Genomic DNA, 56,787 nt, shown 5'->3' with positions numbered 1-56,787 from the left:
AGTGAAATTTGAAGTGAAAGGCCCGAAAAACCGTAAATTCATCAGCATCGTTGCTGAATAAGTTTTTCGCGTCCCGGTAACGGATAAAAGCCCCGCAACACGTTGCGGGGCTTTTTACATTCGACGGCCGGTAAATACGCTCGTCACGCCGTGACAACCCGGAAACGAGCCCTTGCAGGGAATACGGCATGAAGCAACAGGCAGGCATTGGTATTCTGTTAGCACTCACAACGGCAGTATGTTGGGGGGCTTTGCCAATAGCAATGAAGCAAGTGCTGGAGGTGATGGAGCCTCCTACCGTGGTGTTCTACCGTTTTTTAATGGCAAGCGTTGGCCTTGGCGCTATTCTTGCGGTTAAAAAAAAGCTCCCTCCATTGCGTATTTTTCGCAAAGCGCGTTGGCTGGTGTTGCTGGCTATCGCAACCGGTGGGCTGTTCGGTAACTTCATTCTGTTTAGTTCATCCTTGCAGTATTTGAGCCCAACGGCTTCGCAGGTTATCGGTCAGCTGTCACCGGTTGGTATGATGATCGCTAGCGTCTTTATCCTGAAAGAAAAGATGCGCGGCACGCAGGTGATTGGCGCCATTATGCTTCTGAGCGGCCTGGTCCTGTTTTTTAATACCAGTCTGATCGAAATTTTTACCCGACTCACCGATTACACCTGGGGCGTTATCTTTGGTGTCGGTGCGGCGATGGTCTGGGTGAGCTATGGGGTCGCACAAAAGGTGTTATTGCGCCGCCTGGCATCACCGCAGATCCTGTTTTTACTGTACACTTTATGTACGATTGCGTTGTTGCCGCTGGCTAAACCCGGTGTCATCACGCAGCTCAGCGACTGGCAGCTGGCATGCCTGGTATTCTGCGGCCTGAATACGCTGGTAGGATACGGCGCTCTTGCGGAAGCGATGGCGCGTTGGCAGGCGGCGCAGGTGAGCGCTATTATCACGCTCACACCGCTGTTTACGTTGTTATTTTCAGATTTATTATCACTGGCCTGGCCCGATTTCTTCGCCAGACCGATGCTAAACCTATTAGGTTATCTCGGTGCGTTTATCGTGGTTGCGGGCGCGATGTATTCCGCCATTGGTCATCGAATTTGGGGCGGTTTACGTAAGCATGAAACGGTGGTTTCGCAACCCCGCTCAGGCGAATGATTTACGGAGAGTAAAATGAAGTTTGTTGATGAAGCATCGATTCTGGTCGTTGCAGGTGATGGCGGTAATGGTTGCGTCAGCTTCCGCCGCGAAAAGTACATCCCAAAAGGCGGTCCGGACGGTGGTGATGGTGGTGACGGTGGTGACGTTTGGCTGGAAGCCGACGAAAACCTGAACACGCTGATCGATTACCGTTTTGAAAAATCATTCCGTGCGGAACGTGGTCAGAATGGCGCGAGCCGTGATTGCACCGGTAAGCGTGGCAAAGACGTCACGATTAAAGTGCCTGTTGGTACGCGTGTTATCGATCAGGGCACGGGCGAAACCATGGGCGACATGACCAAACACGGTCAGCGTCTGATGGTCGCTAAAGGCGGCTGGCATGGTCTGGGCAACACCCGTTTCAAATCATCGGTTAACCGTACTCCGCGTCAGAAAACAATGGGTACGCCGGGTGATAAGCGCGATCTGATGCTGGAGCTGATGCTGCTGGCAGACGTGGGTATGCTGGGTATGCCAAATGCTGGGAAATCGACGTTTATCCGTGCAGTATCTGCGGCGAAGCCGAAAGTCGCTGATTATCCGTTCACCACCCTGGTGCCGAGCCTGGGCGTGGTGCGTATGGACAACGAAAAGAGCTTCGTGGTTGCCGACATTCCGGGGCTGATTGAAGGTGCGGCTGAAGGCGCAGGCCTGGGTATCCGCTTCCTGAAACATCTGGAACGTTGCCGCGTGTTGCTGCACCTCATCGATATCGATCCGATTGACGGTTCCGATCCGGTAGAAAACGCCCGTATCATTATTGGCGAACTGGAAAAATACAGTCAGGATCTGGCATCTAAACCGCGCTGGTTAGTGTTCAACAAAATTGATTTGATGGACAAGGCTGAAGCGGAAGAGAAAGCGAAAGCGATCGCCGAAGCGCTGGGCTGGGAAGGTAAATATTACCTGATCTCTGCCGCCAGCCAGCTGGGCGTGAAGGATCTTTGCTGGGATGTGATGACCTTTATCATCGAGAACCCGATTGTTCAGGCTGAAGAAGCGAAACAGCCAGAGAAAGTTGAGTTCATGTGGGATGATTATCACCGCCAGCAGCTTGCTGAAGTCGAAGACGAAGCGGAAGATGACTGGGATGACGATTGGGACGAAGAAGACGACGAAGGCGTCGAGTTCATCTACAAGCGTTAATCGCATGAAAAACCCCGGACAAGTTGCCGGGGTTTTTGTTTCCAGTTTGCGTAGGCCGGATAAGCGTAAGCGCCATCCGGCATCTTCAAAATCTAATTGTTCTGATAAATATCCTTGTACAACCGGCTCTCGAAGCGCACCAACGGAATACGGCGATTACGCTGATCAGCTGGCTCTACCGCATAACCAGACAAATACTGCACGAATGCCATGCGTTGGCCGCTTGCCGTGGTAATGAAGCCAGCAAGGTTATAGACTCCTTGCAGCGAGCCTGTCTTCGCCGATACTTTGCCATCCACACCAGCCTGATGCAGACCCGCACGGTATTGCAGGGAGCCGTCGTGCCCCGCCAGCGGCAGCATAGTGATAAAGTTCAGCTCGTTATCGTGTTGAGCGATATATTGCAGCACCTGCATCATGGTCGCCGGGGCAATCAGGTTATGCCGGGAGAGGCCTGAACCGTCGGCAATAATGGTGTTGCCGATATCAACGCCCGCCTGCTGACGCAAAATCTGGCGTACGGCATCAGAACCCGCCCGCCAGGTGCCTGGCACGTTAAATCGGACATGACCAATCATACGGAAAACGGTATCGGCAATCATGTTGTCCGATTTTTTCAGCATAATCTTAAGCAGGTCATGCAGTGGCGCTGACTGCTTACTGGCGACCACCGTTCCCGGCTCGTTGACCAGCGTCTGGCGCAGCAGCGTACCGCTGTAGGTGATACCTGCTTGTTTTAGCTCATCTTTGATAATCGCCCCGGCATAGCTGGCTCCGTCTTGAATGGCGAACGCCAGCGGCAGCGGATCGGCTCGTTGGGGCAGGCATCCGGTCAGCGTATAGCGGTTGAGATCGCCGGGAACCACATCCAGTTCACAATATTGCGCTTCCGCAGAACCTCGGGCGAGAGTACGCACCTGACTGAACATGGTGACCGGGTAATAAGATGCCACGCGAATAAAGGCGAGATCGTTGGGTTTTTGCGCGCTGTAGAGTGAAACCGAGAAACAGTTTCTATCGACAATAGCCGCTGCGGGCGGTGCGCTAAAACACTGCGTCATGTCGTTCCAGGGCCAACCGGGCGCTTTATCATGACTGGCGAAAATAGAGGTATCGATCAGGACATTTCCGGCAATTTGCGTCACGCCTGATTTTTTCAGGGTTGCCACCATATTGCGAATATCCTGGCGTTTTAGCGTCGGATCAGCACCAAATCGTGCCACTAAGTCACCTTTCAATACGCCGCCTTCCACGTTGCCTTTAGTCTCAAGCGTAGTGGTAAAACGAAAGTCAGGCCCGAGCTGAATCAATGCCGCCAGCGCGGTGATCACTTTCTGGGTACTGGCCGGCAGCGCCATCTGCTGGCTATGAAAATCAATAGCGGGTGCAGGTGCGCCAACCTTCTGTACCATAAGGGCGAGGTTGGCCCCCGCAGGGAGCTGATTGATATACTCGTCGACGTTCGCAGCCTGAACACTGAACGCTATACTGGCAGTCAATCCGATGGTAAATCTGGAAAATCGCATAATCTCGCGCTAACAACCTGGAAACAGGCCGTCATACTACGGCGCAACGCCCCAAAAAGTAAACGATGACCCATAAGGAACTCCAGGGTAAAATGATCATCAAATAGAGAATTGTAGCTGACCTGGGACCTTGAGCCCCGGGTCGGTATTTTTTTGCTTCTGACTCTGGCATGACATTCGCCAGAGTGGGCTTAGCAGCCGGGGTGAGAGCAACTGCCCCCTACAGGAATGTTCAAGAGGTATAACAAATGCAAGCTATCCCGATGACCTTACGTGGTGCTGAAAAACTGCGCGAAGAGCTGGATTTTCTGAAATCTGTGCGCCGTCCTGAAATTATTGCCGCTATCGCTGAAGCGCGTGAGCACGGTGACCTGAAAGAGAACGCGGAGTATCACGCGGCGCGCGAACAGCAGGGTTTCTGCGAAGGACGCATTAAAGATATCGAGGCTAAACTGTCCAACGCGCAGGTAATCGACGTTACTAAAATGCCGAACAATGGCCGCGTTGTTTTCGGCGCGACGGTTACCGTGTTGAATCTCGATAACGATGAAGAGCAGACCTGGCGTATTGTCGGCGATGATGAAGCCGATTTTAAACAGAACCTGATTTCAGTGAACTCGCCTATCGCTCGTGGCCTTATCGGTAAAGAGCAGGATGACGTCGTGGTTATCAAAACGCCGGGCGGCGAAGTGGAATATGAAGTGACGAAGGTAGAATACCTGTAATTCGCATCTTGGTTAAGATGTTGATACATTGTAAAGAAAGGAAAAAGGCCGCATAGCGGCCTTTTATCAACGAAGAGAGCGTGGCATTTTGCTCTCCTGCTAGCGGAAAACCCCGCGTTTTACACAAACTTCGTGTTCAACTTTGGGATATTCTTAGCGTGGCAGCGAGATTTTACGTTCTTTAGTCGGGCGATACAGTACCAGCGTTTTGCCGATGACCTGCACATTACAGGCGCCGGTTTCGCGTACGATAGCTTCCACGATCAAGGTTTTAGTATCGCGATCTTCCGAGGCGATTTTCACCTTGATAAGTTCATGGTGCTCTAACGCTTGTTCAATCTCGGCCAGTACCCCTTCGGTCAAACCATTGTTGCCAAGCATAACTACAGGCTTGAGCGGATGTGCCAGACCTTTCAGGTGCTGTTTTTGTTTAGTACTCAGATTCATCGTATATTTTTGCTTACGTTGGGATTGAAAACGGGTCATTCTACCGCCATCTCCCATATATCACCAAATAGCTGTGTAGAAATTTACACCATTGGTTACGATGAACTGCCCTTTGGGAATGTGAAATGACAGGTAAAAAGCGTTCTGCCAGCTCGAGTCGCTGGCTTCAGGAACACTTTAGCGATAAATATGTTCAACAGGCGCAGAAAAAGGGGTTACGTTCCCGTGCCTGGTTTAAACTTGATGAAATACAGCAAAGTGACAAAATTTTTAAACCGGGGATGACGATAGTTGATCTCGGTGCTGCACCCGGTGGCTGGTCGCAATATGCAGTTACGCAGATCGGCAACACCGGCCGCATTATCGCTTGCGATCTTTTACCTATGGATCCAATCGTTGGTGTGGACTTCCTTCAGGGCGACTTTCGTGATGAATTAGTCCTGAAAGCGTTACTTGAACGCGTAGGTGACAGTAAAGTACAAGTTGTCATGTCTGATATGGCGCCAAATATGTGTGGAACACCGGCGGTGGATATTCCCCGGGCCATGTATCTGGTAGAGCTGGCGCTTGGAATGGCTCGTGATGTATTAGCGCCAGGTGGTAGTTTTGTAGTGAAGGTGTTCCAGGGCGAAGGCTTCGATGAGTATCTAAGAGAGATTCGCTCCCTGTTTACGAAGGTCAAAGTTCGTAAGCCGGACTCTTCTCGCGCCCGTTCGCGTGAAGTGTATATTGTAGCGACCGGGCGTAAACCATAACCGGCAGATTTCAAACGAAAGTTTGAAAGAAACTGGATATAGAGTATCCTGACGCTGTTTTTAACACAGTTGTAATATGAGGTTAATCCCTTGAGTGACATGGCGAAAAACCTAATTCTCTGGCTGGTCATTGCCGTTGTGCTGATGTCAGTATTCCAGAGCTTTGGGCCCAGCGAGTCTAATGGCCGTAAGGTTGATTACTCTACCTTCCTGCAAGAGGTCAATCAGGACCAGGTTCGTGAAGCGAAGATCAACGGACGTGAGATTAACGTTACCAAGAAAGATAGTAACCGTTACACGACCTACATCCCGGTTAACGATCCGAAGCTGCTTGATAACCTGCTGACCAAAAACGTCAAGGTTGTTGGCGAACCACCTGAAGAGCCGAGCCTGCTGGCTTCTATCTTCATTTCCTGGTTCCCAATGCTGCTGCTGATTGGTGTCTGGATCTTCTTCATGCGTCAGATGCAGGGCGGTGGTGGCAAAGGTGCCATGTCGTTCGGCAAGAGCAAAGCGCGCATGCTGACGGAAGATCAGATCAAAACGACTTTTGCTGACGTTGCGGGTTGTGACGAAGCAAAAGAAGAAGTCGCTGAGCTGGTTGAGTATCTGCGCGAACCGAGCCGTTTCCAGAAACTGGGCGGTAAAATCCCGAAAGGCGTCCTGATGGTCGGTCCTCCGGGTACGGGTAAAACCCTGCTGGCGAAAGCTATCGCAGGTGAAGCGAAGGTTCCATTCTTCACAATTTCCGGTTCTGATTTCGTGGAAATGTTCGTGGGTGTCGGTGCATCTCGTGTGCGTGACATGTTCGAACAAGCCAAAAAAGCGGCACCGTGCATCATCTTCATCGATGAAATCGACGCCGTAGGCCGCCAGCGTGGCGCAGGTCTGGGCGGTGGTCACGATGAACGTGAACAGACGCTGAACCAGATGCTGGTTGAGATGGACGGCTTCGAAGGTAACGAAGGTATTATCGTTATCGCAGCGACTAACCGTCCGGACGTTCTTGACCCTGCGCTGCTTCGTCCAGGCCGTTTCGACCGTCAGGTTGTGGTTGGTCTGCCGGACGTTCGCGGTCGTGAACAGATCCTGAAAGTGCATATGCGTCGCGTGCCGCTGTCTCCGGATATCGATGCGGCAATCATTGCACGTGGTACGCCTGGCTTCTCCGGTGCGGATCTCGCGAACCTGGTCAACGAAGCGGCACTGTTTGCTGCTCGTGGCAACAAGCGCGTAGTGTCGATGGTTGAGTTCGAAAAAGCGAAAGACAAAATCATGATGGGTGCGGAACGTCGCTCCATGGTGATGACGGAAGCGCAGAAAGAATCTACCGCGTATCACGAAGCAGGCCACGCGATTATCGGTCGCCTGGTGCCGGAACACGATCCGGTGCACAAAGTGACGATTATCCCGCGCGGTCGTGCGCTGGGTGTGACCTTCTTCCTGCCTGAAGGCGATGCAATCAGCGCCAGCCGTCAGAAACTGGAAAGTCAGATCTCCACATTGTACGGTGGCCGTCTCGCGGAAGAGATCATCTACGGTGCTGAACATGTTTCTACCGGTGCGTCGAACGACATTAAAGTCGCGACTAACCTGGCGCGTAACATGGTTACTCAGTGGGGCTTCTCCGATAAACTCGGTCCGTTGCTGTACGCTGAAGAAGAAGGCGAAGTGTTCCTGGGACGTTCTGTGGCGAAAGCGAAACACATGTCCGATGAAACCGCTCGCATTATCGATCAGGAAGTTAAACTGCTGATTGAGCGTAACTATGACCGTGCACGTCGTTTGCTGAACGAAAACATGGACATTCTGCACTCGATGAAAGATGCGCTCATGAAATATGAGACTATCGATGCGCCGCAGATTGACGATCTGATGGCTCGCCGCGATGTGCGTCCGCCTGCGGGTTGGGAAGAACCGGGTTCTTCTAACAACAACTCTGGCAGCACCGGCAAGCCGAATGCACCGCGTCCGGTTGATGAACCGCGTGCGCCGGACTCTGGCACTATGTCAGAGCAGCTGGGCGACAAATAAGTTATCGTTGATGATGACCGTGTTTTAATTGAAAACCCTGGGGCTTGCTCCGGGGTTTTTCTTATCTGCATATTCAAGATTTTACCAGGGATAAAACTATGAAACTCTTTGCTCAGGGTTCTTCACTGGATCTCAGCCATCCGCACGTCATGGGGATTTTGAACGTCACGCCAGACTCATTTTCCGATGGTGGAGCGCACAACTCTTTGGTTGAGGCGGTAAAACACGCAAACCTGATGATTAACGCCGGGGCGACTATCATTGATGTGGGTGGTGAGTCCACGCGTCCGGGCGCGGCTGATGTGAGTGTGGAAGAAGAGTTGCAGCGAGTGATCCCTGTGGTGGAGGCGATTGCTCAGCGTTTTGAAGTGTGGATTTCGGTTGATACCTCAAAGCCCGAAGTGATCCGCGAATGCGCCAGGGTTGGCGCGCATATCATCAATGACATTCGCTCACTCTCGGAGCCTGGAGCGTTGGAAGCCGCAGCGGAGACCGGATTGCCGGTTTGCCTGATGCATATGCAGGGGCAGCCGAAAACCATGCAGGAAGCGCCAAAGTATGAGGATGTTTTTGCTGAGGTAGATCGTTACTTTGTTGAGCAAATAGCACGTTGCGAGCGGGCTGGAATCACAAAAGATAAATTGTTGCTCGACCCCGGGTTCGGATTCGGTAAAAATCTCACTCACAACTACACATTACTGGCACGTCTGGCGGAGTTTCATCATTTTAATCTGCCGCTGCTGGTTGGGATGTCACGAAAATCAATGGTCGGTCAGTTACTGAATGTGGGGCCATCTGAACGCCTGAGCGGTAGTCTTGCGTGCGCGGTGATTGCCGCAATGCAGGGGGCGCAGATCGTTCGTGTCCATGACGTCAAAGAAACCGTAGAAGCGATGCGTGTGGTGGAAGTCACATTGTCTGCAAAGGAAAAAAAACGCTATGAGTAATCGTAAATATTTTGGCACTGATGGGATCCGCGGTCGCGTAGGTGATGCCCCAATTACTCCTGACTTTGTGCTCAAGCTGGGCTGGGCTGCAGGGAAAGTGCTGGCTCGTCATGGTTCACGTAAAATTATTATCGGTAAAGATACGCGTATTTCCGGCTATATGCTGGAGTCCGCGCTGGAAGCGGGCCTGGCAGCCGCCGGACTCTCAGCCTCATTCACAGGGCCAATGCCAACACCTGCCGTTGCTTATTTGACGCGTGCTTTCCGTGCTGAGGCCGGGATTGTTATCTCCGCTTCGCACAACCCATTCTATGACAATGGGATTAAATTCTTCTCCATCGATGGGACCAAACTGCCGGATGCGGTTGAAGAAGCTATCGAAGCCGAAATGGAAAAAGCGATCACCTGCGTGGACTCGGCTGAACTGGGTAAAGCTACCCGTATCGTTGATGCTGCCGGTCGCTATATCGAGTTTTGCAAAGGCACCTTCCCGAACGAACTGAGTCTGAGTGAGCTTAAAATTGTGGTGGATTGCGCTAACGGTGCAACGTACCACATTGCACCAAATGTACTGCGTGAGCTGGGTGCAAACGTGATTGCCATTGGCTGTGAGCCAAACGGTGTGAACATCAATGAAGAAGTCGGCGCCACTGACGTCCGTGCCCTGCAGGCGCGCGTGATTGCGGAAAAAGCCGATCTGGGTATTGCGCTGGACGGCGATGGCGACCGCGTCATTATGGTTGACCACGAAGGCAATAAGGTCGATGGCGATCAGATCATGTACATCATCGCCCGTGAAGCCCTGCGTCAGGGACAGCTGCGTGGTGGTGCGGTAGGTACGTTGATGAGCAACATGGGCCTCGAGCTGGCGCTGAAACAGCTGGGTATTCCTTTTGCTCGGGCGAAAGTTGGCGACCGCTATGTGCTGGAAAAAATGCAGGAAAAAGGCTGGCGTATCGGTGCCGAAAACTCTGGTCATGTGATCCTGCTGGACAAAACCACCACTGGTGACGGCATCGTGGCGGGGCTGCAGGTGCTGGCGGCGATGGTGCGCAACCATATGAGTTTGCACGACCTGTGCAGCGGCATGAAAATGTTCCCACAGCTGCTGGTTAACGTACGTTACACCGCAGGTAGCGGCGATCCGCTGGAACATGAAAATGTGAAAGCGGTGATGGCGGAAGTGGAAGCGGCGCTGGGTAACCGTGGACGCGTCCTGCTGCGTAAGTCTGGTACCGAACCGTTAATTCGTGTGATGGTTGAAGGTGAAGACGAAGCGCAGGTGACTGAATTCGCCCACCGTATTGCCGATGCTGTGAAAGCGGCGTAATCCCGAAGAAAGTGAGAGCCGGAGTCTGAGACTCCGGCTTTTTTTTACTATACGGCAAGCGGCTGTTTACGTCGGCGCTGCCAGAAATAACCACCGACCATCAGTAGTACAAGGACTGCCAGCCACGGCAGAACCGCCAGCAAATGCCCAGACCGGGCAAAGGTTAGCGCAATCATCAGTAGCCAACCGCCCAGCATCGGAATCGCGGTGCGCTTAACAATATCCACAGGCGAGACGCCTGCAATCCCTGCGATAGCAATGATGACGCCGGCAATCGGCGATAACGTACGACCAATACCCGCCGATATCTGGATAGGCAACATCATGACTGCGATATCGCTACCGATATGACGGCTGATGTCCGGCACCATGGGGGCGAAGGAGAAAAATGCCGCATTCCCGGAGCCCATCAGCGCTGAAATTGCGAAGGTGATTAGGGTCATCAGCAGGATAATAGAGGCTGCGCTGAGGCCAAATTCGCCAGAAAGCGACAGCAGCGCGTCGACGGCGCCAATGGATTTCAGCCCGGCGGAAAAAACTTCACCGGCGATAATCAGCGTCACGACGGTGGCAAAAACGCTGCCCATGCTGTCGAAAACCTTTTGTACGCCAGCCATCACCTCGCGCGCTTTGCGATGACGGCAGTACTCACAAACCAGCGTAATAGCGAGGCTTATCAGTACGGCGGTATCCAGCGTAATCTTAAGCGAGCTAAATACTAAATCGCTACACACCAACATCAATACCAGCGGCAGCATAGGCAGAAACAGCCAGGCGATAGGTGCGTCGGCTTCATCAGTTGCCGTTAATGTCTGCATCTGCTGAGCTGCATTGTCGCCACTTTCCCGACGGTCAAAAAAGCGTTGCACAACAATATGCAACAGGGCGATGAAAAGAATGACGGGCACAACGATCGGCAACTGATCCTGCACAAAATAGTTCACCACCTCAATACCTGCGGTTTTGGCGGCGAGAACCGAGTTGCCGGATCCTGGGCCAAACTCAACCGCACAGGTACTGGCGATAACTGCGGCAACTGCGGCGCGGCTACAGCCAAGACGGGTAAGCAATGGGTAAAGCGTCGCCATCAACAGCAGACCCAATCCGGTGGCGCTGCTGATAAACAGCGACAGGAATTGGCCTAATAGCAGTGCCAGTCCCAGCAGCAGATAAGGCGAGTTCAGCCGTTGTAAAGGACGAGATGTTACCCGAACCAGTACCTGGCTTGCGCCAATGGCTGACATGTACGTGGCGAAACCACCAATCAGCATAATTTGCAGCCCGAGACCGCCGAGACGCACGCTCAGGGTATCGCGAATAAACTCAAAGGCGTCAAAGGGGCCGAATCCGGTGCTCTTTTTCACCAGACCACTGAGTGAGGTCATTCCGCTAAAATGCGCGATAAGCAACAGCACAATCCCGGTCAATAACAGTACCGACTGGGGGTGATATTTTTTGAGGATCAGACGTCCGGCAAAAATGATGGCGATTAGCGCCAGTAGTAATGACATTCTTGCCCCCTTACTCGAAGTTGCCGGTAACCAGGCACTCTCCATCCCGCAGCAACGGTTTACCCGCGGCAAACAGATGGGCCAGCGAGAGGTCATCATTGAGTACACAGATATCGGCACGTTCTCCGGCGCAGAGCATGCCCCCGGAAATACCCAGCGAGCGTGCAACGTTTGCCGTCAACATTGCGATGGCCTGCGGCACCGGAATACCGACATCAATCAGGCGAGGAAGTAGGTTAAGATTGCCTGCGACCGGTGCCGCGCTTAAACCTTCAACGATACCCTGAGCGTTAAAGCGCGGAACGCTGCCATTGCCGTCAGAACTGATCGTGATGCGCTCCGCCGGAACCTGTGCTTCGAGTGCGTGGAGAATCGCTTGCTCCTGAGGCATAAAACGACTGCCACCGGACGTAACATCGATATGGCCGCCGCGATGGGCGAAATCAATAGCCTGTTCGAACAAGGGCTCTGTTCTTGCAACATGGGTCGGTGAAATATGGTGAATCGGAATACCCGCATCACACAACTCAATAAGTTGCGACATCCCTTCCGGCAGATTCCCCAGGTGCACATGCAGCAAGCCTTTTTTCCCTGCCAGCAGGGAAGCGACGCGAATATCGCTCACTATCCTCAGCAACTCCTGGAAAGAGGGGTAAGAACCGCGGTGATCGGCGAGGGCGATTTTTACACCAAGAATTGCCGGAATAAAGGCCATATCATCGCGGATGGATCGCGTAATGGTTGGGCTGGGAACGGCGTAGGCTCCCGTATGCATAAACGCGCGTAATCCCTCAAGGTTGAGAGACTGCATTTTAGCGTAGAGATCTTTGGGCGAACGAGAAATGGCATCGGTGCCTAACACGCCAACCACCGTGGTAATACCCGCCTGAATCAGATCGCGCAGCTTGACGGCGGGTGTCCGACTGGCAAATCCGGCTTCGCCACCGCCACCGGTAAGATGAACATGCTGATCGATGATGCCAGGGATAACCCATTTACCCCGACAATCGATGACCTCGTTGACGCCATCAAACAATGAAATATCTTTTTCTACCGCCACAATTCGGTCGGCATGAATGAGCAGGGAGCAGAGGCCTAAATCCTCAGGAGAAAAAACACGGGCATTGGTCAATAAAGTAAACATAGCGGTCCTGTCAAACGTCGAAGGTGAGAGTCGGCAGGTGAAACGGAATATTGTTGTTATGATGCCCACCATAAAGCCATTACTATAACTATGACTATTACCGATTTGTTATTGGAGGATGCGGTTATGGCATGGCGGAGAGCACAACGTGGATTGTAAGTGGCTGGAAGATTTTCTGGCCTTGAGCCAGCATGGAAACTACTCTCAGGCCGCGGCGCAGCGGCATATTACTCAACCTGCGCTGAGTCGGCGTATAAAGTCGCTGGAAGAGGTGCTGGGCGTGCCTTTGTTTGATCGGACAACGACCCCCGTCACGCTGACGCGCTATGGTGAACGCTTTGAACCTTATGCCCGGCACGTCCTCAGTACGTTAACAGAGGCACGCCATGAGCTGTCGGCGATGACGCCAGCAACGGATAACACGCTGGTGATGGTCAGCCTGCATACGCTGTCGGTGAATATCCTGCCGGATATGATCAACTACCTGCGACAGAGTGAGCCGCAGTTAAACTTTACGGTAAACGCCAGTATCCAGGGGATAGACAACCACTTCAATGCCCTGATAAACCGGCAAATTGATATGCTGGTGACTTACGATTTACCCTCTTCACAACCAGGGCTGGAGATTGCCGGAGGGTTAAAACGTTCACTATGGCGGTATGAGCGATTTATTCCTGTGATTTCTGCACAGTTGGTGGATACGCTGGATGATCCGCATACCCCGATCCCCTGGCTATGTTACAGCGACTATACCTTTGTCAGACGTATTATTGAGCTGGCAGAACAACGAGTGCGACCACGGTTGAAAAAAGTGTTTGAGAGTGGTTTAAGCGAAACGATACGAGAAATGGTGTTGCGCCATATGGGAATGGCCTGGTTACCTGAATCGATGGTGGCGGAAGAGTTGGTGAATCAGCAAATTATTCACTGCTGGCCAGAAAATGCAGATCTGATTTGTGAAATCCCTGTTGTGGTATGGGCGAATCTTGACGATCAACGCGCCGTCATGCAGAGATGCTGGGAGAAATTGCTGCGTTTTTGATTGATGTGGCGATTTTTTCCGCAGTTGATACAATGCTAACAAATTGCCCTTGCGAAGGTTATTCGCTTTGGTTAGTATTCACACCCGCTTCAGTGGGAAACAGTAAATATTCCCGCTTTAATGGTCGAAGCATTGTACGCGGCAACTCCGCAAGGAACAGGTTGATTATGCACGAAGCTCTTTTAGTAGTTTTCCTTATTGTGGCAATTGGCCTGGTAGGCTTGATCATGCTGCAGCAAGGCAAAGGCGCTGATATGGGAGCCTCTTTTGGCGCAGGCGCTTCTGGTACTCTGTTTGGTTCAAGTGGTTCTGGTAACTTCATGACCCGTATGACAGCTGTATTGGGAACCTTGTTCTTCATCATCAGTCTGGTGCTGGGTAACATGAACAGCAACAAGACCAATAAAGGAAGTGAGTGGGAAAATCTGAGCGCACCGGCGAAAACCGAGCAAACTCAGCCAGCTGCTCCGGCTCAGCCGACCAGCGATATCCCACGCTAAGTATTCTGTACCGAGGTGGTGGAATTGGTAGACACGCTACCTTGAGGTGGTAGTGCCCTAACGGGCTTGTGGGTTCGAGTCCCATCCTCGGTACCAAATTCCAAAAAAAAGACGCTGCAAAGCGTCTTTTTTTTCGTCTGTTATTTGTGGCTGTCCTGTAGGTCGGATAAGGCGTTTACGCCGTCATCCGACATTATTACAACGCCTGATGGCGCTACGCTTATCAGGCCTACATTCCGCACATAAAAAAGGCCGCTTTCGCGGCCTTAAGATGGTGTATCTTTACTTCGCCTTATTTTCCAGATTCTCAACCTGCGGCAGGCCGGTTGTGGAAGAAGCGGTCAGCAGACCAGACTGCGCATAGCCGAACAGCTTCTCGCGGGTATCGGTGATATCCAGATTACGCATGGTCAACTGACCGATACGGTCGTCCGGAGAGAATACGGAATCGCCTTTTTCCATCGTCAGACGTTCTGGTTTATAAGTCAGATTGTCAGATACGGTGTTGAGGATCGAGTAGTCATTACCACGGCGCAGTTCCAGCGTCACTTCACCGGTAATCTGGCTGGCAACCCAACGCTGCAGACCGTCACGCAGCATCAGCGCCTGAGAGTCGAACCAGCGACCCTGATACAGCAGACGACCCAACTGGCGACCGTGCGCGTGATACTGCTCGATGGTGTCTTCGTTGTGAATGCCGGTCAGCAGACGCTCGTAGGCGATATGCAGCAACGCCATCCCCGGGGCTTCATAAATGCCACGGCTCTTCGCTTCAATAATACGGTTTTCAATCTGATCGCTCATACCCAGACCGTGACGGCCGCCGATACGGTTGGCTTCCAGCATCATCTCAACGTCGTCGCTGAAGGTTTTACCGTTCAGTGCAACCGGATGACCCTGTTCAAAACGCACGGTCACTTCTTCTGCCGGGATCTTCACGCTCTCATCCCAGAACTTCACGCCCATAATTGGGTTGACGATTTTGACGCTTGAGTTCAGGAATTCCAGATCTTTTGCTTCGTGGGTCGCCCCGAGCATATTGGAGTCTGTTGAGTACGCTTTCTCAACGGACATCTTGTAGTCGAAACCACAGGCAATCATAAATTCGGACATCTCATGGCGACCGCCGAGTTCATCGATAAAATCGGTATCCAGCCATGGTTTATAAATCTGCAGTTCGGCGTTGGTCAGCAGACCGTAACGATAGAAACGTTCAATATCGTTACCTTTATAGGTGCTACCGTCACCCCAGATATTTACGCCATCTTCTTTCATGGCGGCAACCAGCATGGTGCCGGTCACGGCACGGCCCAGCGGGGTGGTATTGAAGTAGGTCAGTCCGCCAGTGGTGTTGTGGAATGCACCGCACTGAATGGCAGCGATCCCTTCGGCAACGAGCTGCTTACGGCAATCTACCAGGCGAGCATTCTCAGCACCATATTCCATTGCACGGCGAGGAATGGCGTCATAGTCATCCTCATCCGGCTGGCCCAAATTCGCAGTATATGCATATGGGACAGCCCCTTTTTGTCGCATCCACAGCAGTGCTGCACTGGTGTCCAGGCCGCCGGAAAAAGCGATACCAATACGTTGACCTACCGGGAGATGCTTGAGAATCGTCGTCATAAAATAAAACCCTGCTTGATAGACTGGTGAAGAGGTCGCTTATTATGCTAATTGCATTTTTATGCAAAATAAATGAGTTTTCATTTAATCATCTTTTCTGGATGACAGGAAGAGTTTAGTGATAATTTCGTTAAATAACGGCGTGGGTGGCATATTTATCTTGCTGGGCTAGCGCTGGGCAGCATTCATTGATTTGCATAGTCGTAACAAGGTTGACATAACGCATAGTGAATCAATATACTGTGCGCAGATTTTACGTCCCGTCCTCGGTACCAAATCCCAGCAGTATTTGCATTTTTTACCCAAAACGAGTAAAATTTGCCACGTTTCAGGCGCGGGGTGGAGCAGCCTGGTAGCTCGTCGGGCTCATAACCCGAAGGTCGTCGGTTCAAATCCGGCCCCCGCAACCACTTTCCCTTAGAGTTCTTTTTCAAATATACTGTGAAGACTTAGGCCTTCGTAGCTGGATTTGAAAAAAATTCTTTCGGAAGGTTCTCCGAACCGCAGGTGCGGTTATAGGGTTCAGTTATCTAAAGCCCCGATTTATCGGGGTTTTTTGTTATCTGACTACAGAATAACTGGGCTTTAGGCCCTTTTTTTATGTCTTGGGGGTGGGCTTGTCCACATTAGAGCAAAAATTAACAGAGATGATTACAGCGCCAGTTGAAGCCCTGGGCTACGAACTGGTCGGCATCGAATTTATTCGTGGTCGCACATCCACACTGCGCATCTATATTGATAGTGAAGATGGCATCAATGTTGATGATTGTGCTGATGTGAGCCATCAGGTAAGCGCCGTGATGGATGTCGAAGACCCAATCACCGTTGCCTATAACCTGGAAGTCTCCTCTCCGGGTCTCGACCGTCCTCTGTTCACAGCTGAACACTACGTGCGTTTCCTGGGTGAAGAAGTCACGCTGGTTCTTCGTATGGCGGTACAAAACCGTCGTAAATGGCAGGGCGTTATCAAAGCGGTGGACGGTGAGATGATCACGGTCACAGTCGAAGGCAAAGATGAAGTGTTCGCGCTGAGTAATATCCAGAAGGCGAACCTGGTTCCCCACTTTTAACAGTCTGGATTGAGGTGAAAAGCCCGCGATGAACAAAGAAATTTTGGCTGTTGTTGAAGCCGTATCCAACGAAAAAGCGCTGCCACGCGAGAAAATTTTTGAAGCACTGGAAAGTGCGCTGGCTACAGCAACAAAGAAAAAATATGAGCAAGAGATCGACGTTCGCGTAGAAATCGATCGTAAAAGCGGTGATTTCGATACCTTCCGTCGTTGGGTAATCGTAGAAGAAGTTACTCAGCCGACCAAAGAAATTACGCTGGAAGCGGCACGCTTCGAAGACGAAAGTCTGAACGTGGGTGAATATGTTGAAGATCAGATTGAATCTGTCACCTTTGACCGTATCACCACCCAGACCGCGAAACAGGTTATCGTACAGAAAGTACGTGAAGCTGAACGCGCAATGGTTGTCGATCAGTTCCGCGAACACGAAGGCGAAATCGTCACCGGTGTGGTAAAGAAAGTAAACCGCGACAACATTTCTCTGGATCTGGGCAGCAATGCTGAAGCTGTTATCCTGCGTGAAGACATGCTCCCGCGTGAAAACTTCCGCCCAGGTGACCGTATTCGTGGTGTTCTGTACTCTGTACGCCCGGAAGCGCGCGGTGCGCAGCTGTTTGTAACCCGTTCCAAACCGGAAATGCTGATTGAGCTGTTCCGCATTGAAGTACCGGAAATTGGCGAAGAAGTTATCGAAATTAAAGCGGCTGCCCGTGATCCGGGATCGCGTGCGAAAATCGCCGTTAAGACCAACGACAAGCGTATTGATCCGGTCGGCGCCTGTGTTGGTATGCGCGGTGCGCGCGTTCAGGCGGTTTCTACCGAACTGGGCGGCGAGCGTATCGATATCGTCCTATGGGATGATAACCCGGCGCAGTTCGTGATTAACGCAATGGCGCCAGCAGACGTTGCTTCTATCGTGGTGGATGAAGACAAGCACACCATGGATATCGCGGTTGAAGCCGGTAACCTGGCTCAGGCGATTGGACGTAATGGTCAGAACGTCCGCCTGGCTTCACAACTGAGCGGTTGGGAACTCAACGTGATGACCGTTGATGACCTGCAGGCGAAGCATCAGGCTGAAGCACATGCAGCCATCGATACCTTCACCAAATATCTCGATATCGATGAAGATTTCGCGACCGTTCTGGTGGAAGAAGGTTTTGCGACGCTGGAAGAACTGGCCTACGTGCCAATGAAAGAGCTGCTGGAAATTGACGGCCTGGATGAACAGACCGTTGAAGCGCTGCGCGAGCGTGCTAAAAACGCACTGACCACTCTGGCACTGGCCCAGGAAGAAAGCCTCGGTGATAACAAACCGGCTGACGATCTGCTGAATCTGGAAGGATTGGATCGTGAGATGGCCTTCAAACTGGCGGCCCGTGGTGTTTGTACGCTGGAAGATCTCGCTGAACAGGGCATTGATGATCTGGCTGATATCGAAGGGTTGACCGACGAAAAAGCCGGTGAGCTGATTATGGCTGCCCGTAATATTTGCTGGTTCGGCGACGAAGCGTAATAAACTGTAGCAGGAAGGAACAGTATGACAGATGTAACCGTAAAAACGCTGGCTGCAGAGATACAGACTTCCGTGGATCGCCTGGTACAGCAATTTGCTGATGCCGGTATCCCGAAGTCTGCTGACGACTCTGTGTCCGCACAAGAGAAACAAACCTTACTGGCGCATTTGAACCGTGAAAACGGCTCAGCGCCGGATAAGTTGACATTGCAGCGTAAAACGCGCAGTACTCTCAATATTCCAGGTACCGGTGGAAAAAGCAAATCGGTACAAATCGAAGTCCGCAAGACACGCACCTTTGTGAAACGCGATCCGCAAGAGGCTGAACGCCTTGCCGCGGAAGAGCAGGCGCAGCGTGAAGCGGAAGAGCAAGCCCGTCGTGAGGCAGAAGAAGCTGCCAAACGCGAGGCGCAACAAAAAGCCGAACGTGAGGCCGCAGAACAAGCTAAGCGTGAAGCCGCTGATAAAGCGAAACGTGAAGCTGCGGAAAAAGACAAAGTGAGCAATCAACAGACCGACGATATGACTAAAACCGCCCAGGCCGAAAAAGCCCGCCGTGAAAATGAAGCCGCAGAACTGAAGCGTAAAGCGGAAGAAGAAGCACGTCGCAAGCTTGAAGAAGAAGCGCGCCGCGTAGCGGAAGAAGCTCGCCGTATGGCGGAAGAAAACGAGAAAAATGGTGTGAATAACGCTGAACCTGTCGAAGACACCAGCGATTATCACGTCACCACTTCTCAGCATGCTCGCCAGGCTGAAGACGAGAACGATCGTGAAGTCGAAGGCGGTCGTGGTCGTACTCGCAGCACTAAAGCAGCGCGTCCGGCGAAGAAAGGCAACAAACACGCTGAATCTAAAGCTGACCGTGAGGAAGCACGTGCAGCGGTTCGCGGCGGTAAAGGCGGTAAGCAGCGTAAAGGTTCCGCTCTGCAGCAGGGCTTCCAGAAGCCAGCTCAGGCCGTTAACCGTGACGTTGTGATCGGCGAAACCATCACCGTTGGCGATCTGGCGAACAAAATGGCAGTTAAAGGCTCTCAGGTCATCAAAGCGATGATGAAACTGGGCGCAATGGCTACCATTAACCAGGTCATCGACCAGGAAACCGCACAGCTGGTTGCCGAAGAGATGGGCCACAAAGTTATCCTGCGTCGTGAAAACGAGCTGGAAGAAGCGGTAATGAGCGACCGTGACACCGGTGCTGCGGCTGAACCGCGCGCACCAGTTGTGACCATCATGGGTCACGTTGACCACGGTAAAACCTCTCTGCTGGACTACATTCGTTCCACGAAAGTGGCCTCTGGCGAAGCAGGCGGCATTACTCAGCACATCGGTGCGTACCACGTTGAAACTGACAACGGTATGATCACCTTCCTGGATACCCCGGGTCACGCCGCGTTTACCTCCATGCGTGCTCGTGGTGCTCAGGCAACGGATATCGTTGTTCTGGTTGTTGCAGCAGACGACGGCGTGATGCCGCAGACCATCGAAGCTATCCAGCACGCGAAAGCGGCGGGTGTACCGGTGGTGGTTGCAGTCAACAAAATCGATAAGCCGGAAGCGGATCCGGATCGCGTTAAAAACGAACTGTCCCAGTACGGCATCATGCCGGAAGAGTGGGGCGGCGAGAGCCAATTCGTTCACGTTTCTGCGAAAGCGGGTACCGGTATCGACGAGCTGCTGGACGCTATCCTGCTGCAGGCCGAAGTACTGGAACTGAAAGCTGTGCGTAAAGGTATGGCGAGCGGTGCGGTTATCGAATCCTTCCTGGATAAAGGTCGTGGTCCGGTTGCTACCGTACTGGTGCGTGAAGGTACGCTGCACAAAGGCGACATCGTACTGTGTGGCTTCGAATACGGTCGCGTTCGTGCTATGCGTAACGAACTGGGTCAGGAAGTACTGGAAGCAGGTCCATCCATTCCGGTGGAAATCCTCGGTCTGTCCGGTGTTCCGGCTGCAGGTGACGAAGTTACTGTCGTTCGTGACGAGAAGAAAGCCCGTGAAGTTGCACTGTATCGTCAGGGCAAATTCCGTGAAGTCAAACTGGCTCGTCAGCAGAAATCTAAACTCGAGAACATGTTCGCTAACATGACCGAAGGCGAAGTTCACGAAGTGAACGTCGTCCTGAAGGCTGACGTTCAGGGTTCTGTAGAAGCGATTTCCGACTCTTTACTGAAACTGTCTACCGACGAAGTCAAAGTGAAGATCATCGGTTCTGGCGTAGGTGGTATCACCGAAACCGACGCGACCCTGGCTGCGGCATCCAACGCGATTCTGGTTGGCTTCAACGTCCGTGCTGATGCCTCTGCACGTAAAGTTATCGAATCTGAAAGCCTGGATCTGCGTTACTACTCCGTCATCTATCATCTGATCGACGAAGTGAAAGCAGCGATGAGCGGCATGCTGTCTCCGGAGCTGAAACAGCAGATCATTGGTCTGGCTGAAGTTCGTGATGTGTTCAAATCACCGAAATTCGGCGCTATCGCAGGCTGTATGGTTACCGAAGGCACGATTAAACGTCACAACCCAATCCGCGTTCTGCGCGACAACGTGGTTATCTATGAAGGCGAGCTGGAATCCCTGCGTCGCTTCAAAGATGACGTTAACGAAGTCCGTAACGGCATGGAATGTGGTATCGGCGTTAAGAACTACAACGACGTTCGCGTTGGCGATATGATCGAAGTGTTCGAGATTATCGAGATCCAACGTACTATCGCTTAATCTTCGTCGTCTTTTGGGCCGCAATTTGCAGCCCAAAATCCTTAGAAGATGATTAGGTGTAGGCCGGGTAAGCGAAGCGCCACCCGGCAAGAAATTTAAAAAGGGGCTGATAGCCCCTTTTTTGTCTTTATTCTGGAGAATTTATTATGGCGAAAGAATTTGGTCGCCCGCAGCGTGTCGCGCAAGAGATGCAGAAAGAGATCGCACTTATCCTGCAACGCGAAATCAAAGACCCGCGTGTTGGTATGATGACCACCGTATCGGGTGTTGAGATGTCTCGTGATCTGGCATATGCCAAAGTATTCGTGACTTTCCTCAACGATCAGGACGAAGCTGCTGTGAAAAACGGCATCAAGGCACTGCAGGAAGCCTCTGGTTTTATCCGTTCTCTGCTGGGTAAAGCCATGCGTCTGCGTATCGTGCCTGAGCTGACCTTCTTCTACGACAACTCGTTGGTTGAAGGGATGCGCATGTCCAACCTGGTGACCAGCGTGGTGAAACATGACGATGAGCGTCGTGTGAACCCAGCGGACGACAGCAAGGAGGACTGATGAGTCGTCCTCGTCGTCGTGGTCGCGACATTCACGGTGTCCTGCTGCTGGATAAGCCGCAGGGCATGTCCAGCAATGATGTACTGCAAAAAGTAAAACGCATTTACAATGCCAATCGCGCAGGACATACCGGCGCATTGGATCCGCTGGCGACAGGCATGCTGCCAATCTGCCTCGGTGAAGCGACTAAGTTTTCACAGTATTTGCTGGATTCTGATAAACGCTATCGTGTGGTTGCCCGTCTGGGCCAGCGTACAGACACTTCCGATGCCGATGGGCAAATCGTGCAGGAACGTCCGGTAACCTTCACCGCAGAACAACTGGCGAGCGCGCTGGAAACTTTCCGCGGCGATATCGAGCAGATCCCGTCAATGTATTCGGCGCTGAAGTATCAGGGTAAGAAGCTGTACGAATATGCGCGTCAGGGTATTGAAGTGCCGCGTGAAGCGCGACCGATTACCGTCTATGAGCTGCTGTTTATCCGTCACGAAGGTAACGAACTGGAGCTGGAAGTTCACTGTTCCAAAGGCACCTATATTCGCACCATTGTTGACGATCTGGGTGAGAAGTTGGGCTGCGGCGCGCACGTCACGTATCTGCGTCGTTTGACGGTCAGCAAGTATCCGGTGGATCGAATGGTGACGCTGGAACATCTGCGTGAGCTGGTTGAACAGGCCGAGCAGCAGAACATTCCGGCGGCACAGCTGCTTGATCCTTTGCTGATGCCAATGGACAGTCCAGCATCGGACTATCCTATTGTTAATTTGCCTTTAACATCCTCGGTTTACTTTAAAAACGGTAACCCGGTACGGACATCAGGCGCGCCGCTGGAAGGGCTGGTCCGCGTGACGGAAGGCGATGACGGCAAGTTTATCGGCATGGGGGAGATGGACGATGAAGGTCGTGTCGCCCCCCGTCGCCTGGTGGTTGAGTATCCTGCATAGCGCTCTCTGTCTTGCGATAAAAGGGCGCTGCGAGTAGAATACTGCCGCTTAACGTCGCGTAAATTGTTTAACAATCTACGCGACGTATACACAAAATCATTCGAGCTGCATCAAGGCGGCAAGTCTGAGAATCCTTAGGAGCTTACTTAGATAAGTGACTGAGGTGAGCGGACGCAGCCAACGCAGAGTCAGTTTGAAGGATAAAGTGTATACACTGGGATAGCTGAATTAGAGATCGGCATCCTTTCATTCTTAACACTTTGGAGTTTTAAAATGTCTCTAAGTACTGAAGCTACCGCTAAAATCGTTTCTGAGTTTGGTCGTGATGCAAACGACACCGGTTCTACCGATGTTCAGGTTGCACTGTTGACTGCACAGATTAACCACCTGCAGGGCCACTTTGCAGAGCACAAAAAAGATCACCACAGCCGTCGTGGTCTGCTGCGCATGGTTTCTCAGCGTCGTAAACTGCTCGACTACCTGAAACGTAAAGATGTTGCACGTTACACCGCGCTGATCGAGCGTCTGGGTCTGCGTCGCTAATTCTTTCGAGTTTCAGAAAGAGGGGGCCTTCATGGCCCCTTTTTTCCAGCAGATGGCAGCAATTCGCTGGAAACTAATGTATTGTTGCTATGAATGATCTTCCGTTGCAGAGGTTCGCGCGGCTAATGAGAGGCTTTACTCATGCTTATGGGTTAGGGTTGTCATTAGTCGCGAGGATGCGCAGAAGATCGGGTATTAACGATGGCGCAAAATGTGCCGTCAAAAAAATAGAGAAAGGATATTATTTTGCTTAATCCGATCGTTCGTAAATTCCAGTACGGTCAGCATACCGTTACGCTGGAAACCGGCATGATGGCGCGTCAGGCGACTGCCGCTGTTATGGTTAGCATGGATGACACCGCGGTATTCGTTACCGTTGTTGGCCAGAAAAAAGCGAAACCAGGCCAGGACTTTTTCCCGCTGACCGTTAACTATCAGGAGCGTACCTACGCTGCTGGCCGTATCCCGGGTAGCTTCTTCCGTCGTGAAGGCCGTCCGAGCGAAGGCGAAACCCTGATCGCGCGTCTGATTGACCGCCCGGTTCGCCCGCTGTTCCCGGAAGGCTTCGTGAACGAAGTTCAGGTTATCGCGACCGTTGTTTCCGTTAACCCGCAGGTTAACCCGGACATCGTGGCAATGATTGGTGCATCTGCTGCGCTGACTCTGTCTGGTATTCCATTCAACGGCCCGATCGGTGCTGCACGTGTTGGTTACATCAATGACCAGTACGTACTGAACCCGACTCAGGACGAACTGAAAGAAAGCAAGCTGGACCTGGTTGTTGCGGGTACTGAAGCAGCCGTACTGATGGTTGAATCCGAAGCAGAACTGCTGAGCGAAGATCAGATGCTGGGTGCTGTTGTGTTCGGTCACGAACAGCAGCAGGTTGTGATTCAGGCTATCAACGAGCTGGCGAAAGAAGCTGGCAAACCGCGTTGGGACTGGCAGCCAGAAGCCGTCAACGAAGCGCTGAACGCACGCGTTGCCGCACTGGCAGAAGCTCGCCTGAGCGATGCTTACCGCATCACCGACAAACAAGAGCGTTATGCTCAGGTTGACGTAATCAAATCTGAAACCATCGCGACTCTGGTGGCTGAAGACGAAACCCTGGACGCTAACGAACTGGGTGAAATCCTGCACGCTATCGAGAAAAACGTTGTTCGTAGCCGCGTACTGGCAGGCGAGCCGCGCATCGATGGCCGTGAAAAAGACATGATCCGTGGTCTGGACGTGCGTACTGGCGTTCTGCCGCGTACCCACGGCTCCGCACTGTTCACCCGTGGCGAAACTCAGGCGCTGGTTACTGCGACCCTGGGCACCACTCGTGATGCGCAGAACCTTGACGAACTGATGGGCGAGCGCACTGACAACTTCCTGTTCCACTACAACTTCCCTCCGTACTGCGTAGGTGAAACCGGTATGGTCGGTTCTCCGAAGCGTCGTGAGATTGGTCACGGCCGTCTGGCGAAACGTGGCGTACTGGCAGTAATGCCGGAACTGGATAAATTCCCGTACACCGTGCGTGTGGTTTCTGAAATCACCGAATCTAACGGTTCTTCTTCCATGGCTTCCGTATGTGGTGCTTCCCTGGCGCTGATGGACGCAGGCGTGCCGATCAAAGCCGCCGTTGCGGGTATCGCGATGGGTCTGGTGAAAGAAGGCGACAACTTTGTTGTTCTGTCTGACATCCTGGGCGACGAAGACCACCTGGGCGATATGGACTTCAAAGTGGCGGGTTCCCGCGACGGTATCTCTGCACTGCAGATGGATATCAAAATTGAAGGTATCACCAAAGAGATCATGCAGGTTGCTCTGAACCAGGCTAAAGGTGCGCGTCTGCACATCCTGGGTGTGATGGAACAAGCGATCAACGCACCGCGTGGCGATATCTCTGAATTTGCTCCGCGTATCCACACCATCAAGATCAGCCCGGACAAGATCAAAGACGTTATCGGTAAAGGCGGTTCTGTTATCCGTGCTCTGACCGAAGAAACCGGCACCACCATTGAAATCGAAGATGATGGTACCGTGAAGATTGCTGCGACCGACGGCGAAAAAGCGAAATATGCTATCCGTCGTATCGAAGAGATCACCGCAGAGATCGAAGTAGGCCGTATCTACAATGGTAAAGTGACCCGTATCGTTGACTTTGGCGCATTCGTTGCCATCGGTGGCGGTAAAGAAGGTCTGGTACACATCTCTCAGATCGCTGATAAGCGCGTTGAGAAAGTGACCGACTACCTGCAGATGGGCCAGGAAGTACCGGTCAAAGTTCTGGAAGTTGATCGCCAGGGCCGTGTACGTCTGAGCATTAAAGAAGCAACTGAGCAGTCTCAGCCTGCAGGCGAACCGGAAGCTCCGGCAAGCCAGGGCGAGTAAGGTTGCCATTGCCCTCCGTGAAAGCGGAGGGCCTTTAACCCGGCAGGATGCCTTGTTAGCAACCGGGGAACCTGGACGTTCATTCAATCGTTGTCTTCGGGAGTGGGAAATGAAGCCTTTTTTGCGCTGGTGTTTCGTTGCGACAGCACTCACGCTGGCTGGATGCAGTAATTCCGCCTGGCGAAAGAGTGAAGTCCTCGCAGTACCATTGCAACCGACTTTGCAGCAGGAAGTGATTCTGGCACGTATGGAACAAATTCTTGCCAGTCGGGCTTTAACCGATGACGAACGCGCACAGCTTTTATATGAGCGCGGAGTGTTGTATGATAGTCTCGGTCTGAGGGCACTGGCGCGAAATGATTTTTCACAAGCGCTGGCAATCCGACCAGATATGCCTGAAGTATTCAATTACTTAGGTATATATTTAACGCAGGCAGGCAATTTTGATGCTGCCTATGAAGCGTTTGATTCTGTACTTGAGCTTGATCCAACTTACAACTACGCGCACTTAAATCGCGGTATCGCATTGTATTACGGCGGTCGCGACAAGTTAGCGCAAGATGATCTGCTAGCGTTTTATCAAGACGATCCCAATGATCCTTTCCGTAGTCTGTGGCTTTATCTTGCCGAGCAGAAGCTCGATGAGAAGCAGGCGAAAGAAGCGTTGAAGCAACGCTTTGAGAAATCGGATAAAGAGCAATGGGGATGGAACATTGTCGAGTTCTACCTGGGCAACATTAGCGAAGCAACGCTGATGGAACGCCTGAAGGCGGACGCAACGGATAACACCTCGCTCGCTGAGCATCTCAGTGAAACCAACTTCTATTTAGGTAAGTACTACCTAAGTCTGGGGGATTTGGACAACGCTACGGCATTGTTCAAACTGGCGGTGGCTAACAACGTTCATAACTTTGTTGAGCACCGATACGCATTGTTGGAATTATCGCTCCTGGGCCAGGACCAAGATGACCTGGCAGAATCGGACCAGCAATAGCTGACGTACACATCAGCCCGTAATCTTTTTTGATTGCCATCACCTTCACGGGTGAGGGCGTTGTTGTTCGTTAATACACCTACTTTGAGCCGGTTCACACTTTTCAATGAAAATTGCAGATCAATTTCATGATGAGTTATGTAGACTGGCCGCCATTAATTTTGAGGCACACGTACTACATGGCTGAATTCGAAACCACTTTTGCAGATCTGGGCCTGAAGGCTCCTATCCTTGAAGCCCTTAACGATCTGGGTTACGAAAAACCATCTCCAATCCAGGCAGAGTGCATTCCGCATCTGCTGGGCGGCCGCGATGTTCTGGGTATGGCCCAGACAGGTAGCGGCAAAACTGCAGCGTTCTCTTTACCGCTGCTCAACAATCTTGATCCTGAGCTGAAGGCACCTCAGATTCTGGTGCTGGCACCGACCCGCGAACTGGCGGTTCAGGTAGCAGAAGCCATGACGGATTTCTCTAAACACATGCGCGGCGTGAACGTGGTTGCCCTGTACGGCGGCCAGCGTTATGACGTGCAATTACGTGCCCTGCGTCAGGGACCACAGATCGTCGTCGGTACGCCGGGCCGTCTGCTGGATCACCTGAAGCGCGGTACTCTGGACCTATCCAAACTGAGCGGTCTGGTACTGGACGAAGCTGACGAAATGCTGCGTATGGGCTTCATCGAAGACGTTGAAACCATCATGGCGCAGATCCCGGAAGGTCATCAGACCGCTCTGTTCTCTGCAACCATGCCGGAAGCGATTCGTCGTATTACCCGTCGCTTTATGAAAGAGCCGCAGGAAGTACGCATTCAGTCCAGCGTTACCACGCGTCCTGACATCAGCCAGAGCTACTGGACTGTGTGGGGCATGCGTAAAAATGAAGCGCTGGTGCGTTTCCTGGAAGCAGAAGATTTTGATGCGGCGATTATCTTCGTTCGTACCAAAAATGCGACCCTGGAAGTGGCAGAAGCGCTGGAGCGTAGCGGTTATAGCAGCGCTGCACTGAACGGCGACATGAACCAGTCCCTGCGTGAGCAGACTCTGGAACGTCTGAAAGATGGCCGCCTGGATATCCTGATTGCTACCGACGTTGCGGCCCGTGGCCTGGACGTTGAGCGTATCAGCCTGGTTGTTAACTACGACATCCCGATGGATTCCGAGTCTTACGTTCACCGTATCGGCCGTACCGGTCGTGCGGGTCGTGCTGGCCGTGCGCTGCTGTTCGTTGAGAACCGTGAGCGTCGTCTGCTGCGTAACATCGAACGCACCATGAAGCTGACGATTCCGGAAGTAGAACTGCCGAACGCAGAACTGCTGGGCAAACGCCGTCTGGAAAAATTCGCCGCTAAAGTACAGCAGCAGCTGGAAAGCAGCGATCTGGATCAGTACCGTGCTCTGCTGGCAAAAATGCAGCCGGAAGAAGAGCTGGATATCGAAACGCTGGCAGCAGCATTGCTGAAAATGGCTCAGGGCGAACGTCCGCTGATCCTGCCGCCAGATGCGCCGATGCGTCCGAAACGCGAATTCCGCGATCGTGATGACCGTGGTCCGCGCGATCGTAACGATCGTGGCCCTCGTGACCGTAATGACCGTGGTGGTGAAGATCGTCCGCGTCGTGAACGTCGTGACGTTGGTGACATGCAGCTGTACCGCATTGAAGTGGGCCGTGATGACGGTGTTGAAGTTCGTCATATCGTTGGCGCGATTGCTAACGAAGGCGATATCAGCAGCCGTTACATCGGTAACATCAAGCTGTTTGCTTCCCACTCCACCATCGAGCTGCCGAAAGGTATGCCGGGCGACGTGCTGCAGCACTTTACCCGTACTCGTATCCTGAACAAGCCGATGAACATGCAGTTGGTTGGCGATGCAGTTCCGCACACCGGTGGTGAGCGTCGTGGCGGTGGCCGTTTCAGCGGTGAGCGTCGTGAAGGTGGTCGCGGTGAAGGTCGTGGCTTTAGCGGTGAACGTCGTGAAGGCGGTCGTGGCGATGGTCGTCGTTTTAGCGGCGAACGTCGTGAAGGCAATCGTGGTCCGCGTCGTGACGATTCTTCTGCTCCGCGTCGCGATGACTCCGCTGGTCGTCGTCGTTTCGGCGGTGACGCATAAGTTTCGCTGCGTAAAGTAATATATACAGCCCCGATCTCAACAATCGGGGCTTTTTTTATTTCATTTGTACTCGTGTACTGGTACAGTGCAGCGCATTGAGATGTAGTCACAATATAAATGACTGGAGAGATGGCTAAATGGCAACACTAACCACCACCCAAACGTCACCTTCGCTGCTCGGCGGCGTGGTGATTATCGGCGGCACCATTATTGGCGCGGGGATGTTTTCTCTGCCAGTGGTCATGTCCGGGGCGTGGTTTTTCTGGTCAATGGCGGCGCTGATCTTCACCTGGTTCTGCATGCTGCACTCCGGGCTGATGATCCTCGAAGCTAACCTCAATTACCGCATTGGCTCCAGTTTTGACACCATCACGAAAGATCTGCTGGGTAAAGGCTGGAACGTAGTGAACGGCATCTCGATCGCCTTCGTTCTCTATATCCTGACTTACGCCTATATCTCAGCGAGCGGGTCGATTCTGCATCACACCTTCTCCGAGATGTCGCTGAATGTTCCGGCGCGCGCGGCAGGTCTTGGCTTTGCGCTGCTGGTGGCATTTGTGGTGTGGTTAAGCACCAAAGCGGTTAGCCGCATGACGGCGATTGTGCTGGGCGCAAAGGTGATTACCTTTTTCCTGACCTTCGGCAGTCTGCTGGGGCACGTGCAGCCCGCAACACTGTTTAACGTGGCGCAGAGCGACGCTTCGTATACGCCGTACCTGCTGATGACGCTGCCGTTTTGTCTGGCTTCATTCGGCTATCACGGCAACGTCCCGAGCCTGATGAAGTACTACGGCAAAGATCCGAAGACCATCGTTAAGTGTCTGGTGTACGGCACGCTGCTGGCGCTGGTGCTGTATACCGTATGGTTGCTGGGAACGATGGGCAACATTCCGCGTCCAGAGTTTATCGGTATCGCGCAACAGGGCGGTAACATTGATGTGCTGGTACAGGCACTGAGCGGCGTACTAAACAGCCGCAGTCTTGATCTGCTGCTGGTGGTGTTCTCTAACTTTGCGGTGGCGAGTTCATTCCTCGGCGTTACGCTCGGTCTGTTTGACTATCTGGCGGATCTGTTTGGCTTTGATGACTCAGCAGTGGGACGTTTCAAAACGGCATTGCTGACGTTTGTCCCGCCAATTATCGGTGGCCTGCTATGGCCGAACGGTTTCCTGTACGCCATCGGCTATGCAGGACTCGCAGCAACCATATGGGCTGCCATTGTTCCGGCGCTGCTGGCCCGTAAATCCCGCGAGCGTTTCGGTAGCCCGAAATTCCGTGTCTGGGGCGGTAAGCCGATGATTGCGCTGATCCTGGTGTTCGGTATCGGCAACGCGGTTATCCATATTCTGTCGAGCGTGGATCTGTTACCGGTCTATCAGTAAAACCGTTGCCCGGTAGCGCTACGCTTACCGGGCCTACAGTACCGTGTAGGCCGGATAAGGCGTAGCCGCCATCAGGCACAAACCGCGCTACCCCAACAATTCCTGCTTCACATCCATCGCCAAATCAAATGAGTGTAGCCGCGCCAGGTGATCAAAAATCTGGCCGTTAACCATAATTTCATCAGCCTGGGTTTCACGCAAGATAGCCTCCAGCCCGTGTCGCACTTTCGCCTTATCACCAACCAGCGACATGCTCAGCGCCTGTTGTACGCCGTACTGTTCAGAAGCGGACCACAGCTGATGCATATTCTCTACCGGCGGTGGTAGCTGGCCGGTTTCGCCACGACGCAGTTTCACAAACGCCTGCTGCATCGAGGTGAAAAGAAACTCGGCATCGCGATTGCTGTCAGCGGCAATGATGTTGATGCACACCATCACATACGGCTTTGCCAGCCGCGCTGAGGGTTTGAACTGGGTGCGATACAGATGCAGCGCCTGATGCAGCATATCTGGAGCAAAATGCGAGGCGAAGGCAAACGGCAGGCCGAGCTGGGCCGCCAGCTGTGCGCTGTACAGGCTGGAGCCTAATAACCAGACCGGGATCTGCTCGCCGTAGCCGGGAACCGGGCGTACATGGGGGTTAGGATCGCGGGCGTCGAACCAGTCCACCAGTTCAGCGACGTCGCGAGGGAAGTTATCGATATCACCGCTCATATGGCGGCGCAGCGCACGCATCGTTGGCTGATCGCTCCCCGGCGCGCGGCCAAGCCCAAGATCGATGCGTCCCGGATACAGCGTATTCAGGGTACCGAACTGCTCGGCGATCACCAGCGGCGAATGGTTGGGCAGCATCACGCCGCCAGACCCGAGATGCAGCGTGGTGGTATTGGCAGCCAGATAGCCAATCAGCACTGAAGTTGCCGCGCTGGCGATACCGACCATGTTGTGATGTTCTGCCAGCCAGTAGCGGTGGTAGCCGCGCTTTTCGGCCAGTCGGGCGAGATCAAGCGAGTGCGTGAAGGCCTCTTTTGCCGAAGAACCTTCAGGGATCGGCGCCAGATCCAGCACCGAGAACGGAATAGTTTTGTCAGTCATAACGGCTCACTTTGTTACCGGTTAATCTTTTAATACTGCATTAAAATTTGATTACCGTTGTTAACAAAGTGAGCTTTTTTACGCCTGCAGCTCCAGACCAGCCAGTCGCTTCCAATAGCCGTTGCAGTCACTGTGGGCGGCAAGCGGTAATGGAGCACTGCCATTTTCATTGGCACGGAAGGCGTCAAGCATGGCGAATGTCTCTGTCCCCAGCGGGGAAAGGCGCACAATATCAACCAGCCCCTGCATGGATGTCAGCTCGTTACCGAGGTTGTAGACATAGCCGCTCATGGTCTGGATCCCGTTGAGCACAAAGACCTGCTGATTCTCCTGCGACAGCACATCACGCCCGTTGGGATATTTAATGCAGCAGGTTTCGCACTCGTCTTTAGGCTTATCTTCGGAACGTGCGGTAAAGCAGCGGGCAGAGTAGGCCAGCGGTAAATGCCCATAACTCAGCACTTCGGTTTCAAACTGGTCGCGAATACCCAGTTCGTCGCACTGGTTGAGCAGGTTCACCAGCCAGTCGCGCGACAGCTCAACCGGCATACACCAGCGCACCATGCCCTGCTTGAGCAGAATACGCAGCGTGACGGCGTTGTAGCAGTTGAGCGCGTGCCCGGCGACAAACGGCAGCTTACGCTCGGCGCACATATTCACCACGCCGAGATCGCTGGCTTCCAACAGGAAGTCGCCGTTTTCGACATAGCGCTTCAGCTCTCCCAGTTCAGAGGAAGCCTGCACCAGCGCCAGCGTCGACAGCACCACCTGCTTACCGCTACCGGCGAGAGACTTCGCCATATCCAGCCAGTCGCCCACTTTGGTCGCACGGCGTTTGCTGCATACCGCTTCGCCAAGATAGATAACGTCAGCATGACTGGCGGCGGCCTGCTGGTAAAAATCTTCCAGCGTTTCTTTCGACCAGTAGTAGAGCACGGGTCCTAATGAATATTTCATTGCTTTTCTCACTGCCATTTACGGTGATACGCGCCAAGCGTGGTCTGCGTGCCTTCGGACATTGAACCGAGCGTTTCCATCCACGCGGCCTGCGGGACGTAGTTTTGCGGGTCGGCCATACAGCGGTCGATTGCCTGACGCCACACTTTCGCCACCTGGCTAACGTAAGCCGGGCTGCGCTGGCGACCTTCGATTTTCACCGAGGCAATATTGGCAGCCAGCAGTTCCGGCAGCAGTTCGAGCGTGTTGAGGCTGGTGGGTTCTTCCAGCGCATGGTAGCGCTCGCCATCCACCAGGTAGCGCCCTTTACACAGCGTTGGATACCCGGCGTTTTCGCCATCCTGGTAGCGATCAATCAGCACTTCGTTCAGGCGAGATTCCAGACCCTGTGGGGTCTGCTGCCAGCGCACAAAACGGGCAGGGGAGCAGGCACCGACGGTATTAGGAGATTCGCCTGTCAGGTAAGACGAAAGATAGCAACGGCCTTCCGCCATAATGCACAAGCTGCCAAAGGCGAACACTTCCAGGGGAACTGGCGTGACGCGAGCAAGCTGCTTCACCTGATGAATAGACAGCACGCGCGGTAGAACCACGCGGGCGACGTCAAAGTTGCGATGGTAGAAATTAATCGCCTCTTCATTGGTTGCAGATGCCTGAACAGAGACATGGCGCTCAATATGCGGGTAGCGCTCTGCGGCATACTCAAGCATGGCGAGGTCGGCGAGGATCAGCGCGTCTGCACCCAGTTGCGCTGCCATATCAACGGCACGCTGCCAGCGTGCGTAACCATCCGGGTGCGCAAAGGTGTTAATCGCAATGTGCAGCTTACGGCGATGTTGATGAACGAAACTCACCGCTTCCTGCAATTTTTTCTCGGTAAAATTAAGGCCGGCGAAATGACGGGCGTTGGTATCATCTTTCAGCCCGATGTAGACAGCATCAGCGCCGTTCTCGATGGCCGCCTTAAGCGCCGGGAGGTTTCCGGCAGGGCAGAGCAGCTCCATAATTTATCCTGAACGTTGCGCCATGTAGGGCGCAGAAATGTTAACGAAGAGGGATTTTAGTTAACCTTGCTGAGACAATTTTTGATTTGAGGCAGTTAAAGTCGTATTGGTGACACCAATAAAGAGGTAACAATTTCGTAGCGAATTGTTGATTTATGCCGCTATGTCGTTTATTTGATATGGCAAAATAGCAGGACTATTGAAACAGGGAGTAAAGCTCGTGTTGGATAAACTGCGTTCACGCTTAGTACATTTAGGTCCTTCTCTGATGAGTGTACCGGTTAAACTGACGCCCTTTGCGCTGAAGCGCCAGGTTCTGGAGCAGGTCCTGAGCTGGCAGTTTAGTCAGGCGCTGGCCGATGGGGAGCTGGAGTTTCTCGAAGGTCGCTGGCTGAGCATTCATGTGCGTGACATTGACCTCAAATGGTATACCTCTGTTGAGAACGATAAACTTATCGTCAGCCAGAATGCAGATGCGGATGTGAGTTTTAGCGCCGATGCCAGCGATCTCCTGATGATCGTGGCCCGCAAGCAGGATCCGGATACGCTTTTCTTCCAGCGTCGCCTGGTGATTGAAGGTGATACAGAATTAGGGCTATACGTAAAAAATCTGATGGATGCCATCGAACTGGAGCAGATGCCTAAAGCGTTGCGCGTCATGCTGATGCAGTTGGCGGATTTTGTTGAGGCGGGGATGAAAACGTCGCCAGAAACCAAACAGACCTCGGTAGGTGAGCCATGCTGATTCGAGTTGAGATTCCCATTGATGCCCCTGGTATTGATGCGTTGCTGCGCCGTTCATTTGAGAGCGATGCGGAAGCAAAATTAGTCCACGACCTGCGTGAAGATGGTTTCTTAACGTTGGGTTTGGTTGCTACCGATGATGAAGGTCAGGTAGTGGGTTACGTCGCGTTCAGTCCTGTCGATGTTCAGGGTGAAGATCTGCAATGGGTCGGCATGGCGCCGCTCGCGGTGGATGAAAACTACCGGGGGCAGGGCCTGGCGCGTCAACTGGTCTATGAAGGACTCGATTCCCTGAACGAGTTTGGCTACGCCGCGGTGGTTACGCTGGGCGATCCGGCACTGTACAGCCGCTTTGGCTTTGAGCTGGCAGCGCATCATGACCTGCGTTGCCGCTGGCCGGGCACCGAAAGCGCGTTCCAGGTTCATCGCCTGGCGGACGATGCGCTGGAGGGCGTGACGGGCCTGGTGGAATACCACGACCACTTCAATCGTTTTTAACATCCGGGGCTTGCAGGCTGCTCAGTAGAGCTTCAAGCCCTTCGCCTTCTACAAGGCGCTCTTTCTGACGCTTTGTGAGCTGTTTGACGCGATACTCTATGCGCAGGGCCAGCGAACGGTCGCCAACTTGCGCCGCAAATGCCAACGTGAGTTCCCCCTTTCCACGTAGCGCCTTCGCGCCTTTCCCACTTTGATGCTGCTTATAGCGGCGCTGCACATCGGTGGTTATTCCGGTGTATAAGGCGTTGTCAGCGGTACGGATCAGGTACAGATACCAGGGTGTCATTGTCACCATCGACGTGATAATTTTCAGACCTACAGTATAAAAGAGAACAGAAATGGAAACACTGACTGCGGTGTCTCGCTGGCTGGCAAAACAGCACGTCGTGACCTGGTGCGTACACCATGAAGGTGAATTGTGGTGCGCTAATGCATTTTACCTGTTTGATGCGCAGAAGATGGCATTCTATGTGCTGACCGAAGATAAAACGCGCCATGCGCAAATGTCCGGGCCGCGCGCGCCGATTGCCGGCACGGTAAATGGGCAGCCCAAAACGGTCGCCCTGATTCGTGGCGTGCAGTTTAAGGGTGAGATTCGCCGTCTTGAAGGGCTGGAGAGTGAAGCCGCGCGTAACGCCTACAACCGCCGTTTCCCTGTCGCCAGAATGTTGCCAGCGCCCGTGTGGGAGATTCGACTGGATGAAGTCAAATTCACGGACAACACGCTGGGCTTCGGTAAAAAGATGCACTGGCTACGTGATCTATAGTTAAAAGAGTGATTGAAGCGTCAGGGGAAAATAAACGATGAGCCAGGTGTTAATAACCGGTGCAACGGGTCTGGTGGGTGGACATTTATTGCGGATGCTACTGAATGAACCCCGGATCAATGCCATTACGGCGCCGACGCGTCGACCGCTGGCTGATACGGTTGGCATCTATAATCCCCACGATCCGCAGCTAACCGATGCTCTGGCGCAGGTTACCGATCCGGTCGATATTGTCTTTTGTTGTCTGGGAACGACCCGACGTGAAGCGGGCAGCAAAGAAGCATTTATCCACGCTGACTATACGCTGGTAGTGGATACAGCTCTGACGGGGCGTCGGCTGGGGGCACAGCATATGCTGGTGGTGAGTTCGATGGGCGCTAATGCCAATTCACCGTTTTTTTATAACCGGGTGAAAGGTGAAATGGAGCAGGCGCTGATTGCGCAGAATTGGCCTCGGCTGACCATTGCCCGGCCTTCAATGCTACTGGGTGATAGGGACAAACAGCGGGCGAATGAGATGTTTTTAGCGCCGTTGTTCAGGCTGCTGCCGGGTAACTGGAAGTCGATTGAAGCGCGCGATGTTGCGCGGGCAATGTTGGCAGAAGCGCTGGCGCCTGGGCATGAAGGGGTTTCGATCCTGACCTCTTCTGAGTTACGCGAAAGGGCTAAATAAAATGCCGGATGGCGCTGACGCTTATCCGACCTACAAACGATAACGTCCTGTAGGCCGGATGAGACGCTCAGGCGTCGCTATCCGGCATCAGTATTACTTAATAAACGTAAAGGCCGTCGTGACGCGTTTCACGCCGCTTACCCGGCTGGCGATGTCTGCCGCCGCCTTCGCTTCGCGTTCGGTCACCAGACCTAACAGGAACACTTCTCCATTCTCGGTCGTGACTTTCACGTTAGAGGATTTCACCTGATCGCTGGTCAGTAACTGGGAACGTACTTTGGTGGTTATCCAGGTATCGTTGGACGCATCGCCCAGACCGATTGGCTGGCCCTGACGGATCTCATTAAAGACCTCAGTCGTACCTTCTACGCCCATCGCAATCTGTTTTGCTCGTGCAGACAGTTCGCTATTTGGCGACTGACCGACCAGCAGCACTTTACCCTGATATGCGCTCACGTTGATTCGCGCTTCTTTCTTGATCTGGGCATCTTTCGACAACGCCGTATTGACGCGTAATTCCAGGGTTCCATCATCTACCTGGGTGCCGACGCTGCGAGGATCCGTCGCGGCTTTGGTGCCGACAGCAGCAGTTCCGACAACGGCAGCAGCGACACAGCCTTGCAGCAGCAGTGCAGCGATAATCACAGCAAGCGGCGAAAATGCCTTCATGTGTACTCCTTAATCATCCTGGTGAGGGAAAAGCGTGTTATCGATGAGATCGCAAAGGCAGTTGACCGTCAGCATGTGCATTTCCTGAACGCGGGCGCTGTGGTGTGAGGGGATACGGATTTCAACATCCTGCGGCCCCAGTAATCCGGCCAGTTCCCCTCCGTCATACCCGGTCAGCGCGACGATTGTCATGTCGCGTGTCACGGCGGCTTCAACGGCTTTTACGATATCGCGGCTATTACCACGCGTAGAGATTGCCAGCAGAACATCTCCTGCATGTCCCAGCGCACGGACTTGTTTTGCATAAACTTCGTCGTGCAGGCGATCGTTGGCAATCGCAGTTAAGACCACATTATCAGTGTTTAGTGCAATCGCAGGTAAACTTGGGCGTTCTGTTTCAAAACGATTGATCATGCTGGCAGCAAAATGCTGTGCGTTGGCAGCGGACGTCCCATTACCACAACAGAGAATTTTGTTGCCATTGAGCAGGGACTGAACCAGCGTCATGGCGGCACGGGAGATCGCATCCGGAAGTGCTTCAGCCGCAGCTATCTGAGTTTGAATGCTTTCTGTAAAGCAGACTTTAATTCTATCTAACACGCTAATCCTTAAGAACCAGGCTCTGAATCTTCAACTATGAGCGGTCGTTGAACGCGTCCTTAAACCACTCAACATCATTTCCGGTGAAGGCTAACACATCGAACCGGCAATCCACAGTATCAAAACTCCCATTGTGGCGCGCAAGCCACAAGCGGGCGGTCTGTAATAATTTGTGTTGTTTGCTCCGGGTCACACTCGCCGCTGCGCCGCCAAACTGGGCCGAGCGCCGATAGCGGACTTCAACAAAGACGGTGGTGCTGCCTTCACGCATTATCAGGTCGATTTCGCCGCCACGTTCACGCACGTTGGCGGCGATAAAATGCAGTCCCTTGCTTTGCAGCCAGTCACACGCGGTGGATTCCCACGCGTCACCGGTCTGTTTACTCGTTAACTGGCGGGGACGACTTGTCCTTGCTGGTATTTGAGCCATGATAACTTCCTGTTAATCACACAATCCGGCGTTGCGGTTAAGGCCCCGGTGTTGCCGTTAATTTCGAAACCCTGTACCTGACGCATTTGCGAGAAGTGGTTGGCAAGTGACCAGGCATCGACGCCCATCGCATACATACGTGCCAGTGAGTAGTCGTTACGAACCGCGCCAAGCGCCTGCTGCATGAGAGGAGCGTTAGCACCTGCAAGCATCGGTATTTCGCTGTACTGCAAGCCTTCCATCTCCAGACGGAAATCCGGGCCAGCAGTTCCCTGCGCGCTACGGGAGCTGGCGTACAGCGTCGCTCCGCTCTGGCTGCCGTTGCGCATAGCGATCATCGGCTTAATAAAGGCAATTTCTTCCGGCGTCGCCAGAATATACACGGCATCAACACGGCCGCTGCCGCCGGTGATCTGCGCATCGGTGGGCGCAGCCGGAATCGTCAGGCCGCCAATCGTCACGCCAGGTTGCGCAGGTACAGAGGAGGCCACCGGGCTGCCCGTCAGGGAAATTCCCGAGCCGCCGTTGACGCCCATTTTCAGCTCGGCGGTAGAGCCAAACTTCTGCTGCAACACTACGCCGCCGCCCAGCTTTTGCCATTCCTGTGCAAAGGCGTTGGCAACGCGATCGCCTAATGAACTCCGAGGGATCAACAACAGCGGCGTCTGTTTTCCTTGATCGCGGATGTGACGCGCGGCGTCGCGCGCTTCATCTTCTGGCGACAAAGCGAAGTAGCAGACGTTCGGCAGGTTTTTCACCGACTCCGGCTGATTAAGTGCCAGCACGTTTAATGGCGTATTGCTTTTCATCAGCTCTTCAACATTGTTCTTCAGCAGTGGGCCAACCACGATGCTGGCGCCATCCTGTTGAACCTGAGTCAGAATTTGGTTCAGAGGCTGTGATGAAGTGTCGTAGATTTTCAGCTCTGCTGATGGATTCGCCGGTGCGCTGGCGGTTGTTGGCTGAGCGGGTGCTGCGGGCTGCGCAGCAGATGTTTCTGGCTGTGCTGGCGTCTCGTTGGTCAGATCGCTTACTGACGCCTGAGAAGGGCTGGCAACGCCGTCAGTCGTTTGCGGCTGTTCTGTGGTCGTCGCAGCTGTTGTATCCGCAGCAGGCGCAGCTACCGCAGGGGCCGCTACGGGTTGAGTACCCATATTTTTCGCCGCTTCAAAGCCTTGCTGAATAGTCCGGCCAAATACAGCGGCCTGACCGTTCAGCGGCAGCAGCAGCGCAATTTTGCTGGTGGAGGCGGGCTTAAAGCTCTGGACGTTAACCAACTGCGTTGGCAGTATTTTTGCGCCCGGGTTTTGCGGATAACGTTTCTGCCAGTCAGCAATACCCGCTTTCATCATGTCTGGATCGTTACGGTTATCGAACCAGACGCGCTGGAGATCTAACCAGCCTTGCAGCACGTTTTCATCCGCATTGATGACCAGTGCCTGTGCTTGCTCCTGGGTCATGGATGACAGCGCCTGCCAGGTGGCATCGATGTTTTTCTGCTTAGCATTCGCGGCCAGCAGCGGTTCCTGGGCGATCAGGGCGCGCAGTAGTGTCAACGATGGGCGACCCTGGTTGACGTCGATTTGCGCCTGCCAGTATCTGGCCTGCTGGTTTTGATCGAAATCGGCAGGAGTGAGTTTATCCAGCAGGGCCTGAGCGCCAGCGATATCTTTCTGCGCGAGTTTGATCTCGACGGCCAGCAGAGACTGCTCACGACGCTGAGTGTCGTTTAGTTTCTGCGGCAGCTGGTTCAACAGCTCGATAGCCTGCTGGCTCTTGCCTTCTTTCAGCAGTGCACGAATGGCGAGTAATTGCCAGTTGGTCTTGCTATCATCTGAGCTTTGCTGCATTTGTTGCAGATAAAAGCCGGAATCAGCCTGCGCAGTGCCCTGCATATGGGCTGCACTCTGGTCTGGCGCCTGGGTGCCACAGCCTGCGAAAATCAGTGCTGCCAGAATGACTGGTAGCGCGCGCGCGGCTTTCAAACGAGAAAATGTTGAGGGTACCATACTGTATCCAGTGATATTTTTTTACTCAATGCTCAATATTAAATCGGCAATACGGACGACACAATGAAACAACACGAATCGGCGGATAATTCTCAAGGCCAACTCTTTATTGTACCTACTCCTATAGGAAATTTGGCTGATATTACCCAACGAGCGCTCGAAGTTTTACAAGCCGTTGATTTGATTGCCGCTGAAGACACTCGTCATACAGGATTATTGTTACAACATTTCGCGATTAACGCCCGTTTGTTCGCGTTACACGATCACAATGAGCAACAAAAAGCGGAAACGCTGGTGGCGAAGCTCAAAGAAGGGCAAAACATTGCGCTGGTTTCCGATGCCGGAACGCCGCTGATTAACGATCCTGGCTACCATCTGGTGCGTACCTGTCGCGAAGCGGGGATCCGCGTTGTTCCTCTACCGGGCCCTTGCGCGGCGATTGCTGCCCTGAGCGCTGCTGGTTTGCCTTCAGACCGCTTTTGCTATGAAGGTTTTCTGCCTGCCAAATCGAAAGGGCGTCGTGATGCGATGAAAGCCATTGAGGCAGAGCCGCGTACGCTTATTTTTTATGAATCTACCCACCGCTTGCTGGATAGCCTGGAAGACATGGTTGCCGTCTGGGGCGAATCCCGTTACGTGGTGCTGGCGCGCGAGCTGACCAAAACCTGGGAAACCATTCACGGCGCACCGGTCGGCGAACTGCTTGCGTGGGTCAAGGAAGATGAAAACCGTCGTAAAGGTGAAATGGTGCTGATTGTCGAAGGGCATAAAGCGCAGGAAGACGATCTCCCTGCCGATGCGCTGCGTACGTTGGCTTTATTACAGGCAGAACTGCCGCTGAAAAAGGCCGCCGCGCTGGCCGCTGAAATCCACGGCGTGAAAAAGAATGCACTGTATAAGCACGCACTGGAACAGCAGGGGGAGTAGACGTGAGCACCTACCAACCGCCTTTTACCGTTACGCCATTGATCCTCAATCAAGTCATTGAGATTGGTGAGCTGATGGGGCATTGGGCGGCGATGGCGGGCAGGATATCTCCTCTTTTGCGCAAAGAGAACCGTATTCGTACTATCCAGGCTTCTTTAGCGATTGAGCATAATTCGTTGACGACGGATCAGGTTACAGCCCTGATGGACGGTAAGCGTATTTTGGCTCCGGCTAAAGATATACAGGAAGTCAGAAATGCGATTCTGGCATATGAAAAAATGTCGGAGTGGAAAAGTGAAAAACTCTCCGATCTTTTACAGGCACATCAAGTCCTGATGATGGGGCTTGTCGATAACCCGGGCCAATTGCGATCTGGCAATGTCGGTGTTTACAGGGAAAAACAGCTTATTCATATGGCCCCGCCGGTCTCACAAGTTCTTCGCTTGATGAATGATTTACTGGACTGGTTAAAAACGACAGAACTTCACCCGCTTATCGCTGGTGCTGTATTCCATTATGAGTTCGAATTTATTCATCCTTTTGCCGACGGCAATGGACGGATGGGGCGATTGTGGCAGACATTAATCCTGAGTGAGTGGCGTTCAGAATTAGCCTGGTTGCCGGTGGAAACGCTGATCCACTACCAGCAGGATCGCTATTACCAGGTGCTAGGAGTGTGCGATCGGCAAAGCAGCTGCACGCCATTTATAGAATTTATTCTGGAAAACATTATCTCTGCTTTGCAAGAGGGATTGGGAAAATCAGTAACCCTGTCGGAAGAAATGTCGGAAGAAATGTCGGAAGAAATGTCGGAAGAAATGTCGGAAGAAATTCCGTCTGATTCACTGGATATGGAAAAGCGCATTCTACGAATCTTGTCGAATCAGCCTGGCAGAACCGCCAAAAGTATCGCTGATGAGTGTGAAATCTCACCCCGAACAGTTGAACGCTATCTGAAAGCGTTGCAGCTAAAAGGCAAACTACAACGCGTTGGCTCGACGAAAGGAGGGATGTGGCGGGTGCTGTAAATTTTATTTATCAGAGTATTGTGAGCCGTCAATCAGGCAACCCACATTGCTGTGTAGCCATAAAAATGAAGCAGGAATAGCTGTTGTAACGGTGGCGGCCAGGTATTTTTCTACCGCATCATGCTTCCCTTCACCTGCTATCAGCAACAAGATCTCTTTTGCATTCAGAATGTCCTTCAGCCCGAGCGTAATGCCGCGAGTTACAGGATTAGTGGCCGTTTTTAACATGTCATGATGGCGCGTTTTCTCATCAAGTACGCTGATATGGCAAAACGGTTCCAGTAACTCCGCGGGTTCATTCAACCCCAAATGGCCATTTTTGCCGATTCCGAGCAGACATAAATCGAGGCCGCCCCGGCTGGCAATAATCTCTGTAATGCGTTCGCATTCCTGCTCGTTAACATTTTCAGATTGAAAACCGACCAGCTGTTCTGCTCGTAAACCCAATGGTTGAACGATGTGTTGTTGCAGGAAATATTCGCACGTTGCTGGAGAGTTCAGGGGAATGCCAACCCACTCATCCAGTTTTACGAAAACTACCCGCTCAATATTGATCTGACGCTGGTTAATTTTCTCGACAAAGTAGCGATAGGTGAGAAGCGGCGTGCCTCCTGTTGCCAGACAGATGGTGGCATCAGGCTTCTTTTGAATCAGCGTAATTAACTGCTCGCTGGCGCGATCGCTCAATACGTCATAATTGTCGCAGTACTGGGTATATTGCATTTTTCGAGTCCTTTTGAAGGGGGATGTTGCAGGCCGCTTCATCCTCTTTTCGTTTAAAGAATGCCAAGTGCTGACGAGATAATTGACAGTACAAACGTTACGCCGATTAACAATACTGGATGTGCTTTTTTCACCCGCAAAAGGTAGTACATCAGCAGCGTGTAGCCCATCGGTAAAATATTCGGGAATACTTTATCGAAAAAATCCTGTTGTAACGCCACGCTGTGGGTACTGTCGATCGCGAAGGAAGTTACAACATTGATATGCACATAGGAGGCGATGAGCCCACCGATAACGGTTATCCCGAGGATCGTTGCTGAGCGGGCGATCATCTGCGAGTTTTCCCGCACTTTATCGATAGCCTTAACCCCGACCGAATAACCAACGTGCGTCCAGCCGACACGCAGAAAAAAGATCATCAAATAAACGGCGAAAAACAGAATTGGCCCCAGGATGTTCCCCTGACTGGCGAAAGAAGAGCAGATCCCCGCCATAATGGGCAGCAAGGTGAACCAGAAAATGGCATCGCCGATCCCGGCGATGGGTCCGAACAACGCCACTTTCAAGCCCTTAATCGTGTCGCGATTTTCTCCCTTCTCTTCCATTGAGATTAGTAGTCCCATCAGGAAGCCAACCAGGTTTGGGTGGGTATTGATAAATTCCAAATGATCTTTCATCGCCGCGCTCAGACCGGCTTTATCATCTTTATAGATTTTTCTCAGGATCGGGAGCATCGCCCAGGTAAAACCTCCCGCCTGCATCCTCTCATAGTTAAAGCTAGCCTGAAGAAGGGATGATCGAAACCCCAGGCGAGTAATGTCTTTTTTACTGATTTCAGATCCCATTGCTGTAGTCCTCTTCTTCATTGTTCTTATTGGTGACAGGCTGAGGTTGAGCCTGCTGTTTGGCTTTCGCATTGAAAAACTCATATACGGCGAAGCCTGCGCCTAATACGGCGACGGGCAGAAGGTTATTAACCTGGATGTAGCAAACGAAAAGGAAGCCAGCAATCAGGTATGGAATGTACTGTGCTTTGAACATCACGCGGAGCAACAAACCAAAACCGACTGCGGGCAAAATGCCCCCGGCCACTTCAAATCCATGTGTTAACCAGGCGGGCATGGCTTTTACCAGTGACTGCATAGCACCTTGTGCCAGATACGTACACAGGAAGGCGATGATGGCGTAAGAAGAAGCAACAATCAGCGTTGTCAGCCAGTTCAGACGTGTAAATGCGCCTGTGTTAGCTTCTTTCGCACAATTATCGGCTTTTGCCATGAACAATGAGAAGGCTGAGTAAAAGAACAATATGACGTACTGCATCAAGAGGCTGAAAGGTAAGCCAAGACCGATAGCTGTTTTAGCATCCACACCGGTAGACCATGCAATTACCGTGGTCATTAAACCAGCCATGATTGGATTAGGGGGCTGTACACCACCTGCGGGTGTCAAACCGGCAAATGCCAGTTCTGTCAGACCACCTGTTATCAGGCCAATATGAATATCGCCGAGAATAGCGCCGGTTAGCGTACATACAATGATTGGCCGGAATAAAAACAAGGCTTCCAGCCAAAAATCTATTCCAAGGAAGAAGACTAATGCAGCCAGGGATATACCCTGAAGTAGTGTTATTTCATGCATGTCGGATACCTCAAATAAATAAATCCTTTTATTATGAAAAAATCTGATTTATTCCTTACTCAGGAATCTGTTCTTTTTGATCACCAGGGACATCCTGAATAAAAATATTAACGCCTTGTTTCTTAATAAATTGAAGATTTTCAAGATCCTGATCGTTAACATAAACTTTGCTACTGATTTGTTTTTTGCCTTCAGAAAAATGCATATTGCCTACGTTGACGTCGTTCAGCTTAATACCACCTTCAAGTAATCTTCTTACCGTTTGTGGCGTCCGGCAAATCAGGAAAATTTTCTGATGTGGTGCGGCCTTACCGATAACGTTGATGGTTTTTTCTATGGAAAAAAAGCGGATGCCAAAACCGTAGGTTTCGGCAGTGATACCCATTAATTTTTGCTGAATCTCATCCTGAGCAACGTCATCATCAACAACGACTAACAAGTTAGCACCAATTGTTGATGTCCATGTCACGCCAACCTGCCCATGGACTAATCTGTTATCAATGCAGGTTAATAGAATATTTGGACTGCTCATATTTAAATCCTCACCATAAAAAGATTGAATGACATAGATTATTCAAATATATTATTGTTGCAGCATCAAATTCATAAATTTATTCAGCGTGATTTAAAAATCATACCTCTATTTTATTTGAACAATGAGCACTATCTGACATTACGCAGATAGCACTCGTGAATAAAAATTGAAATCTAACGACGGTCACGATAATTCGCAGGTAGCCACCAATTTGTTTGCTGACCCGCATACAGTGATTTTGCTACGCACCACTTCTTTCATCGCATCCATACCGACCCGCATGTAATAGCGAGGATCGTTGCCCTGCGGATTCTCCGCAAACCACGCCTTGACCGCATCGGCAAAAGCGATTTTCAGTTCAGTAGCGACGTTAACTTTGCAAACGCCAAGCTCGATCGTGCGGCGGACGTATTCGTCAGGAACATCGCTTGCGCCATGTAAAACCAGGGGAACGTCGACGACCTCACGAATTTCACCCAGCCGCTGGAAATCGATCTTGGGCGTTTTGGTATATAAACCGTGTGCTGTGCCGATGGCAACTGCAAGGCTATCTACGCCAGTACGCTCAACAAACCGTTTAGCTTCTTGTGGATCGGTGAGGAAGGCGCTTTCTGCATCCACGCTCATATCATCTTCTACGCCACCGAGGCGACCCAGCTCAGCTTCCACGCTGCAATCTTTGGCATGGCAAAAATCCACAACGGATTTCACCAGCTTCACGTTTTCTTCAAACGGAAAGTGGCTGCCGTCGATCATTGCGCTGCGCACTCCTGCATTCACTTTACGACGGATATCGTCCAGCGACTCATGGTGATCAAGGTGCAGCGCCAGCGGTATACCGTAGCTGGTGGAATAAGCGCTGCACAGCGCGTAGATCTCTTCCAGCGCGATATGCTTAAAGGTGCCCGGTGTTCCGGCAAGGATCACCGGCGATTGCATTTCATAGCACACCTCAAGGATCGCCTGGATCGTCTCGGCGTTATGAATGTTAAAGGCGGGTACGGCATAACCCTTTTTTTGGGCATCCAGCAGGAGGTATTTCGTGGAAATAATGCTCATAAAACGATCCTTTTAGGCGTTCCAGGGATGAATAACAACGCCCTGTACAACGCGGTTCACAGTGCCGCTGGCAGAAGGCGTATCCGGTGTATTGCCGATATTGATGGATTGCGTCAAAGCAAAGACCTGGGCGTAGATCAGGAAGCAGAATGCCAATTCCATATCGATGAAAGAGCGTGCTGGTGGCAGCAGAATATGTGGGCCAGCTTCAATCGCCTCATGGGTTTGTGCGGCAATCGCGACAACCCGCAATGCCTGCCGATCGCGGCGTAACTCTGCCAGCAGATCGAGATCGTATTGACGTGTATAGGGATGGCTGGAAACAAAGACCACTACCAGCGTTTCGTTATCAACCAGCGACTTTGGACCGTGACGAAAGCCTGTAGGGGAGTCATAGAATGCGGCCAGTTTGCCTGCTGTCAGTTCCAGGACTTTCAGTGCCGATTCCCGCGCTGCTCCCTGTAATCCACCGCTACCGAGGTAAACGATCCGTTTCCAGGGTTCATTGCCAAATACGCCGTCGCTGAAATCACCCAGTGAAGTCAGAATCGCCTGGCACCGATCGGCCACGTCGCGGAAGGTCTGACTGTTGATTTTTTCCGGGGCGAATACCGCCAGGCAGCTGGCCATCATGGTGGTAATGCTGCTGGTCATGGCGAAACCACGGTCATGTGTCTCTGCGGGCATCAACAGAGCAAAGGCATTGTCGCTTGCGACTGCGTTTTGATAGAGGCTACCTGCTTCGTTGCAGGTGATTGGCAGGTGATAGCACTCAGGTACAAACTGATTAGCCAGTTCCACTGCCGCAACACTTTCAGGGCTGTTTCCTGAGCGAGCGAAAGAAATGAGCAGCAGCGGATGTGCGGGATTCAGGTAATCCATCGGATTAGTGACCAGATCGGTGGTTGGCACAGCGCTGATGTTTTTACCGGTATAGCTTGCCAGCCAGGGGGCGATGATGTCGCCAATGAATGCTGATGTTCCGGCCCCAGTCAGTATGATCCGCAGATCGTTTTTGCGCAGTAATGGTGCGAGAAAGCTGTCAATGGCAGAGCGAATGTTGTCGATATTCGTAAGGGAACGGATCCAACTGGCAGGTTGTTGACGGATCTCTTCTTCGGTCCAGGTGCCCGTTACCGCGGTAACAGGGGTATAGGTTTCTGGCATAACTTAAGTCCTTAGTCTTGTAAATTCCACATAAGACGCTGGCGAGAATGTCGCTATCTTTCGTTTCGTTTCACTTGTTCATCTTGTCGATTGATTAAAATCTATAGGAAAGAAATCGAAAGAGCAATGATCCAAAATGAAATAAAACGAAATTTGTGATCGTGAGAACGAAAGGGGCGATTATCTTATTGATCTATAAGAAGTACGCTTGTTGAATGATGGTTAGGTATTTACTCAAGCGAAAGGAAAAGAAAGGCCTTGCGATCGAAGATCGCAGGCCAACACGAGACAAAATGAAAGGTCAAAGGGGGAGAGCCTGACCCTGAATCCAGATCTGTTGTAAATGCAGCCCGCTATTAAGCGCGATCGCGTCGGCACGTTTTCCCACTGCTAACGATCCCAGGTGGCGATCGATACCCAACAGACGTGCGGGGTGGAGAGAGGCCATATGAATTGCCTCTTCTGCCGTTATCCCGGTGAGCTCGACCATATTACGTACGGCGGCATCAACCGAGAGCGTGCTACCAGCCAGACCACCGGAAGCGGTACGCACAATACCACTGTGCATTTCCACTTCCTCACCGCAGAGCGTATAGCGCCCGTCTGGCATTCCTGCAGCCTGCATGGCATCGGTGATCAGCACCAGCCTGTCTTTGGCGCAACAGCAGCAGAGCTTCATGGCCGCTGGGTGGACATGGTGTCCGTCAGCGATAAGTTCCAGCCAGGCGCGAGGGTCGGTTAACCCTGCGCCAACCATTCCTGGATCCCGATGATGTAAGCCGGTCATACCGTTATAGCAGTGCACCAGTCCGTCAGCACCGGCGTCAAAGGCCGCGCGGGTTTGTTCCCAGGTAGCAGCGCTGTGTCCCAGCATCACCCGTACGTTGCGCTGCTTCAGATGTTCGATGGCCTGCAATGCACCGGGTTTTTCTGGTGCCAGCGCAACGACGCGCAATGTTTGCTGGGAAATCGCAATCAGTTCATCCAGTTCACTGAGTTCCAGTTCCCTGAAAAGCTCAGGCGGGTGCGCCCCTTTGTTCTGCGGCGTAAAGTACGGGCCTTCAAGATAACTGCCCAGCACCTGTGCGCCGGGCCCTCCGGAATGGTAACGATGGGCGATACGCTCAAGCGCCTTGCGAATATCTGGTAGTGGAGCGGTGACGGTAGTGGGTAGCCAGTTGGCTACCCCTTCACGTGCTTTGTGCATCGCCAGTTTGTCGAGCGTATCCGGTGCTTCATCCATCACATCGACGCCCGCACCGCCGTGCACGTGGATATCAATGTAAGCCGGACAAAGCAGCTCTGCATCGTGGACCATAACGCCGGAGGGGATTGGCTCTATTTCTGCAATGATGCCGTCTTCAATGTGTATTTGATGATCGTCCAGCCAGCCTCGTTCGGTCAGTAGACGTCTGGCGCGAAGTAGCTGTCTCATATCCCTTCCTCAACGGGCTTTTCCTCACGACAGCGTCCCAGTTCGTCCACCAGGCTAGTTAAACCACGGTGCCCGCACTCCAGCGCCTGCAAGCGAAATGCTTCGCTGGTCAGGCCATCGCGCTCCAGCACCATTTCCAGCAGTAGTTGCAGATTAGTGCCGGTGATCACCTCGGTGCCTTGCCTTTGCATGGCCAGGGTGGAAGCGACGCGAAATGGTGTCCCGCCTAACAGGTCTGTCAGAAACACGATGTCTTGCTGCGCATCCAGTTCACTCACCGCCTGTTCAAGCTGCGATGTGAGTAAGGCGGTGGTTGAGGTTTCCGGAAAGTCGATGGCGATGAACTGTGATTGTTCACCCAGAATCTGTTTCATCGCTTTTTCCATTCCGCTGGCAAACCCGCCATGACCCGTCAAAATAATACCTAACATCTACAACCCCTTATGTTTACAGGAAGTGACAGAACTTACCTACGACGCCGAGCACCACGGTAATGGCGATAAGGCGCAGAGGACTCCAGCCACGGCGGACCAGCCAGAACATGGTTAATGTGTAGACCAGCGGTAAAAAAGCAGGCATCAGCTTGTCTATCACATCTGTTTGCAGTTTCACTACTGCATCGCCAGCAGTGATTTCCAGCGTAGTGCTCAGGCGAACATAGGTCGCTACCAGCGCGCCGATCACCGTCATCCCAACGATGGATGCCGCATGTCCAACCTTTTTGGTGTTAGCTTTAATCAGCGGGATGGCAGCAACGCCCATTCGATAAGCATAGTGTGCCAGCCCAAAGCGCAGACCAAGATGAACCACGTTGAACATAACAATAAAGACAACAGCGCCAAGAATAGAGCCTTGCAGCGCCAGGCTGGCCCCGATACCGCCGCAAATAGGCAGTAACGTTAACCAGAACATGGCATCCCCGATACCGCCAAGTGGCGCACCCACGGCAATCTTGGTGCTTTGAATACTGTTCACATCCTGCTTGGAGCGTTCCATCGCCAGGATAATCCCGATAACAAACGTGACCAGGAATGGGTGCGTGTTGAAGAAGCCCATATGGCCTTTCATCGAACGCGCCAGATCGCGCTTATTGGTGTGGATCTTTTTCAGAGCAGGTAACAGGCCGTACAGCCATCCTGATGCCTGCATACGTTCGTAGTTAAAAGAGGCCTGCAACAGCATTGAACGCCAGGCAACACGGTTGATATCTTTTTTCGTCAGCTCGGCACCGATATTCTGGTCTTCGTAGACGTTTTCATTGGTGCCGGACAGCAGCGTTTCTTCGGTTTCGGAAACGTTCGGCAGAGCCGTTTGATTAGATGCCATCTTCGAATTCCTCTTTTTGTGCTGCGGGAGCTGTAGGTTCAGGTGATTTACGCAGAAAATCGATCAGCGCCATTGCCAGTGCTGCGGCGGCGATTGCCAGCACAGGGAGTTTGAGCCAGGCTGCGGCGACAAAACCCAGGATGAAGTAGGGGATATAGACGTTTTTCATCATGATTTTCAGCAGTACGGCGAAGCCGATAGCTGGCATGATGCCGCCTGCCACGCCGAGGCCGTCAATCAGACGCGTCGGCAGAACATCTATCGCGGTTTTGGCATGTTCCGCGCCAAAGTAAATTGGCAGGAACGCGCATAAAAAGTAGAAGGTCCCCAGCGCGAGCAACGCCAGATAGTTGACCCGCTCAATCCCGGCTGTATCGGCATTTGCTGCCATGCGATCGCAGCGAGCCATCACCCCGGACATCACAGAGAACAGGAAAGTAATCCCCATTTGTACTGCTACGGCGAACGGTACCGCCACACCTACGGCAACTTCGGGTTTCACTCCGGTCGTTATGGCAAACGTGGTTCCCACGATAGTGCCGATAATCACGTTTGGCGGCTGAGCTCCAGCCAGCGGGGCCAGACCCATCCACACCAGTTCCAGCGTACCACCTGTTAAAATACCGGTATGCAGATCGCCCAGAATCAGGCCGACCAGCGGCCCGAGAACAACCGGGCGGTGCATGTGCGTTAACCCGTTGAACATATCCAGGCCTGCAATAAAGGCGAGAATACCCAACGCAAAAGCCTGCAACAGACTGATTTCCATTGTGAATCCCTCAGAGAAGTTTATAGAGGTCCTGGGCGGGTTCTGTTGGAACGCCCTGAACGAAGCATTCCACTCCAGCGGCTTTGAGCCCGTTGAACGCCGTAATATCGGCAGCGTCTACAGAAACCGTTTTGGCGATTTGTTGTTTGCCGTTGGCGTAGTGCATATTGCCAACGTTGATACGGTTAACAGGAACACCGCCTTCGACCAGACGGAAGAAATCCGCAGGCGATTTGCAGACCAGCAGAATTTTCTGGCGATCGGCGGCACGGTGAATATTGTCGATCACCTTTTGTAGTGACCAGAAACGTACGGCGATCCCTTCTGCAAGTACCATTTCCATCAGGTTTTGCTGCACTGGATCTTCAGCCACCTCATCATTAGCGACCAGCACCAGGTTTGCCCCCGCAAACCCGACCCATTGCACACCAACCTGACCGTGAATCAGACGTTCATCAATGCGACTTAATACAATGTTTGGCATGGTATTTTTCTCTTTTTTGTTATGCGTTACGAGCTGGAGCACCCAGGCAGGCGCAGTGATATTGCTGCAGTATGTCCTGAATATGGTTAATGATGAGTTCTCGCGGCGTGGCGCTGAGATCTCCCTCGCGCACTTTTACGTACTGCAAGGGTAAATACTGGCTAATCAGCGGCAGTGGAATGGGGTCATCCGCCAGGTTACGTACCAGACGTTCGAATGCTTCATCAATCTGGCTGTCCGGCCAGTAGTAACGAACCCGATCGGAGTAGCTGTATCCGCGAGCCAGACGGCGTGCGTTGCCATCACCGTGATAGTGGCTCTGCCAGTACTCTGGGCGATCAAGCATCACGCTTTCCAGCACATGTCGTAGGCCTGAACAAGCTTTTGCAGGCAGTAATTCTTCTTCAATCGCGGCCAGTGAAAACAGTGCTTCACGCAGAGCGAAGGTCAACGCAGGTCCCACTTTCAGGATAGCGAAGTGATCTATCACCAGTTGGCGCAAGGACTGTGGCGTTTGGTAATCGGTAGAATGCGCTTCAAACACGAGTGTGTCGTAGTCTTCCACCATTTTGCTGAGTGCCACAGCTTTCTGTGGTTGATAATCAATGATGTGTGTGTGGTCGAATTCAACGCCAGGTTGCACCACCAGGGCGATAATACGCGGCCAGATACCTTCCATACCGTGCTTTTCAAAGGAGTGATAGTGAGCCTGAAGCGTTGCGCGTGCGGCATCGGGCGTTGTTACCGCCAGGTCGGTTAACGTTTCGTGAGCGCCACCTGGAACCGGCACTTCTGTGCCAATCACATAGACCAGATCCGACTCGCCAAAATGTGCCATACAGGTTTCTTCGGCGACTTTTGCCAGGCGTGCGGCGCGCTCAGCGACAATTTCATCCGTCAGTGGAACCGGGTCGTTAGCACAAGACATGCTGCAATCGAGGTGGATTTTTTTAAAGCCTGCGGCGACATAGCTCTTGATCAGATCGTCTGCATTTGCCATTGCCTGTTCCGCAGGCAGATTTTGCCAACGGTTTGGCCCGAGATGGTCTCCGCCGAGAATCAGCATATCCTGAGAAAAATCAAGCGAGTCGGCTAAACGGCAGACAAAACTGCGAAAATCGGCTGGTGTCATACCCGTATAGCCGCCAAACTGGTCAACCTGATTAGAGGTTGCTTCGATCAACAGCGGTGTATGGTTTGCATGGGCGTAGCGTATTGCGGCTTCCAATACGATTGGATGCGCGGAACAAACGGCATAAATCCCGTTTGCCTTCCCCCGTTTATGCTGCTCGACCATTTTAGTTAGATGTTTCACTTTCCTCTCCAGGTCAGATTACTGCGACATCAATCTTTCGTTTTGTTTCATTTAACACTGCATCATGGTGTTATAAAAATAAAACGAAAGATAATAGTTTTCCGATCTGTTTCACAAAAGAAACACAATGAAAGGTTTCAGCGTAAGTTCGTCCGGCTCTTCCCTGCTTGCGGGGCTTGCATTCGCGCAAAAGAAAGGCGTTAATAGACAAAACGAAATAAAACGAAAGGTTCAACTAAAGGATTTCTTATGAGTAACACCGAGTCCTCTGCAGACAAGCGCGTTATTGGCACCAGCGAAAGACGTGAGCAGATCATCCAGCGGTTACGGCAACAGGGAAGCGTTCAGGTTAACGATCTTTCCTTATTTTTTGGCGTCTCCACGGTCACTATTCGCAACGACCTCGCCTTTCTGGAAAAGCAGGGGATTGCGGTACGTGCCTATGGCGGAGCGCTAATATGCGAGAGCAATGCGCCTGTTGTGGAGCCTTCTGTTGAAGATAAGAGTTCACTTAATACGGCAGTAAAACGCAGTATTGCCAGAGCCGCCGCAGAGTTAATTCAACCGGGACACCGCGTGATCCTTGACTCCGGCACCACGACCTATGAAATTGCCCGCCTGATGCGCCAGCATACCAATGTCATTGCTATGACTAACGGTATGAATGTCGCCAATGCGCTACTGGAAGCCGAAGGGGTTGAGCTGCTGATGACCGGCGGTCATTTGCGTCGTCAGTCACAATCGTTTTATGGCGATCAGGCTGAGCAGTCGCTACAAAATTATCACTTCGACATGCTGTTTCTTGGCGTTGATGCTATCGATTTAGAGCGTGGTGTTAGCACGCACAACGAAGATGAGGCGCGTCTCAACCGCCGGATGTGTGAAGTGGCTGAACGTATCATTGTCGTTACCGACTCGACGAAGTTTAACCGCTCCAGCCTGCATAAGATTATTGATACCCAGAGGATCCACACCATCATTGTTGATGAAGGCATCCCAGAGGAGAGCTTGCAGGAACTACGCCGCAGCGGTGTTGAAGTGATCATTGTTGAGTAGTCCCGCTCTAAAATTCAAAAATGTGATCCCATTCAATTAAACAAAAACAAACCATAAGCGAGCTTTTTTAGTAGCTCGCTTTCGTTTTTTTGCATGCTTCCCGTCTCTTTCTCGCATCTTACTCGCTTTTGACCTTTTCATTTTTTCGGTTTTCTTCGTTTCGATTTGCTAAAACGAAAGAAAATAGTCAATTTTTGTTAAATTCAACGCTGGGCCAGTGCGCACAAATTCACCTTATTGCTTCTGATGTAATATATTCAAAAGAAAACGAAAGTGCTAAAGCGCTAAAACAAAACAACATGAATATTTGATGGAGCAATAGAAATGCTGGATAACTTAAGACGTCGCGAGCAAATAATTGATCTGCTATGCGATCAGGGTAGCGTTCGTGTCGAGCCACTGAGCGTCCATTTTGGTGTGTCATCGGTTACGATCCGCAACGACTTACGTTATCTGGAACAGAAGGGATGTGTCATGCGCTCCTACGGCGGGGCGGTTCTCAATCAGCACTTTGCCCTTGACCGGCCTTTGCAGGATAAGGACCGGCTGAATCGAGATGTGAAAACGCGTATTGCCGAAAAAGCGGCCAGCTTTGTGAAAGATGGTGACACGCTAATCCTCGATTCCGGTTCGACCACCACGCTCATTCCTCCCATGTTAAAAAATCGCCGCGATCTGGTGGTGATGACCAATGCGCTCAACATTGCATGGGAACTGGCGAATTTTGAGCGCGTAGACGTCATGATTCTGGGAGGGAATGTCAGGCAAAGCGTCTATTCATTGTATGGCCCTTCAGCAGAACACCAGCTTAGACAATACCGGTTTGATAAGCTTTTCTTAGGCGTTGACGGATTCTGCCTGGAAGCGGGAATTACCACGCCACATCCGGGAGAAGCACATCTGAATCAGGTAATGTGTGAAGTTGCGCAGGAGGTCACGGTAGTCGCTGACTCCAGCAAGTTTGGCCGCAAAAGTTTCTGTATGATTAGCGAAATCAGCGGGATTGACCGGGTGATTACCGACAGCGGGATCCCAGAAAATTACCACCGGACGTTAATCCAGCTTGGGGTGGATGTGGTGATTGCGGATGAATAACTGAAACTGCTGGCGAGTTTCCCCCGCCAGCAGTTTTTTAGTGGGTCTGCGTACCCTGTTCAACCAGCAGCAATGCGGCACCGCGAACCCCGCTGGATGCGCCATGGATGGCCGGGAATACGCGGGCAGGTTCTAATCCCGGGAACAAATAACGTGACATGGCCTGCGGCAGCAACGTATAAATTTCTTCAATGTTGGAAACCCCACCGCCGAGAACAAAAGCATCGACATCCAGAATCAACTGCAATTGCGCCAGCGTACAACCCAACATATCAATCCATGCTTCTATGGTAGTAACGGCGCTGGCATTGCCATGACGATAATGCTCCAGCAGGGTCTCCATTTTGAGTTGTTCTCCACTGAAGTGTTTGTGGAGCCACAGTAAACCGGGGCCGGATTGATAGCGTTCCAGACACCCTTGTAAGCCACAACCGCACTTCAGTTCCGGTAAATGATAACGACGCATAAACGTTGCCGGAAGCGGTAAATGGCCAAACTCACTGGCCATTCGGTTGCGACCCCGATACAACTGACCGTCAATGACTAACCCTCCACCCATGCCGGTGCCAATAATGGCACCAAAAATTCTGGAGAACTGGCGAGCCTGCTGGGTATGGGCTTCCGAGAGTGCAAAACAGCAGCAGTCATTGTCCAGTTCAACCGAACGATTGAGGCGGTGGGCCAGATCGTTCATCACCTGACGTCCGGTCAGGCAGGGCACGTTAGATGACAGTAGTTTTCCGGTATGTCTGTCCATAAGACCTGGCATGCCGATGCCAATTTTTCCTTGCGTTCCTGTCGCCCAGTCGGCGGTATCAATAAGTGAAGTAAAGGTCGAAAGAAAGAGTTCATAATCCTGAACTGGCGTGGCAACGCGCTTACGCCAGCAAACCTGCATTTCCTTATCAAAAGCGACAATTTCAGTTTTGGTTCCACCAATATCAACACCGTAAAACATGCCTCATCTCCTCCGGCTTCACAGCGTAACCAGACTGTTTTCCTTGCGAGCGCGTTCTGCGGCAAAGACCATTAAGTGACTTTCCAGTGACTCATCCGGGCCAGAAAGGATCATATTTTGATCGTTGGCCATCACTGCATGGATAAAGCGATCCATCAGGTAGTAATCGCCACCACCATGTCCCCCCATCTGGGTTTGTGTTCCAGCGGCGATCTCCTCGATCTGATGCACTGTTTCTTTGTCTGTCAGGAAATCAAACACCCGGATCTGCTCGCCATCACCTTCCAGATAACCTCTGGTGCCAAACAGGCGCGTTTTTCGATCTTCCATTTTGGTAAATGCGGTCATGGTAAAGGTCACCGTCTGCTGGTGGGCAAAACGTAAGTTAACAACCTGATGATCCACCACATCATTATCACAACGATAAACGCAGCGACCATAAGGCCCATCGCGCAGCGCCTGGCGGACATTTTCTTCGCTGGGATCTGCAGTCAGCACCCGACGGAAGTGGGGAGTGCATTTGTGGTTTTCACCCAGATAAATTTTGCAGGCAGACCAGGGGCAGGTTGCTTCAACCTGACAATCAAGGCAGCGGTCGGCGGCGCCAGCAGGCTGATTCTCTTTCACAAAGTGGCTCAGGCTGCCAAATGATCCTACGTCCTTGCAGTTGTCGCCCATGATGTAGCGGATCCAGTCCAAATCATGACAGGATTTCTGTAATAACATAAATGACGATTCTGCTTCATTGCGCCAGTTACCACGTACAAACGAGTGCGCCTGATGCCAGTAACCTACGGGTTCGAGATGCTGCATGCTGACAATATCGCCAATTACGCCATCATCAAGCAGTGATTTCAGCTTTTGCGTATAGCGGGTGTACCGCAGGACGTGCGCGACGGCCAGTAATACGTTGTTGCGTTTAACCGCATCAATAATGATCCGGCAATCTTCTGGCGTAGGGGCGAGCGGTTTTTCCAGCAGAATGTGATAGCCGAGATTGGCAAACGCCACGGCAGGATCTTTGTGCATATTATCCTGCGTGCAAATAAGTACTACGTCGGCCATTTTGGGTTGGGCCGCAGCCTCTTGCCAGTCGCAAAATACGTTATTTGGAGCAATCTTATGCTGTGCGACAAACTGCTGGCGATACGCCTCTCTGGGCTCAGCAACGCCTACTACCTGCATTCTGTCTGGATGTTCAAGCGCATAGCGAGCATATATTTCTCCGCGCGCACCAGCCCCTACCACTAATACGGTCACTTTATTCGCACACATATAAACCTCTCATTTTTCACTTAGCCTGAATAACGGTCAGGCCAAATTTTCTTCATGTTTTTTATCAAACAAAAAGGCGGCTTCCAGATTAAATTTCACTTTGATAGATTCGCCGGGAAGAGGGGCCCAGTCGGGTGAAGAGTTAATACGTAAGATCATATGTTGCTCACCAATATCAAAATGCAGAAGGTCTTCGTTGCCCATCCTTTCTACGTTGGTAATGTGCGCATCGAACGCAGAGACGTCATGCTGCGAGGCTAACTGAATGGCCTCTGACCGGATGCCGAACCAGACGCTGGAGTGCGGATATTGCTCCAGTAGGTTACTCAAGCGTGTATTTAATGGCAGGATTAAATTATCAGCCAGGCGCAGACCACGAGTGCCGGGTTCAATATCAAGCAGCATAATATTCATTGC

General features: G+C 52.2%; 57 protein-coding genes and 2 tRNA genes (2 of these 59 cut by a window edge). 31 read left to right on the top strand and 28 right to left on the bottom strand.

All coding sequences use genetic code 11. From position 1 onward, the window contains the following. From rpmA to cgtA, 3 genes are all read left to right on the top strand, one after another. Positions 1-61 carry the end of a 50S ribosomal protein L27 gene (rpmA, locus tag E6P06_RS24645; RefSeq protein ID WP_003025030.1) on the top strand. The gene continues 197 nt to the left of window position 1, outside the view, so 61 of the gene's 258 nt are visible here — the last part of the coding sequence; its start codon lies off the left edge, out of view; the stop codon is at positions 59-61. Positions 62-188: 127 nt separating this feature from the next. Continuing rightward, positions 189-1,154 carry a DMT family transporter gene (locus E6P06_RS24640; protein WP_003844844.1) on the top strand — a complete coding sequence of 322 codons (966 nt, stop codon included), beginning with the start codon at positions 189-191 and terminating at the stop codon, positions 1,152-1,154. Between the two features lie 15 nt (positions 1,155-1,169). Beyond that, complete coding sequence (gene cgtA, locus E6P06_RS24635; protein WP_003025024.1) at positions 1,170-2,342, top strand: Obg family GTPase CgtA; 1,173 nt, start codon at positions 1,170-1,172, stop codon at positions 2,340-2,342. A 92-nt stretch (positions 2,343-2,434) separates the two neighbouring features. On the opposite strand, the gene dacB is transcribed toward cgtA, so the two are convergent. Then, a complete protein-coding gene (dacB, locus tag E6P06_RS24630; protein ID WP_003839958.1) occupies positions 2,435-3,868 on the bottom strand; it encodes a serine-type D-Ala-D-Ala carboxypeptidase in 1,434 nt (477 codons plus the stop codon). A 248-nt stretch (positions 3,869-4,116) separates the two neighbouring features. Here dacB and greA point away from each other — a divergent pair, with 248 nt between their 5' ends. Further along, positions 4,117-4,593, top strand: a complete 477-nt coding sequence (greA, locus tag E6P06_RS24625) for a transcription elongation factor GreA (protein WP_003025019.1) — start codon at positions 4,117-4,119, stop codon at positions 4,591-4,593. 153 nt (positions 4,594-4,746) lie between these two features. On the opposite strand, the gene yhbY is transcribed toward greA, so the two are convergent. Beyond that, a complete protein-coding gene (gene yhbY / locus E6P06_RS24615) occupies positions 4,747-5,040 on the bottom strand; it encodes a ribosome assembly RNA-binding protein YhbY (RefSeq protein ID WP_003025016.1) in 294 nt (97 codons plus the stop codon). A gap of 125 nt (positions 5,041-5,165) precedes the next feature. On the opposite strand from yhbY, the gene rlmE reads away from it, so the two are divergent. From rlmE to glmM, 4 genes are all read left to right on the top strand, one after another. Beyond that, the gene (gene rlmE, locus E6P06_RS24610) at positions 5,166-5,795 is read left to right on the top strand and encodes a 23S rRNA (uridine(2552)-2'-O)-methyltransferase RlmE (protein ID WP_003025015.1); all 630 of its coding nucleotides are present in this window, start codon (positions 5,166-5,168) and stop codon (positions 5,793-5,795) included. A 99-nt stretch (positions 5,796-5,894) separates the two neighbouring features. Further along, on the top strand, positions 5,895-7,829 hold the full coding sequence (ftsH, locus tag E6P06_RS24605) for an ATP-dependent zinc metalloprotease FtsH (RefSeq protein WP_058842408.1): 1,935 nt from the start codon (positions 5,895-5,897) through the stop codon (positions 7,827-7,829). A gap of 98 nt (positions 7,830-7,927) precedes the next feature. Continuing rightward, entirely contained in the window at positions 7,928-8,776 is an 849-nt protein-coding gene (gene folP, locus E6P06_RS24600) for a dihydropteroate synthase (protein ID WP_032938283.1), read from the top strand. After that, positions 8,769-10,106 carry a phosphoglucosamine mutase gene (glmM, locus tag E6P06_RS24595; protein WP_003025008.1) on the top strand — a complete coding sequence of 446 codons (1,338 nt, stop codon included), beginning with the start codon at positions 8,769-8,771 and terminating at the stop codon, positions 10,104-10,106. Before folP ends, glmM begins: the two co-directional genes overlap by 8 nt. Positions 10,107-10,153: 47 nt before the next feature. Here glmM and dcuC read toward each other — a convergent pair whose 3' ends face one another. Together dcuC and iadA are read right to left on the bottom strand one after the other, a co-directional pair. Beyond that, entirely contained in the window at positions 10,154-11,617 is a 1,464-nt protein-coding gene (dcuC, locus tag E6P06_RS24590) for a C4-dicarboxylate transporter DcuC (RefSeq protein ID WP_071697980.1), read from the bottom strand. Between the two features lie 10 nt (positions 11,618-11,627). Next, the gene (iadA, locus tag E6P06_RS24585) at positions 11,628-12,761 is read right to left on the bottom strand and encodes a beta-aspartyl-peptidase (RefSeq protein ID WP_044714519.1); all 1,134 of its coding nucleotides are present in this window, start codon (positions 12,759-12,761) and stop codon (positions 11,628-11,630) included. Positions 12,762-12,909: 148 nt separating this feature from the next. On the opposite strand from iadA, the gene E6P06_RS24580 reads away from it, so the two are divergent. The 3 genes from E6P06_RS24580 to E6P06_RS24570 all read left to right on the top strand — a co-directional run bounded on the left by E6P06_RS24580 (position 12,910) and on the right by E6P06_RS24570 (position 14,399). After that, complete coding sequence (locus tag E6P06_RS24580; protein ID WP_003844846.1) at positions 12,910-13,803, top strand: LysR family transcriptional regulator; 894 nt, start codon at positions 12,910-12,912, stop codon at positions 13,801-13,803. Positions 13,804-13,970: 167 nt separating this feature from the next. Beyond that, positions 13,971-14,303, top strand: a complete 333-nt coding sequence (gene secG / locus E6P06_RS24575) for a preprotein translocase subunit SecG (RefSeq protein ID WP_003025000.1) — start codon at positions 13,971-13,973, stop codon at positions 14,301-14,303. A gap of 9 nt (positions 14,304-14,312) precedes the next feature. Beyond that, positions 14,313-14,399 (top strand) — tRNA-Leu (locus tag E6P06_RS24570). Positions 14,400-14,585: 186 nt separating this feature from the next. On the opposite strand, the gene argG is transcribed toward E6P06_RS24570, so the two are convergent. After that, positions 14,586-15,929, bottom strand: coding sequence for an argininosuccinate synthase (gene argG / locus E6P06_RS24565; protein WP_003024998.1), 1,344 nt, complete (start codon positions 15,927-15,929; stop codon positions 14,586-14,588). Positions 15,930-16,262: 333 nt separating this feature from the next. On the opposite strand from argG, the gene E6P06_RS24560 reads away from it, so the two are divergent. The 12 genes from E6P06_RS24560 to mtr all read left to right on the top strand — a co-directional run bounded on the left by E6P06_RS24560 (position 16,263) and on the right by mtr (position 30,131). Continuing rightward, positions 16,263-16,339 (top strand) — tRNA-Met (locus tag E6P06_RS24560). A gap of 207 nt (positions 16,340-16,546) precedes the next feature. Beyond that, complete coding sequence (gene rimP / locus E6P06_RS24555) at positions 16,547-16,999, top strand: ribosome maturation factor RimP (protein ID WP_003024996.1); 453 nt, start codon at positions 16,547-16,549, stop codon at positions 16,997-16,999. A 28-nt stretch (positions 17,000-17,027) separates the two neighbouring features. Further along, the gene (gene nusA, locus E6P06_RS24550; RefSeq protein ID WP_003024992.1) at positions 17,028-18,515 is read left to right on the top strand and encodes a transcription termination factor NusA; all 1,488 of its coding nucleotides are present in this window, start codon (positions 17,028-17,030) and stop codon (positions 18,513-18,515) included. Positions 18,516-18,539: 24 nt separating this feature from the next. Continuing rightward, positions 18,540-21,230 (top strand): translation initiation factor IF-2, encoded by a 2,691-nt coding sequence (infB, locus tag E6P06_RS24545; RefSeq protein ID WP_003024990.1) that lies wholly within the window; start codon positions 18,540-18,542, stop codon positions 21,228-21,230. Between the two features lie 146 nt (positions 21,231-21,376). Next, on the top strand, positions 21,377-21,781 hold the full coding sequence (gene rbfA, locus E6P06_RS24540; protein ID WP_003024988.1) for a 30S ribosome-binding factor RbfA: 405 nt from the start codon (positions 21,377-21,379) through the stop codon (positions 21,779-21,781). Further along, positions 21,781-22,725: a tRNA pseudouridine(55) synthase TruB gene (gene truB / locus E6P06_RS24535; protein ID WP_139935812.1), complete on the top strand. Its 945-nt coding sequence runs from the start codon at positions 21,781-21,783 to the stop codon at positions 22,723-22,725. The genes rbfA and truB overlap by 1 nt, the downstream gene beginning before the upstream one ends. A 273-nt stretch (positions 22,726-22,998) precedes the next feature. Beyond that, the gene (gene rpsO / locus E6P06_RS24530; RefSeq protein WP_000059465.1) at positions 22,999-23,268 is read left to right on the top strand and encodes a 30S ribosomal protein S15; all 270 of its coding nucleotides are present in this window, start codon (positions 22,999-23,001) and stop codon (positions 23,266-23,268) included. Between the two features lie 246 nt (positions 23,269-23,514). Then, positions 23,515-25,647: a polyribonucleotide nucleotidyltransferase gene (gene pnp / locus E6P06_RS24525; protein ID WP_003024984.1), complete on the top strand. Its 2,133-nt coding sequence runs from the start codon at positions 23,515-23,517 to the stop codon at positions 25,645-25,647. Between the two features lie 109 nt (positions 25,648-25,756). Next, positions 25,757-26,641 carry a lipoprotein NlpI gene (gene nlpI, locus E6P06_RS24520; RefSeq protein ID WP_003024982.1) on the top strand — a complete coding sequence of 295 codons (885 nt, stop codon included), beginning with the start codon at positions 25,757-25,759 and terminating at the stop codon, positions 26,639-26,641. A gap of 106 nt (positions 26,642-26,747) precedes the next feature. After that, positions 26,748-26,828 (top strand): protein YrbN, encoded by an 81-nt coding sequence (gene yrbN, locus E6P06_RS24515; RefSeq protein WP_010723222.1) that lies wholly within the window; start codon positions 26,748-26,750, stop codon positions 26,826-26,828. After that, positions 26,821-28,749, top strand: coding sequence for a DEAD/DEAH family ATP-dependent RNA helicase (locus E6P06_RS24510; RefSeq protein WP_003839970.1), 1,929 nt, complete (start codon positions 26,821-26,823; stop codon positions 28,747-28,749). The genes yrbN and E6P06_RS24510 overlap by 8 nt, the downstream gene beginning before the upstream one ends. Positions 28,750-28,886: 137 nt before the next feature. After that, positions 28,887-30,131 (top strand): tryptophan permease, encoded by a 1,245-nt coding sequence (gene mtr, locus E6P06_RS24505; protein WP_138827963.1) that lies wholly within the window; start codon positions 28,887-28,889, stop codon positions 30,129-30,131. 87 nt (positions 30,132-30,218) lie between these two features. On the opposite strand, the gene E6P06_RS24500 is transcribed toward mtr, so the two are convergent. From E6P06_RS24500 to E6P06_RS24490, 3 genes are all read right to left on the bottom strand, one after another. Further along, a complete protein-coding gene (locus tag E6P06_RS24500; RefSeq protein ID WP_139935811.1) occupies positions 30,219-31,226 on the bottom strand; it encodes a luciferase-like monooxygenase in 1,008 nt (335 codons plus the stop codon). Between the two features lie 78 nt (positions 31,227-31,304). Next, a complete protein-coding gene (locus E6P06_RS24495) occupies positions 31,305-32,201 on the bottom strand; it encodes a U32 family peptidase (protein WP_032939206.1) in 897 nt (298 codons plus the stop codon). Further along, on the bottom strand, positions 32,192-33,187 hold the full coding sequence (locus E6P06_RS24490) for a peptidase U32 family protein (protein WP_003839981.1): 996 nt from the start codon (positions 33,185-33,187) through the stop codon (positions 32,192-32,194). The genes E6P06_RS24495 and E6P06_RS24490 overlap by 10 nt, the downstream gene beginning before the upstream one ends. 220 nt (positions 33,188-33,407) lie before the next feature. Between E6P06_RS24490 and E6P06_RS24485 the strand changes: the two genes are divergently transcribed. Further along, complete coding sequence (locus tag E6P06_RS24485) at positions 33,408-33,932, top strand: SCP2 domain-containing protein (RefSeq protein WP_003024968.1); 525 nt, start codon at positions 33,408-33,410, stop codon at positions 33,930-33,932. After that, positions 33,926-34,429, top strand: a complete 504-nt coding sequence (locus tag E6P06_RS24480) for a GNAT family N-acetyltransferase (protein WP_003024966.1) — start codon at positions 33,926-33,928, stop codon at positions 34,427-34,429. Before E6P06_RS24485 ends, E6P06_RS24480 begins: the two co-directional genes overlap by 7 nt. Here the strand turns inward: E6P06_RS24480 and E6P06_RS24475 are convergent. Continuing rightward, entirely contained in the window at positions 34,416-34,724 is a 309-nt protein-coding gene (locus E6P06_RS24475) for a GIY-YIG nuclease family protein (RefSeq protein WP_088169154.1), read from the bottom strand. The two genes, E6P06_RS24480 and E6P06_RS24475, sit on opposite strands and share 14 nt — an antisense overlap. A 43-nt stretch (positions 34,725-34,767) precedes the next feature. Here E6P06_RS24475 and E6P06_RS24470 point away from each other — a divergent pair, with 43 nt between their 5' ends. Together E6P06_RS24470 and E6P06_RS24465 are read left to right on the top strand one after the other, a co-directional pair. Beyond that, the gene (locus E6P06_RS24470) at positions 34,768-35,196 is read left to right on the top strand and encodes a YhbP family protein (protein ID WP_044714511.1); all 429 of its coding nucleotides are present in this window, start codon (positions 34,768-34,770) and stop codon (positions 35,194-35,196) included. Positions 35,197-35,233: 37 nt separating this feature from the next. Beyond that, a complete protein-coding gene (locus E6P06_RS24465) occupies positions 35,234-35,869 on the top strand; it encodes an NAD(P)H-binding protein (RefSeq protein WP_003024957.1) in 636 nt (211 codons plus the stop codon). Positions 35,870-35,962: 93 nt separating this feature from the next. Here E6P06_RS24465 and dolP read toward each other — a convergent pair whose 3' ends face one another. From dolP to E6P06_RS24445, 4 genes are read right to left on the bottom strand one after another with little or no spacing between them, the layout of a single operon-like run. Then, positions 35,963-36,538 carry a division/outer membrane stress-associated lipid-binding lipoprotein gene (gene dolP / locus E6P06_RS24460; RefSeq protein WP_003024954.1) on the bottom strand — a complete coding sequence of 192 codons (576 nt, stop codon included), beginning with the start codon at positions 36,536-36,538 and terminating at the stop codon, positions 35,963-35,965. A gap of 9 nt (positions 36,539-36,547) precedes the next feature. Further along, positions 36,548-37,138 carry a DnaA initiator-associating protein DiaA gene (gene diaA / locus E6P06_RS24455; RefSeq protein ID WP_003024948.1) on the bottom strand — a complete coding sequence of 197 codons (591 nt, stop codon included), beginning with the start codon at positions 37,136-37,138 and terminating at the stop codon, positions 36,548-36,550. Between the two features lie 34 nt (positions 37,139-37,172). Then, positions 37,173-37,568, bottom strand: a complete 396-nt coding sequence (locus E6P06_RS24450; protein ID WP_139935810.1) for a YraN family protein — start codon at positions 37,566-37,568, stop codon at positions 37,173-37,175. Beyond that, a complete protein-coding gene (locus tag E6P06_RS24445; RefSeq protein ID WP_139935809.1) occupies positions 37,526-39,577 on the bottom strand; it encodes a penicillin-binding protein activator in 2,052 nt (683 codons plus the stop codon). The genes E6P06_RS24450 and E6P06_RS24445 overlap by 43 nt, the downstream gene beginning before the upstream one ends. Positions 39,578-39,640: 63 nt before the next feature. On the opposite strand from E6P06_RS24445, the gene rsmI reads away from it, so the two are divergent. Both rsmI and E6P06_RS24435 read left to right on the top strand, forming a co-directional pair. Next, entirely contained in the window at positions 39,641-40,504 is an 864-nt protein-coding gene (gene rsmI, locus E6P06_RS24440; protein ID WP_003024942.1) for a 16S rRNA (cytidine(1402)-2'-O)-methyltransferase, read from the top strand. A 2-nt stretch (positions 40,505-40,506) separates the two neighbouring features. Further along, positions 40,507-41,532 (top strand): Fic family protein, encoded by a 1,026-nt coding sequence (locus E6P06_RS24435; RefSeq protein WP_139935808.1) that lies wholly within the window; start codon positions 40,507-40,509, stop codon positions 41,530-41,532. Between the two features lie 3 nt (positions 41,533-41,535). On the opposite strand, the gene E6P06_RS24430 is transcribed toward E6P06_RS24435, so the two are convergent. The 12 genes from E6P06_RS24430 to kbaZ all read right to left on the bottom strand — a co-directional run bounded on the left by E6P06_RS24430 (position 41,536) and on the right by kbaZ (position 51,968). Continuing rightward, entirely contained in the window at positions 41,536-42,255 is a 720-nt protein-coding gene (locus E6P06_RS24430) for a galactosamine-6-phosphate isomerase (RefSeq protein WP_049015907.1), read from the bottom strand. Positions 42,256-42,308: 53 nt separating this feature from the next. Next, the gene (gene agaD / locus E6P06_RS24425; protein ID WP_005131762.1) at positions 42,309-43,100 is read right to left on the bottom strand and encodes a PTS galactosamine transporter subunit IID; all 792 of its coding nucleotides are present in this window, start codon (positions 43,098-43,100) and stop codon (positions 42,309-42,311) included. After that, positions 43,090-43,896, bottom strand: a complete 807-nt coding sequence (gene agaC, locus E6P06_RS24420) for a PTS galactosamine transporter subunit IIC (protein WP_071684994.1) — start codon at positions 43,894-43,896, stop codon at positions 43,090-43,092. Before agaC ends, agaD begins: the two co-directional genes overlap by 11 nt. Before the next feature lie 55 nt (positions 43,897-43,951). Next, a complete protein-coding gene (agaB, locus tag E6P06_RS24415) occupies positions 43,952-44,428 on the bottom strand; it encodes a PTS galactosamine transporter subunit IIB (RefSeq protein ID WP_139935807.1) in 477 nt (158 codons plus the stop codon). A 186-nt stretch (positions 44,429-44,614) separates the two neighbouring features. Next, a complete protein-coding gene (gene kbaY / locus E6P06_RS24410; protein ID WP_049015901.1) occupies positions 44,615-45,490 on the bottom strand; it encodes a tagatose-bisphosphate aldolase subunit KbaY in 876 nt (291 codons plus the stop codon). Between the two features lie 12 nt (positions 45,491-45,502). After that, the gene (locus E6P06_RS24405) at positions 45,503-46,657 is read right to left on the bottom strand and encodes an AgaS family sugar isomerase (protein ID WP_003839993.1); all 1,155 of its coding nucleotides are present in this window, start codon (positions 46,655-46,657) and stop codon (positions 45,503-45,505) included. Between the two features lie 301 nt (positions 46,658-46,958). Beyond that, positions 46,959-48,092, bottom strand: a complete 1,134-nt coding sequence (gene nagA, locus E6P06_RS24400; protein WP_003839995.1) for an N-acetylglucosamine-6-phosphate deacetylase — start codon at positions 48,090-48,092, stop codon at positions 46,959-46,961. Beyond that, positions 48,089-48,523 (bottom strand): PTS galactosamine/N-acetylgalactosamine transporter subunit IIA, encoded by a 435-nt coding sequence (agaF, locus tag E6P06_RS24395; RefSeq protein ID WP_003024930.1) that lies wholly within the window; start codon positions 48,521-48,523, stop codon positions 48,089-48,091. Before agaF ends, nagA begins: the two co-directional genes overlap by 4 nt. A 16-nt stretch (positions 48,524-48,539) precedes the next feature. Continuing rightward, complete coding sequence (agaE, locus tag E6P06_RS24390) at positions 48,540-49,418, bottom strand: PTS N-acetylgalactosamine transporter subunit IID (RefSeq protein WP_003024929.1); 879 nt, start codon at positions 49,416-49,418, stop codon at positions 48,540-48,542. Continuing rightward, on the bottom strand, positions 49,408-50,187 hold the full coding sequence (gene agaW, locus E6P06_RS24385; RefSeq protein WP_003839998.1) for a PTS N-acetylgalactosamine transporter subunit IIC: 780 nt from the start codon (positions 50,185-50,187) through the stop codon (positions 49,408-49,410). Before agaW ends, agaE begins: the two co-directional genes overlap by 11 nt. A gap of 10 nt (positions 50,188-50,197) precedes the next feature. Further along, positions 50,198-50,671 carry a PTS N-acetylgalactosamine transporter subunit IIB gene (gene agaV / locus E6P06_RS24380; RefSeq protein WP_003024925.1) on the bottom strand — a complete coding sequence of 158 codons (474 nt, stop codon included), beginning with the start codon at positions 50,669-50,671 and terminating at the stop codon, positions 50,198-50,200. A gap of 19 nt (positions 50,672-50,690) precedes the next feature. After that, a complete protein-coding gene (kbaZ, locus tag E6P06_RS24375) occupies positions 50,691-51,968 on the bottom strand; it encodes a tagatose-bisphosphate aldolase subunit KbaZ (RefSeq protein WP_233622612.1) in 1,278 nt (425 codons plus the stop codon). A gap of 267 nt (positions 51,969-52,235) precedes the next feature. Between kbaZ and E6P06_RS24370 the strand changes: the two genes are divergently transcribed. Beyond that, a complete protein-coding gene (locus tag E6P06_RS24370) occupies positions 52,236-53,042 on the top strand; it encodes a DeoR family transcriptional regulator (RefSeq protein ID WP_003024922.1) in 807 nt (268 codons plus the stop codon). Between the two features lie 324 nt (positions 53,043-53,366). Next, on the top strand, positions 53,367-54,137 hold the full coding sequence (gene agaR, locus E6P06_RS24365; RefSeq protein ID WP_003024920.1) for a transcriptional repressor AgaR: 771 nt from the start codon (positions 53,367-53,369) through the stop codon (positions 54,135-54,137). Positions 54,138-54,174: 37 nt separating this feature from the next. Here agaR and E6P06_RS24360 read toward each other — a convergent pair whose 3' ends face one another. The 3 genes in view from E6P06_RS24360 to E6P06_RS24350 are tightly spaced (at most 36 nt apart) and all read right to left on the bottom strand, a layout consistent with a single transcriptional unit that may run on beyond the window. Next, entirely contained in the window at positions 54,175-55,095 is a 921-nt protein-coding gene (locus E6P06_RS24360) for an ROK family protein (protein WP_003840003.1), read from the bottom strand. 18 nt (positions 55,096-55,113) lie between these two features. Then, positions 55,114-56,370, bottom strand: coding sequence for a Gfo/Idh/MocA family protein (locus E6P06_RS24355; RefSeq protein ID WP_003840006.1), 1,257 nt, complete (start codon positions 56,368-56,370; stop codon positions 55,114-55,116). Between the two features lie 36 nt (positions 56,371-56,406). Continuing rightward, positions 56,407-56,787 carry the end of an ABC transporter ATP-binding protein gene (locus tag E6P06_RS24350; protein WP_139935805.1) on the bottom strand. Its footprint extends 726 nt past the window's final position, so the window shows 381 of its 1,107 coding nt (coding positions 727-1,107); its start codon lies off the right edge, out of view — the gene reads right to left on this strand; it ends in the stop codon at positions 56,407-56,409.

The organism is Citrobacter sp. CF971, assembly GCF_006385635.1.
Classification (GTDB): Bacteria; Pseudomonadota; Gammaproteobacteria; order Enterobacterales; family Enterobacteriaceae; genus Citrobacter; species Citrobacter freundii.
Note: the sequence above shows the minus strand (reverse complement) of the source record. Positions and strands in the feature narration are given on the sequence as shown.

Bases quoted from the DNA above. Each gene is read 5' to 3' on its own strand.
- E6P06_RS24640 (WP_003844844.1), top strand. From the start codon at position 189: ATGAAGCAACAGGCAGGCATTGGTATTCTGTTAGCACTCACAACGGCA.
- cgtA (WP_003025024.1), top strand. From the start codon at position 1,170: ATGAAGTTTGTTGATGAAGCATCGATTCTGGTCGTTGCAGGTGATGGC.
- dacB (WP_003839958.1), bottom strand. From the start codon at position 3,868: ATGCGATTTTCCAGATTTACCATCGGATTGACTGCCAGTATAGCGTTC.
- greA (WP_003025019.1), top strand. From the start codon at position 4,117: ATGCAAGCTATCCCGATGACCTTACGTGGTGCTGAAAAACTGCGCGAA.
- yhbY (WP_003025016.1), bottom strand. From the start codon at position 5,040: ATGAATCTGAGTACTAAACAAAAACAGCACCTGAAAGGTCTGGCACAT.
- rlmE (WP_003025015.1), top strand. From the start codon at position 5,166: ATGACAGGTAAAAAGCGTTCTGCCAGCTCGAGTCGCTGGCTTCAGGAA.
- ftsH (WP_058842408.1), top strand. From the start codon at position 5,895: ATGGCGAAAAACCTAATTCTCTGGCTGGTCATTGCCGTTGTGCTGATG.
- folP (WP_032938283.1), top strand. From the start codon at position 7,928: ATGAAACTCTTTGCTCAGGGTTCTTCACTGGATCTCAGCCATCCGCAC.
- glmM (WP_003025008.1), top strand. From the start codon at position 8,769: ATGAGTAATCGTAAATATTTTGGCACTGATGGGATCCGCGGTCGCGTA.
- dcuC (WP_071697980.1), bottom strand. From the start codon at position 11,617: ATGTCATTACTACTGGCGCTAATCGCCATCATTTTTGCCGGACGTCTG.
- iadA (WP_044714519.1), bottom strand. From the start codon at position 12,761: ATGTTTACTTTATTGACCAATGCCCGTGTTTTTTCTCCTGAGGATTTA.
- secG (WP_003025000.1), top strand. From the start codon at position 13,971: ATGCACGAAGCTCTTTTAGTAGTTTTCCTTATTGTGGCAATTGGCCTG.
- argG (WP_003024998.1), bottom strand. From the start codon at position 15,929: ATGACGACGATTCTCAAGCATCTCCCGGTAGGTCAACGTATTGGTATC.
- nusA (WP_003024992.1), top strand. From the start codon at position 17,028: ATGAACAAAGAAATTTTGGCTGTTGTTGAAGCCGTATCCAACGAAAAA.
- infB (WP_003024990.1), top strand. From the start codon at position 18,540: ATGACAGATGTAACCGTAAAAACGCTGGCTGCAGAGATACAGACTTCC.
- rbfA (WP_003024988.1), top strand. From the start codon at position 21,377: ATGGCGAAAGAATTTGGTCGCCCGCAGCGTGTCGCGCAAGAGATGCAG.
- truB (WP_139935812.1), top strand. From the start codon at position 21,781: ATGAGTCGTCCTCGTCGTCGTGGTCGCGACATTCACGGTGTCCTGCTG.
- rpsO (WP_000059465.1), top strand. From the start codon at position 22,999: ATGTCTCTAAGTACTGAAGCTACCGCTAAAATCGTTTCTGAGTTTGGT.
- nlpI (WP_003024982.1), top strand. From the start codon at position 25,757: ATGAAGCCTTTTTTGCGCTGGTGTTTCGTTGCGACAGCACTCACGCTG.
- yrbN (WP_010723222.1), top strand. From the start codon at position 26,748: ATGAAAATTGCAGATCAATTTCATGATGAGTTATGTAGACTGGCCGCC.
- E6P06_RS24510 (WP_003839970.1), top strand. From the start codon at position 26,821: ATGGCTGAATTCGAAACCACTTTTGCAGATCTGGGCCTGAAGGCTCCT.
- mtr (WP_138827963.1), top strand. From the start codon at position 28,887: ATGGCAACACTAACCACCACCCAAACGTCACCTTCGCTGCTCGGCGGC.
- E6P06_RS24500 (WP_139935811.1), bottom strand. From the start codon at position 31,226: ATGACTGACAAAACTATTCCGTTCTCGGTGCTGGATCTGGCGCCGATC.
- E6P06_RS24495 (WP_032939206.1), bottom strand. From the start codon at position 32,201: ATGGCAGTGAGAAAAGCAATGAAATATTCATTAGGACCCGTGCTCTAC.
- E6P06_RS24490 (WP_003839981.1), bottom strand. From the start codon at position 33,187: ATGGAGCTGCTCTGCCCTGCCGGAAACCTCCCGGCGCTTAAGGCGGCC.
- E6P06_RS24480 (WP_003024966.1), top strand. From the start codon at position 33,926: ATGCTGATTCGAGTTGAGATTCCCATTGATGCCCCTGGTATTGATGCG.
- E6P06_RS24475 (WP_088169154.1), bottom strand. From the start codon at position 34,724: ATGGTGACAATGACACCCTGGTATCTGTACCTGATCCGTACCGCTGAC.
- E6P06_RS24470 (WP_044714511.1), top strand. From the start codon at position 34,768: ATGGAAACACTGACTGCGGTGTCTCGCTGGCTGGCAAAACAGCACGTC.
- E6P06_RS24465 (WP_003024957.1), top strand. From the start codon at position 35,234: ATGAGCCAGGTGTTAATAACCGGTGCAACGGGTCTGGTGGGTGGACAT.
- dolP (WP_003024954.1), bottom strand. From the start codon at position 36,538: ATGAAGGCATTTTCGCCGCTTGCTGTGATTATCGCTGCACTGCTGCTG.
- E6P06_RS24450 (WP_139935810.1), bottom strand. From the start codon at position 37,568: ATGGCTCAAATACCAGCAAGGACAAGTCGTCCCCGCCAGTTAACGAGT.
- E6P06_RS24445 (WP_139935809.1), bottom strand. From the start codon at position 39,577: ATGGTACCCTCAACATTTTCTCGTTTGAAAGCCGCGCGCGCGCTACCA.
- rsmI (WP_003024942.1), top strand. From the start codon at position 39,641: ATGAAACAACACGAATCGGCGGATAATTCTCAAGGCCAACTCTTTATT.
- E6P06_RS24430 (WP_049015907.1), bottom strand. From the start codon at position 42,255: ATGCAATATACCCAGTACTGCGACAATTATGACGTATTGAGCGATCGC.
- agaD (WP_005131762.1), bottom strand. From the start codon at position 43,100: ATGGGATCTGAAATCAGTAAAAAAGACATTACTCGCCTGGGGTTTCGA.
- agaC (WP_071684994.1), bottom strand. From the start codon at position 43,896: ATGCATGAAATAACACTACTTCAGGGTATATCCCTGGCTGCATTAGTC.
- agaB (WP_139935807.1), bottom strand. From the start codon at position 44,428: ATGAGCAGTCCAAATATTCTATTAACCTGCATTGATAACAGATTAGTC.
- kbaY (WP_049015901.1), bottom strand. From the start codon at position 45,490: ATGAGCATTATTTCCACGAAATACCTCCTGCTGGATGCCCAAAAAAAG.
- E6P06_RS24405 (WP_003839993.1), bottom strand. From the start codon at position 46,657: ATGCCAGAAACCTATACCCCTGTTACCGCGGTAACGGGCACCTGGACC.
- nagA (WP_003839995.1), bottom strand. From the start codon at position 48,092: ATGAGACAGCTACTTCGCGCCAGACGTCTACTGACCGAACGAGGCTGG.
- agaF (WP_003024930.1), bottom strand. From the start codon at position 48,523: ATGTTAGGTATTATTTTGACGGGTCATGGCGGGTTTGCCAGCGGAATG.
- agaE (WP_003024929.1), bottom strand. From the start codon at position 49,418: ATGGCATCTAATCAAACGGCTCTGCCGAACGTTTCCGAAACCGAAGAA.
- agaW (WP_003839998.1), bottom strand. From the start codon at position 50,187: ATGGAAATCAGTCTGTTGCAGGCTTTTGCGTTGGGTATTCTCGCCTTT.
- agaV (WP_003024925.1), bottom strand. From the start codon at position 50,671: ATGCCAAACATTGTATTAAGTCGCATTGATGAACGTCTGATTCACGGT.
- kbaZ (WP_233622612.1), bottom strand. From the start codon at position 51,968: ATGGTCGAGCAGCATAAACGGGGGAAGGCAAACGGGATTTATGCCGTT.
- E6P06_RS24370 (WP_003024922.1), top strand. From the start codon at position 52,236: ATGAGTAACACCGAGTCCTCTGCAGACAAGCGCGTTATTGGCACCAGC.
- agaR (WP_003024920.1), top strand. From the start codon at position 53,367: ATGCTGGATAACTTAAGACGTCGCGAGCAAATAATTGATCTGCTATGC.
- E6P06_RS24360 (WP_003840003.1), bottom strand. From the start codon at position 55,095: ATGTTTTACGGTGTTGATATTGGTGGAACCAAAACTGAAATTGTCGCT.
- E6P06_RS24355 (WP_003840006.1), bottom strand. From the start codon at position 56,370: ATGTGTGCGAATAAAGTGACCGTATTAGTGGTAGGGGCTGGTGCGCGC.